Raw genomic sequence first — 56292 nt, 5'->3', positions numbered from 1 at the left:
TGGACGGTATTGAGGATCTCCAGGATCTCTTCCGGCGGCGATTTGATCTTGGCGAAGTCGGACGGCTGCAGACCCAGATCGGACTTCAGCAGGAAGCCTGCGAGATCGGGCAGTTCGCCGAGCTTGGAAATGCGCGTCTGAGACAGGCGCAGGCCAGCCATCAGACGATCGTTTTCCATCGCCCAGGTGAGCACGCGGGCGCGGAAGTCTTCTTCCGACAGCTTTTCGCGGATCCAGCGGCCATTCAGCCAGTCGAGCTTCTGGATGTCGAAGATCGCACCGGCCTTGGAGAGGTTTTCCGGGTCGAACTTTTCGGAGAGCTCGTCCATGGTCAGCAGTTCTTCGCCTTCGGAAATCTGGATGAAGAACAGGCCGAGGAAATTCATCAGCGCTTCCGGGATATAGCCGAGCGCGGAATAGTAGGAGATCGAGGTCGGGTTCTTGCGCTTCGACAGCTTCGACTTATCGGCATTGCGCATCAGCGACAGATGCATGAATACCGGCTGGTCCCAGCCGAAATAGCGATAGAGCAGGATGTGCTTCGGCACGGAGGCCAGCCATTCCTCGCCGCGTGCCACATGGGTGATCTTCATCAGATGGTCGTCGATGACGTTTGCCATGTGATAGGTCGGCATGCCGTCGGCCTTGATGAGGACCTGCATGTCGACGGAATCCCACGGGATCGACACGTCGCCATAGACGCCGTCGGTGAAGTCGCATGAGCCTTCGGTCGGGATCTTCATGCGGATGACGGTGGTTTCGCCGGCGGCCATGCGCGAAGTGACTTCCTCGGCCTTCAGCGTCAGGCAGAGACCATCATACTTCGGCGGCTTGCCGGCGGCACGCTGGCCTTCGCGCATCTGCTCCAGCCGCTCGGGCGTGCAGAAACAGCGGAAGGCATGGCCCTTGTCCAGCAATTCCTGGGCGTAGGGCTGGTACATGTCCTTGCGGTCGGACTGGCGATAAGGGCCGTATGGGCCGCCGATATCGGGACCTTCCTTCCATTCCAGCCCGCACCACTTCAGCGCATCCAGCACTTTCGTCTCGAATTCAGGTGTCGAGCGCGTCGCATCTGTATCCTCGATGCGCAGGATGAACTCGCCGCCATGCTTCTTGGCAAAGAGGTAGTTGAAGAGAGCGATGTAAGCGGTGCCGACATGCGGCTCGCCGGTCGGCGAGGGAGCGATGCGGACGCGGACGCCGGAAGCTGTCATTTTTTATGTGCCCGTCAATGAATGCCGAGCGGCTTTTCAAGGAAAGCGACGTCGGCCTGGAGAACGCAGATATCTTTCGGAAGCCGGCTGGAGAAGGGCATCTGCCCGCATATTCCGCCGATTATCCGTATGGCTGCGCTTAGGCCATATTCAAAGGGGAACGTCAAGAAAAACCGCTTTTGGCGGGCTTCTGCGGACCCGCCCGCGCGAGGCCGTTGGGCAATATATTAAGCTCTCCCGTGCATTACTTCAGGCATTGAACAATCCATTGTTTTTATGAGTCATATTATGCGTGTTTCCTTGATGCGTCTCCTCGCGGATCGCTATGGTAATTTCGGTGTCCTGACGGCCCTGGCGATCGTCCCGCTGCTTGGTGCTGCCGGCATTGCAGTCGATTATGGCAGTGCTCTCGAAATTCACTCGGATCTGATGGGTGCTGCGGATGCGGCAGCGCTCGGCGCGATAGCGGCAAAATCGCCGGCCCTGCTTGCGGCCCAGCAGATGAAGCAGGACGGCGAAGTCACTGTCGGCGATGCTGACGGCAAGACGCTCTTCCTGTCGCAGCGCGACGTGCATCTTGGCGCGGCTTCGCTCGACGTTGACGTCAAGGTTATCAAGTCGGGTGGCGATATCAGCTCCAAGGTGACCTTCACGGCACAGGTCCCGACGACCTTCATGCGGGTTCTCGGTCAGGACACGATGACGGTTACCGGTGTGGCAACGGCGATCTATGGCACAGAGAGCCGCGTTTATACCGACTTTTACATGCTGCTCGACAATACGCCGTCGATGGGAATCGGTGCGACGCAAGGGGATATCGACAAGCTTGTCGCCGTCTCGGCCAATGCCCAGGATGCGGCCGGCCGCAACTGCGCTTTTGCCTGTCACATGTCCTGGACTGGCAGCGATGGTGTCGTGCATGATGACAAGGGAAGCAATTTCTATATTGCCCGCCAGAATGACGTGACGCTGCGCATCGACGTCGTGGCGCAGGCTGCCAAGGCGCTCATGGATGACGTCACCAGTCTGCGCACCTCACCGGACCAGTTTCGCGTTGCCGCCTACAGCTTCGGCAAGGCGGCAAAGGAACCGGGTTATGGCATCATGAAGGTTTCGGCACCGACCATCGACATGGCAAGTATCGCCAATGCGGTTGGGCAGGTGACGCTGATGACGACCGACCATCATGGTTATAACGAGGATGCGCTGACGAGCTTCGATACGGCGCTGACCAATATGGGCAACGAGATCAAGGGAAATGGTGGCGCCGGCACCAGTACCAGCGATCGCCAGACTGTCATTCTCTTCGTGACCGACGGCCTGGGCGACAGCCGCAAACCATCAGGCTGCACTGGTTACCTCGGATGGGCCGATGCCGACCGCTGTCTCGAACCGATCGACCTGAAGTATTGTTCGCAGCTGAAAAGCCGGAACATCAAGCTCGCGATCCTTTACACGACCTATCTTCCGATCCCGACGGACCCGATCTGGAACCGGGCGATCAATCCGACTTTCGGCACGCAGATCGGCCTGAAGCTCAAGCAATGTGCTTCCGACGATCTGTTCTTCGAGGTGAAGCCCGGCGACAACATGAAGCAGGCGATGTTGGTCCTGTTCAGCAAGGCCGCCGGTGCTGAGAAAAATCTCCGCCTCACTCAGTGAGGCGGAGCCGCTCAGCGAAGATTGAACCGAGGGGCGACCTTAGTGGCCGCCTTCGCGCTTTCGTTTGCGGGCGTTTCTCGCGAACATGTTCAGCACCTCGACGAGGGCCGAGAAGGCCATGGCGGCGTAGACGTAGCCCTTCGGCACGTGGAAACCCATACCGTCTGCAATCAAGGTCGTACCGATCATCAAGAGGAAGGCGAGCGCCAGCATCACGATCGTCGGGTTGCGCTCGATGAAATTGGCGAGTGGCGTTGCGGCGACGAGCATGACCGTGACGGCGGCGATGACAGCGACGATCATGATCGGTAGGTGCGGGGTCATGCCGACGGCGGTGATGATGCTGTCCACCGAGAAGACGAGATCGAGCAGCAGGATCTGGCCGATCGCCGAGGCGAAACTCGTGCCTGTCGCGCCGGCGATGAAATTTTCCTGATGATCCTCCGGATCGACATTGTGGTGGATTTCCTTGGTGGCCTTCCAGACGAGGAAGAGACCGCCGGCGATCAGGATGAGATCCTTCCAGGAGAAACCATGGCCGAAGAGCTCGAAAAGCGGTTCGGTGAGCTGGACGATCCAGGCGACGGTGCCAAGCAGGGCAAGACGCATGATGAGGGCTAGGGCGATACCGGTCTTGCGAGCCCTTTCCCGATGCTCAGGCGGTAGCTTGTTGGTGAGGATGGAGATGAAGATCAGGTTGTCGATCCCGAGAACAACTTCCATCACAACCAGCGTGACGAGCGCCACCCAGGCAGCCGGGTCCTGAATGAGCGTCATGATATCCTGCATCGGCATATTTCCCCTTGCGTCGCATATGGACGCGGACAATGTATCGTTGCGGACCTGTCGCGCAAGCACCGCAAGGGGATATACGAAAACGGTCGGGCTTTTATTCCTTGATCGGTAACCAGATTTCCGTCAGCCCCATTCCCGTATAGGGATCGAAACGCTCATCGTAGCGTTCGAACATGTCGGGCATGCTGCCATGTTCGAGGCCTGATGTCGGCCACCAGTTACCGAAGATCAGGTCCATCGTGGCCGGTATGCCGGATACATGACCGCGGTGGGAGAAGACGGCGTAGCGCTGGGCCGGCAGCTTCAGTGTGGCAAAGCCTTCAGGCAGATCGTCGGCATCGGAGACCTCGGTCGCCGCCATATAGCGGAATTTCTCGGCCTCGCCGTCGATATGGATACAGATCCCGTAGGCAACATTGCCCTTCTGGTTGGGGATATGGCCGAAATGCTGGTTGAATTTCTGCCAGAGCGAGGGGATCGCGGCATTGCCGCCATAGGCATAGGTTTCCTGGAGGCCGGCGAAAAGCATCGGCTGAAGGGTTTCGAAACGCGGCGGTTCAAGATCGTTGAGAGTTGCGGTTTTCATCCTGATGGGCTCCATCAATGCGAGATTGCGAATGTGCCCCTGTCGGCGCACCGCCTCGGGCGTCATGCCGAACTGGTCGCGGAAGGCACGGGTGAAAGCCTCGTGCGAGCCGTAGCCCGCGCCGAGGGCAACCTCGAGAATGCTCGATGAGCCCGAGATGAGCGATAGCGCGGCAACGCTGAGACGCCGTGCGCGGATATAGGTGCTGATCGAATGGCCTGTCACCAATCCGAAGACGCGGGACAGATGGTAGCGCGATAATCCGGCTGCCTCTGCGATCTCGTCGAGGTTTATTTCGGTTTCGAAATGGCTCTCGATGAACCATATCGCTCGTCCGATAGCGCTCATCTCTTCTCCCCTGATTGCCGCTTCATTCCTAAAGGAAATGGTGCGGCCGGATTTGATCGCTATTGCGCAAATCCGGCAGAAAACCAATCAGGGTCAGGATGGGATCAGATGTTCTCGTGCTTGCGAACGCCGTAGGCGGCCATGAAGACATGGATTGCGCCGCGAATGACGCGTTCGATCTCGTTGCGCGGCGGCGGGCCTTCCATGTTGCCGAAGAGGCGCAACTTGAAGAAACTGCCGCTTGCGAGGTCGAGGAACTGACCGGCGGCGAGATCGATATCGTCGATCTTCAGGGTGCCGGCTTGCACATGCCGCTCCAGGAAGTCGTGCATGATGGTGCGCAGGTTCTGCGGCCCCTTGAAGAAGCGCTGACAGAGAAGGGGCATTCGCTCACGCACACCGAGCACGGTACGCATGGCGTCGATGACCTTGTCTTCGGTCATGTGGGTAACGAAAGTTATCCCGAATTCGTACAGCCCTGCCTCGACGTCGTCGTGCTCAGCAAGGACCGTGCGCACGGCCGCGACGAAGGCGGCGCGCTCGGTCTCGACCATGGCGTGGAAGAGCTCTTCCTTGTTGGCAAAGTAGACATAGAGCGTTCCCTTGGAAACGCCGGCCTCGCGGGTCACATCATTCATGCTGGCCGCATCGAAGCCCAGTTTCAGGAACACGCGCCTGGCACCATCGAGGATCTGCTGGCGCTTGGCCGGATCCTCGCCCGCAGCAAAGCGGCCCCCCTGATTGGGTGGGCTCAATACGGCGATATCCTCGGGCTTCAGTGTCATGTCTCCTTAACCGTCTTAGCGAATTCGTGTTTTCTTTTAAAGAAATCGAACCGATTGGTTCTATGCATCTTGATATGAAGTCAAAAACCCTTTATGTCAACTGAACCGAACCGTTCAGTTCGATTATTTTACTCCAGATCGGTAGCCTGTATATGTCGACAAACCAGAAAAGCAATGTCGCGCGCATCGTCAGCGAAAATGCCGGCGCCGAAGAGGTGAAAGCGGAAGCTGCAGCTCCTGCCGAAGCCCCGAAGGCCGAGGCACCGCAGACGGCTCCCGCGCAGTCTGCGCCTGCTGTCGCACCGGCTGCTCCAAAGAAGCGCCGCAGTTTCGTGCTGCCCGTCGTCGTGCTCGCTCTTCTGGGCGGCGCCGGCTGGTACGGCTACGACTGGTGGACCAACGGCCGCTTCCTCGTGTCGACCGACGACGCTTATATCGAGGGTGACATTGCGACGATCTCGCCGAAGGTCACCGGCTATGTCGCGAAGGTGAATGTTGTCGCCAACCAGGAAGTCAAGGCAGGCGAGGTCCTCGCTACTCTTGATAACGGTGACTACCAGAACGCCCTCGATCAGGCCAACGCCCAGATCGAAACCGAGCAATTGTCACTCAGCCGCATCGATGCGCAGATCGAAGGCGCCAAGGCGAGCCTTGTGCAGGCCCAGGCCCAGAAGACTGCCCTCGAAGCCACAGTGCGCGGCGCGGAGATCAAGCAGAAGCGCCAGAGCGACCTGCAGGCGAAGTCGGTCGGCACCACCGCAGATCTCGATGATGCCAATACGGCTCTCGATCAGGCGAAGGCAAATCTTGCCGGTGGCGATGCCAACATCGTTTTCGCGCAGGCCAACATCACGATCCTCGAGGCTCAGCGCAAGGAAGCCGAAGGCTCTGTCCGCACGATGGAAATCCAGCGCGACAAGGCCGCACGCGATCTCTCCTTCACCATTCTGAAGGCACCTTATGACGGCGTGGTCGGCAACCGTTCGGTTCAGGAAGGCGATCTCGTTTCGCCCGGTCAGCGGCTGATGGCGCTGGTGCCGACGCACCAGCTCTATATAGACGCCAACTTCAAGGAAACGCAGATCCAGCATCTGGTGCCGGGTTCGAAGGTCAACGTCCATGTCGATGCCTACAGCGACTATCCTGTCGTCGGCACTGTCGAATCCATCGCGCCGGCCTCTGGATCGGTCTTCTCGATGCTGCCGCCGGAAAATGCGACAGGTAACTTCACCAAGATCATCCAGCGGGTGCCGGTTCGCATCGCCCTGCCGCAGGATGCGCTTGACAGCGGTCGCCTGCGCGCCGGTCTCAGCGTTGTCGTCGACGTCGACACCCGCACGGCACCGGTGAAGTAAGCCCTAGGGCGGAGGTAGTCCCATGGCAGGGAGCGCGACAGCAACGGCGGGTTCGATCCCGGCAGCGCCTGCGCATGCCGCCGATCGCATGGATCCCAAAAGGCTCATCGCTTTCTTCGCGATGGTGCTCGGCATGTTCATGTCGATCCTCGACATTCAGATCGTGTCGGCTTCGCTCGCCGAAATCCAGGCAGGCCTATCTGCCGGTTCGGATGAAATCGGCTGGGTGCAAACGGCCTATCTGATCGCCGAAGTCATCATGATCCCGCTGTCGGGCACGCTGGCGCGTATCATCTCGACACGGTATCTCTTCGCAATCTCGGCTGCCGGTTTCACCATGGCGAGCGCCCTGGCCGCAACGGCGACGAACATCGACCAGATGATCGTCTACCGTGTCATTCAGGGCTTCATCGGCGGCGGCATGATCCCCTCGGTCTTCGCGGCCGCCTTTACGATCTTCCCGCCGTCGAAGCGTGCGATCGTTTCGCCGATCATTGGCCTCATCGCCACGCTGGCGCCGACCATAGGCCCGACTGTCGGCGGTTACCTCAGCCATGCCTTCTCCTGGCACTGGCTTTTCCTGGTCAATATCGTGCCCGGTATCATCGTCACGATCGTCACCTGGAATTTCATCGATTTCGACAAACCGGAACTGTCGCTATTCAAGAAGTTCGACTGGTACGGCCTGCTGTCTATGGGTGTTTTCCTTGGCGCACTGGAATATGTGCTAGAAGAAGGCAATTCGAACGACTGGTTCAACGATAGCTATATCGTCATGGGAGCCGTCGCATCGGTTGTCGCCGGCATCGTCTTCTTCTATCGGGCCTTTACGGTGGAGTTCCCGGTGGTCGATTTGACGGCCTTCTCGAACCGAAACTTCTCCTTTGGCTCGGTTTTCTCCTTCGTCATGGGCATCGGCCTATACGGTCTTACCTATATCTATCCTGTGTATCTCGGCCGCATCCGTGGTTACGATTCGCAGATGATCGGCGAGACGATGTTCGTGTCGGGCCTCGCAATGTTCTTCACCGCGCCGATCGCCGGCCGGTTGTCGACCAAGCTCGACCTGCGTTTCATGATGGCGATCGGTTTCGTCAGCTTTGCGGCAGGTACCTATATCATGACGCATCTGACGCAGGACTGGGACTTCTACGAGCTGTTCATCCCGCAGATCCTACGCGGCTTCGGCCTGATGATGTGCATGGTGCCGATCAACAATATCGCGCTCGGCACCCTGTCGCCGCAGCGTATCCGAGGCGCCTCGGGTCTCTTCAACCTAACGCGTAACCTTGGCGGCGCCGTTGGCCTTGCTGTCATCAACACCGTGCTCACCACCCGGCAGGATGTGCATTACGAGCGGCTGCGCGAGAACGTTCATTGGGGCAATACGGCTGCAATCGACCAGATGAACAATATGACCGCCAATTTCAACAATTGGGGCCTGGATGGCGCTAACGTCGCGGTCAAGCAGATGGTCGGCCTTGCGACCAAGCAGGCAATGATCCTTTCCTTCAGCGACATCTTCCTGATGCTGACAGTGCTTTTCCTGGCGATGATCCTTGGCGTCGTCATGATCAAGAAACCCGCGCCGCAAGGCGGCGGGGGAGGCGGTGGCGGCCACTGACCTCCGGCCGTCATTGCAAGAAAGGCCCTCTTCGGAGGGCCTTTTTGTTTTTTCTGCGTCCGGGTTTTCCCGATCCATGAGCAGGTGTTTCGCTACGCAAACATTTTTTTGATTTACGTACATCAAAATTGGCGCTAATGGTCTGCTCCAGGAGGAGTGATGAGGCCAACCGTTCATGATATCGCCGCTGCGGCGGGCGTTAGTCTTGCGACTGTGGACCGGGTTCTGAACCAGAGGCCGGGTGTGCGCCATGTGACGCGGGAGAAGGTGGAAACCGCGATCCGCGATCTCGGCTATGTGCGCGACGTGGCAGCTGCAAATCTCGCCAAGGGCCGCGTTTACCCGCTGACCTTCATTTTGCCCGCCAGTGACAATTCTTTCATGCATGGCCTGAATGCCGAAATCCGCGCAGCGATTGCGCGCTCGGTCGCCGAGCGTACGGATATTCGGATCGTCGAGGTGCCTGCCTTCGACCCGCAGGCGCTCGTGCGCGAGCTTGAAACAGTCGCGGCCGAAAAGCCCTCGGGGATCGCGCTGGTGGCCACCGACGCGCCTGAGGTGAAGGCGATTGTGGATCGGCTGGTCCATGACGGTATTCCCGTCGTCACCCTCGTTTCCGATCTGACGGGATCGCTGCGTCATCATTATGCCGGCGTCGACAATATCGCAGCAGGGCGCACCGCCGCCCGCCTGCTCGGCCGTTTCCTTGGCGGCGCTAAAGGCGATATCGCCGTATTGGCGGGTTCCATGTTGGTGCGCGACCATCGTGAGCGCCTGGAGGGCTTTGCGTCTGTCATGGCGCAGGAGTTTCCGGCGCTGCATCTGTTGCCGGTGCTCGAAGGTCGGGATGACCCTGAAGTTGCCCATATGCTGATTGCGGATGCACTTGGGAAGAACGACGGCATCATCGGCATTTACAGCCTCGGTGCCGGTAATCGCGGCCTGATCCGCGCACTGAAGGAAAAGGCTGCCGACAGGGCATTGACGGTCATTGCCCATGAATTGACGGCCCATACTCGCGCTGCCGTTCTCGATGGCACTATCGACGCAATCCTCAACCAGGATGCCGGCCATGAAGTGCGCAGCGCGATCCGTGTTCTCAAGGCAAAGGCGGACGGGCTTGCCGTCATCGATGCGCAGGAGCGTATTCGCCTCGACATATTCCTGAAAGACAATCTGCCGTAACGGCAAAGGGAGAAACACCACATGTATCTGGGTCTCGATCTCGGAACTTCGGGCGTCAAGGCGATGCTGATCGACGGCGATCAGAAGATCATCGGCTCGGCCAATGGATCGCTCGACGTCTCGCGCCCGCATTCCGGCTGGTCCGAACAGGAACCTGCCCATTGGGTACGCGCCACGGAAGAGGCCGTCGCCGGCCTCAAGGCCAAGCATCCGAAGGAGCTTGCCGCGGTCAAGGGCATCGGCCTCTCCGGCCAGATGCACGGTGCAACGCTGCTCGACGCTTCCGACAAGGTGCTGCGCCCCTGTATTCTGTGGAACGATACGCGCTCCTATGTCGAGGCTGCCGCGCTCGACGCCGATCCACGCTTCCGCAAGCTGACCGGCAATATTGTATTTCCCGGATTTACCGCGCCGAAGCTTGCCTGGGTTGCCAAGAACGAGCCCGAGATCTTCGCAAGGGTCGCAACAGTCCTTCTGCCGAAGGATTATCTGCGCCTCTGGCTGACAGGCGAGCATATTTCGGAAATGTCTGACTCGGCCGGTACGTCCTGGCTCGATACCGGCAAGCGCGCCTGGTCGTCCGAGCTTCTGGCTGCCACCAATCTGGATGAAAAACAGATGCCGACACTTGTCGAAGGCACGGAGCAGGGCGGCAAGCTGCGCGCCGCGCTCGCTTCGGCCTGGGGCATATCAGGCGATGTCGTCGTTGCCGGCGGTGCCGGCGACAATGCGGCTTCGGCCTGCGGCATGGGCACGGTCAGCGATGGCGCTGCCTTCGTTTCGCTCGGCACATCGGGTGTTCTGTTTGCCGCCAATGCCGCCTACCTGCCGAAGCCGGAAAGCGCCGTCCATGCCTTCTGCCATGCTCTGCCGAACACCTGGCACCAGATGGGCGTCATCCTGTCGGCCACCGATGCGCTGAACTGGCATTCGTCGGTTACCGGAAAATCGGCCGCCGATCTCACCGGCGAACTCGGCGAAAGCCTGAAGGCGCCGACCGGCGTAACTTTCCTGCCCTATCTCTCGGGCGAGCGCACGCCGCACAATGATGCGGTCATCCGCGGCGCCTTTATCGGCCTCGGACATGAAAGCAGCCGTGTGGTGCTGACGCAGGCAGTGCTGGAAGGCGTGTCCTTCGCGATCCGCGACAATCTCGAAGCGCTGCGGTCTGCGGGCACGGATATTTCCCGCGTCACGGCGATAGGCGGCGGTTCGCGTTCGCGCTACTGGCTTGCCTCTATCGCGACTGCCCTCGGCGTCCCCGTCGATCTGCCGGCGGACGGCGATTTCGGTGCCGCCTTTGGTGGTGCCCGCCTTGGCCTCATTGCTGCAACAGGCGCCGATCCGGTTGCCGTCTGCACCCCGCCGGTTACGGCCGGTACAATCGAGCCGGTCGCCGCACTCAGCGGCGCCTATGAGGATGCCTACAAGCGCTATCGCGCGACTTACCCGGCGATCAAATCGCTGGTCCATTGATCCGTCCATAAGAACTGAACCCAAGGAGAACCCAAATGAGCACCGGATTTTTCGGCGACATCCAGAAAGTGAAGTACGAAGGCCCAGACAGCACCAATCCGCTGGCCTTCCGCTACTACCAGCCGGACGAAATCGTTCTCGGCAAGCGCATGGAAGACCATCTGCGCTTCGCGGTTGCCTATTGGCACACCTTCACCTGGCCGGGCGGCGACCCCTTCGGCGGTCAGACCTTCCTGCGTCCGTGGTTCGAAGACACGATGAAGGCTGCCAAGCTCAAGGCTGACGTCGCTTTCGAATTCTTCTCGCTGCTCGGCGCGCCCTACTACTGCTTCCACGACGCCGACGTGCGCCCGGAAGGTAAGAACTTTGCCGAAAACACCAAGAACCTGAACGAGATCGTCGACTACTTCGCCGAAAAGCAGGCCGCCACTGGCACCAAGCTGCTCTGGGGCACGGCGAACCTCTTCTCGAACCGTCGCTACATGTCGGGTGCAGCGACCAATCCGGATCCGGATGTCTTTGCTTTCGCCGCTGCGACGGTCAAGACCTGCATCGACGCCACGCAGAAGCTCGGCGGCGAAAACTACGTTCTGTGGGGCGGCCGCGAAGGCTATGAAACCCTCCTCAACACCGATATCGGCCGCGAGCTCGACCAACTCGGTCGCTTCCTCAACCTCGTCGTCGAGTACAAGCACAAGATCGGCTACAAGGGCACGATCCTGATCGAGCCGAAGCCGCAAGAGCCGACCAAGCACCAGTACGACTATGACGTCGCGACGGTCTACGGCTTCCTCAAGAAGCACGGCCTCGAAAACGAAGTGAAGCTCAACATCGAGCAGGGCCATGCGATCCTCGCCGGCCATTCCTTCGAGCATGAGCTGGCGCTCGCAAATGCGCTCGGCATCTTCGGCTCGATCGACATGAACCGCAACGACTATCAGTCCGGCTGGGATACCGACCAGTTCCCGAACAACGTTCCGGAAATGGCTCTGGCCTATTACTACGTTCTGGCGGGCGGCGGCTTCAAGACGGGCGGTACCAACTTCGATTCGAAGCTGCGCCGTCAGTCGCTTGATCCGGCAGACCTGCTGATCGGCCATATCGGCGGCATGGATTGCTGCGCCCGCGGCCTGAAGGCTGCTGCCAAGATGCTCGAAGACAAGGCTCTGTCGCAGCCGCTCGCAGACCGCTATGCCGGCTGGAATTCGGCTGAAGGCCAGAAGCTCTTCCGTGGCGAATATTCGCTGGAAGAGATCACACAGTGGGTCGAAGGCAAGGACGTCAACCCGCAGCCGAAGTCCGGCAAGCAGGAATTGCTCGAAAACATCGTCAACCGCTACGTTTGATTAGTGGTTGGACTTTTTGAGGAGCCGGGGAGCGAAAGCTTCCCGGCTCTTTCGTTTGCGAAGGTGAATACGGCTCATTGTGCTGGTCGGTCCCATAGAAATCTGGCATGCATCAGCGGCGATGACGAAAATGGTTGGAGCGCTTCATGTCTGACGATCGTAGGCTGCATTGGGAAAACGTCTATTCGACCAAGGGCGAGGCCGATGTCAGCTGGTTTCAGGAAAGCCCAGCACCCTCTCTAGACCTGATCCATCTCGTTCAGGCAAAGCAATCAGATGCCATCGTTGATGTGGGCGGCGGAGCTTCAAGGCTCGTCGATAGCCTTCTTGCCGAAGGGTTGGACCATGTGACCGTACTCGATCTCTCGGCGGCTGCGCTCGACAAGGCGCGAAAGCGGCTTGGCGCCAAAGGCGATCGGGTGACCTGGATTGCAGGTGACGCTACCCATTGGGAGCCACCGGAGGCCTATGACATCTGGCACGACCGTGCGGCCTTTCATTTCCTAACCGACGCGGTCGAGCAAGCGGCCTATATCGAGCGGTTGAAACGCGCGCTGAAGATCGGCGGGCATCTGATCATGGGAACTTTCGCCCTTGATGGACCGGAAAAGTGCAGCGGTCTGCCGGTTGCGCGACACAGCGCCGAGAGCCTCGCAAGTTTGCTGGGTGCTGGATTTAAACTGATCGATAGCCGCCGCCATGATCATTCGACACCCTGGGACAGTGTGCAGAGATTCCAGTTCAGCACGTTCCAGCGGGTCGCATAACCCGCGAAACCCGATAGCTTCAAAGCTGCGCTTCGATGGCGGCCTTGTCTATGACGGACCAGACGTTTTGGATTTTTCCATCCAGAAACTCGTAGAAGACATTTTCGGCGAACTGCACCTTCCTGCCGTTGACCGGGAAGCCAAAAAGCTCTCCCTTCGGTGTACAGTCGAATTGCAAGCGGCTCGCCACGCGCGGCGGCTCGCAGATCAGCAGCTGGATATCGAAAAATAGATCGGGGATGGCGCGAAAGTCGCCTTCGAGCATCTCACGATAGCCGGACAAGCCGATGCGCGTGCTATTGTAACGAACGTCCTCGTGGACGAAATTTCCGAGATTGGCCCAATCCTGGCCATTCAGGCAGGCAATATAGCCTTGGTATCTGTCGGCCAGTTGATCTTGCGTCATCTCGTTTGCCTCGCCTAACGAAAGGGTCCGTTGTCAACTTAGAACGGCGTGGCGTTCGGGCAATGGCAGATCGAGGGCTTCAAGCTTCGAGGCTAGCGCTTCTGCCAGTTGCGTGGCGGTGCGGAGACGGAATTGCGCACCACGAGATCCGGCCGCAGCAAGATCTCTTTCTCGGCGGGACGGCCGTCACCCAGCAGTTCCAGGAGCAGTGCCATGGCCTGTTTGCCGATTGCCGTGCGCGGCTGGCGGATGGTGGTCAGCGACGGGCTCATGAAGACGGCTTGCGGCACGTCGTCGAAGCCGGTGACTGAAAAATCCTGCGGGATATTGTAGCCGCGGGCGTTCAAGCCGATCATGACGCCGATCGCTGTCTGGTCGTTGACGCACATGAAGGCGGTCGGCAGCGTGTCGCGCATGAAAAGCTGCTCCACAGCATGGCGGCCGCTTTCGATCGTGCCATCGCCTTCCAGCACGATACGCGTGTCTTTCGGCACGCCGGCAGCGTCCAGGCCCGCGTCATAGCCCTGTCGGCGGCGGCTGTAGGCAAGGCGGGTGCGGGAGTCGCCGATGAAGGCGATCTTGCGGTGACCTTCCGCCAGAAGCAGGTCGACGGCTTTCCTTGCGCCCTCAATGTCGTCGACGCCGACATAGGGAATGCCACCATTGAAGACGGGTTCGAAGACGCCGACGCTCGGCGGTAGCTGCGCCGTTACCATCTGATGGCCGAACGGCAATATGCCGGTAAAGAGGATCAGGCCGGCCGCCTGGTTCGAATTGAAAAATTTCAGATATTCCAGGCCGCGCTGCGCATCATTCTGCGTATGGCCGATCAGGACACCGTAGCCATGGGCCCGCGCCTCGTTTTCCAGGCCGATCAGGATGTTGGAAAAGTTGGGGTCGCCGATATCGGGCGCCACGACCAGGATCATGTTGGAACGACCGAGCCGCAGGCTGCGCGCCATGGCATTGGTCGTGTAGCCGGTGATGGCAATCGCCTGATTGACTTTCAGGCGCGTGGAATTGGCCACCTTTTCGGGCATGTGGATCGCCCGCGATACCGTCGCGATGGAAACCTCGGCGATCCGGGCGACGTCTTCGATTGTAGCGGGCGTGGAATTCGACACGTGGTCTGCCTTGGGCTGTCTTCGCCGCACACTACACAGACTTGTCGACAGGTCAAAGTCACCGCACAACAGATCTGTGTAAATCCACGATGTAAACCTTTACATGCCTGATGTAAAGGTTTACATATGCCAACATAAGCGGATGGGAGCCGCAGGAGGAAATCATGACCGTGGATACCGCAGAGGCTGCACCGGTGGTGTTGTCCGCCAGGCGCATTTGCAAGTCTTTCAGCGGCGTGCAGGTTCTCTTCAGTGTCAACTTCGATCTCCGCGCCGGTGAAATCCATGCGCTAATGGGCGAAAATGGCGCCGGAAAATCCACTCTCGTCAAGATTCTCTCCGGCTTCGAACAGCCAACCTCCGGCGAGATCCTGCTCGACGGCGAGCCAGTGGTGCTGCCTCCGAACGGCGCAGCCGAAGCGCTCGGCATTGTCATCATTCATCAGGAATTCAATCTGGCCGAACATCTGACGGTCACCGAGAGCCTGTTCCTCGGTCGCGAGGTCACGCATTTCGGGGTGCTCGACCGCAAATACATGCGCTCGGAGACGCGTCGCGTGCTGGATGTGCTCGGTTCGCATGTCGACGAGAACGCGATGATCAGTTCGCTGTCGATTGCTGACAAGCAGATGGTCGAGATTGCCAAGGCCATCAGCCGCGATGCCCGCGTTGTCTTCATGGACGAGCCGACCGCCGTTTTGTCGCGCGAGGAGATCAATATGCTCTTCAAGCAGGTGCGTAAGCTGCGCGATCAGGGCACCAGTTTCGTCTTCGTTTCCCACAAGCTTGACGAGGTCATGGAGCTGACCGACAGGGTCACGGTCCTTCGCGATGGCCAGTGGGTGAAGACGGCTCCGACCTCCATGCTGGATGGTGAATCCATTGCGCAGCTCATGGTCGGTCGTGAACTCTCCAGCCTCTATCCGGCCAAGGTCGAGCCCAATGTCGACGAGGAAGTCGTGCTTCGCGTCAGTTCGGTTTCGACCGGCTACGTGCAGGATGCGAGCTTCGAAGTGCGTAAGGGCGAGGTGATCGGATTTTCCGGACTTATCGGTTCGGGTCGTACCGAGCTGATGGAGGCGATCGCCGGCCTGCGTTCGCGCCTTTCCGGCGAGGTCGTCATCCACGGCGAAAGCGTGTCTTCGGGTGATGCGCGTGCCGCCAATCGCGCCGGCCTTGCTTATATGACCAAGGACCGCAAGTCCAAAGGGCTGCTGCTTGGTTCGGGCATGATCGCCAACCTGACGCTACAATCGCTCGAACGCCATGTCAGCCATGGTTATCTGAGCCCGAACAGCGAAGCGGCAGCGCTTGCCAAGGCCAAGCGGCGCTTCGACATCCGCGTACGCGACGGCAATATCATTGCCGGCCGCATGTCGGGTGGCAACCAGCAGAAGCTGCTTCTCGCCAAGGTCATGGAGACCGAGCCGCAGATCATCATCATCGACGAGCCGACTCGCGGCATCGATGTCGGCACCAAGCAGCAGATCTATCATTTCATTTCGGCGCTCGCCCGCGACGGGCGGTCGATCATCGTCGTGTCCTCGGAAATGCCAGAGGTCATCGGGCTTTGCACGCGGGTTGCCGTGATGCGCGAAGGCCGGATCGTCGGCATCCTCGAAGGCGATGAAATTTCCGAGCAGGAAATCATGCGTTACGCCGCGGGGCTGAAGCGCCAAGCGGCAGCCTGATGCCGGCGAGGCGCGACGCTAGCGGACCGCGCGCGAGACAAACAGGATGCCCAGCAATCATGGGACGGGAGGTTGGTTTTGGACATGAGTGTTAACGAGGAGACCAGGGAGATCCGGCGCAGATCCTGGCGTGACGTCGATCTGCGCGCGGTTGCCCCCTTCGCCGCACTGGCCTTGCTCCTCATCGTGGGCGCACTGGTCAATCCGAATTTCATCGGCATCACCAATCTTACGAACGTTGCAACGCGTTGTGCCTTCATCGCCATCATCGCTGTCGGTGCGACCTTCGTGATCTCGGCAGGCGACCTCGACCTTTCCGTGGGCTCCATGGTGGCCTTCGTCGCGAGCCTGATGATCCTGCTCATCAATTCCGGCGTCATTGCCGATCCGGTGCTGATGCTGACTGCTGCCGTCGTCTTCGCCATAGTCGCCGGTGCGCTTTGCGGTCTCGCAAACGGCCTCATCACGACGGTCGGCAAGATCGAGCCCTTCATCGCGACGCTCGGTACGATGGGCATTTATCGCGGTCTGACGACGTGGCTGTCGCAGGGCGGAGCAATCACATTGCGTTCGGCTGATATTCAGACGCTTTATCGGCCAGCCTATTTCGGCAGTATCTTCGGTGTCCCGGTGCCGATCGTCGTTATCCTGGTCGTTACCGCCATTGCGGCTTTCATACTCTACCGTACGCGCTATGGCCGTCACGTCGTGGCGGTCGGTTCGAACAGCGATGTTGCCCGCTACTCCGGCATCGCAGTCAACCGGGTGCGCACAATCGCCTTCGTCATTCAGGGACTCTGCGTGGCGATCGCCGTGTTGCTCTATGTGCCGCGTCTCGGCTCGACTTCGGCAACGACGGGCATTCTGTGGGAGCTGCAGGCAATCACGGCTGTCGTTGTCGGCGGCACGGCCCTGAAGGGCGGTGCGGGCCGCGTCTGGGGCACGATCTGCGGCGCCTTCATTCTTGAACTCGTCGGCAACATCATGCTGCTTTCGAACTTCATCAGCGAATATCTCATCGGTGCGATCCAGGGCGCGATCATCATCATCGCCATGCTGGTTCAGCGGTCGCTGGTGCGCAAATCGTAAGACAGGCCTGCTTCTCGGATTGGCCGGGCTATCCAGGGCACCCGGCCCGGATTGAATAAGTCCCTGATATTTTTGGGAGGAAATAGCATGCGCAAGCTCATGTTGGGTCTGGCTGTTGCGGGGGTGGCTTTTGCCGGCGCAGCCTACGCCCAGGACAAGAATTATACGATCGGCGTGTCCATTCCGGCCGCCGACCATGGCTGGACGTCGGGCGTCGTGTTTCACGCCGAGCGCATTGCCAAGAAGCTGATGGCAGAGCATCCGGGCCTCAACGTCATAGTCAAGACCTCGCCGGATGCCGCAACGCAGGCAAATGCCGTGCAGGACCTCGACACACAGGGCATCGATGCGCTCGTCATCCTGCCGTCGGATCCGGATCCGCTCGTCAACGCCATCAAGGAAGTCAAGGGCAAGGGCAAGTTCGTTGCACTCGTCGACCGTGCACCGTCGAGCAACGACAATTCCGTGCGTGACCTCTACGTTGCCGGCAACAACCCGGCGCTCGGCGAAGTCGCCGGCAAGTACATTGCCGAAAAGACCCCGGAAGCCGAGGTCGTCATCATCCGCGGCCTGCCGATCCCGATCGACCAGCAGCGCCAGGACGGCTTTGACAAGGGCATTGCAGGCTCCAAGGTCAAGGTTCTCGACCGCCAGTACGGCAACTGGAACCGCGACGATGCCTTCAAGGTCATGCAGGACTATCTGACCAAGTATCCGAAGATCGACGTTGTTTGGTGCCAGGATGACGACATGGCTGTCGGCGTTCTGCAGGCCATCGAGCAGGCCAAGCGCACCGACATTCAGTATGTCGTTGCCGGCGCTGGCTCCAAGGACATGATCAAGAAGGTCATGGACGGCGACAAGCTGATCCCGGTCGACGTTCTCTATCCGCCGGCAATGGTCGGTACGGCCATGGAACTGACGGCTGCTGCGCTCTACGATCAGGTTCCGGTTCACGGCAACTACATCCTCGACGCAACGCTCGTCACCAAGGACAATGCCAAGAACTTCTACTTCCCGGATTCTCCGTTCTGATATCGGCTTTCATGTATGCGCCCATTCGAGAGGATGGGCGCATTTTTCATGCCTTCGGACAAGTTGAAGCCAAAATGCGGCACGTACCTCTTGCCGATCCGCGGCGAGCGTGATTAGGTCCAGACCGCGTTGATTTCGGCCCACCCGCTTAAATCTCTCGCATTGGCGGGGAGGCGCCTTTTCTTTATCGAACGGCGCGCTAAGATTTCTCGAAAACGTTTACGATCGATATTCAGGGAGGAAACTGACATGAAGACGATCAAGGGACCGGGCCTGTTCCTCGGACAGTTCGCTGGCGATTCCGCGCCTTTCAATTCATGGGACGCGATCACCAAATGGGCGGCCGATATCGGCTACAAGGGCGTGCAGGTTCCGACCTGGGCAAGCCAGCTCATCGACCTCAAGAAGGCGGCGACATCAAAGGATTACTGCGACGAATTCGCAGGCAAGGCACTTGAAAACGGCGTCGAGGTTACCGAACTTTCCACCCACCTGCAGGGTCAGCTCGTTGCCGTTCACCCGGCTTATGACGAAGCTTTCGACGGCTTCGCGGCGCCGGAAGTGCGCGGCAATCCGAAGGCCCGTCAGGAATGGGCCGTGCAGCAGGTCAAATACGCACTGACAGCGTCCAAGCATCTCGGCCTCAAGGCGCATGCGACTTTCTCGGGCGCGCTTGCCTGGCCTTTCATCTATCCCTGGCCGCAGCGCCCGGCCGGTCTCGTCGAGACCGCTTTCGACGAGCTTGCCCGCCGCTGGAAGCCGATTCTCGATCATGCCGATGAAAACGGCATTGACGTCTGCTACGAAATCCATCCGGGCGAAGACCTGCACGACGGCATCACCTACGAGATGTTCCTGGAGCGCGTCGGCAACCATCCGCGCGCCAACATGCTCTATGATCCCTCGCACTACGTTCTGCAGTGCCTCGATTACCTCGACAACATCGACATTTACAAAGACCGGATCAAGATGTTCCACGTCAAGGATGCCGAGTTCAACCCGACCGGACGTCAGGGCGTTTACGGCGGCTATCAGGGCTGGGTCGAACGAGCCGGCCGCTTCCGTTCGCTGGGTGATGGCCAGGTCGATTTCGGCGCCGTCTTCTCGAAGATGACCGCCAATAATTTCGACGGCTGGGCCGTGGTCGAGTGGGAATGTGCGCTGAAGCATCCGGAAGATGGTGCCCGCGAAGGCGCTGAGTTTGTTGCGGCCCACATCATCCGCGTCACCGAAAAGGCCTTCGACGATTTCGCTGCCGGCGGCACCGATCAGGCAGCCAACCGGCGCATGCTGGGTCTGTCGTAAGCGGATCAGGATTTCGAGGAGAAAATCATGGCAATCGAAGCATCATCCGAACAGGCCCGCGAGCCGCGCATCCGGCTTGGCATGGTCGGGGGCGGGGCAGGGGCCTTCATCGGCGCCGTTCACCGTATCGCGGCGCGTATCGACGATCAGTATGACCTGATCGCCGGCGCGCTGTCGTCGACGCCGGAAAAGGCTGCCCAGTCCGGTCGCGATCTCGGTCTCGATCCGTCGCGCACCTATTCCAGCTACCGGGAAATGGCGATCCGCGAAGCGAAGCTGAAGAACGGCATCGAAGCCGTTTCGATCGTGACGCCGAACCACGTCCATTATGACGCCGCCAAGGAATTCCTGCGCCGCGGCATCCATGTCATCTGCGACAAGCCGCTGACATCAAACCTTGCCGATGCCAAGAAGCTGAAGAAGGTTGCCGACGAGAGCGGTGCGCTCTTCATCCTGACACATAACTATACCGGCTATCCGATGGTTCGTCAGGCGCGCGAAATGGTTGCCAATGGCGAGCTCGGCGATATCCGTATCGTTCAGGCCGAGTATCCGCAGGACTGGTTGACCGAAGCGATCGAACAGTCCGGCCAGAAGCAGGCCGCATGGCGCACCGACCCGGCGCAGTCCGGCGTCGGCGGTTCGACCGGCGATATCGGCACGCATGCCTATAACCTGGCGTCCTTCATCACCGGTCTCGAACTCGACAGCCTTGCTGCCGATCTCGACAGCTTCGTGCCGGGCCGCCGTCTCGATGACAACGCCCATGTGATGCTGCGCTTCAAGGCCAAAGGTTCGGAAAAGCCGGCCAAGGGCATGCTCTGGTGCAGCCAGGTGGCACCGGGCCATGAGAATGGTCTCAAGGTGCGCGTTTACGGCACCAAGGGTGGTATCGAATGGGTTCAGGCCGATCCGAACTATCTCTGGTACACGCCGTTCGGCGAATCCAAGCGGCTGATTACCCGCAACGGCGCTGGCTCCGGCGCGGCCGCTGCCCGCGTTTCCCGCGTTCCATCGGGCCATCCGGAAGGCTATCTCGAAGCTTTCGCGACGATCTACACGGAAGCCGCACATGCCATCAACGCGCACAAGAGGGGCAAGGCGGTCGATAAGGCCGTGATCTACCCGACCGTCGATGACGGTGTGAAGGGTGTCGCCTTCGTCGAAGCCTGTGTGGCTTCATCCAAGCGCAACGGCGCCTGGGTCAAGGTCTGAGTTTACGCGCCGACCAGGCCCGTATGATCAAAAACGCCGGGGCGGTTCGATATCGCCCCGGCGTTTACGTTTTGTGGCAATCAGGCCGCAACCTCGGTACGGCCGCGCTTCAGCAGGTTATCGACGCTGAACGGGCCTGCGCCGGCAGCGACGATATAAAGCAGAACGAAGCAGAACAGGATGGCGGCGACACCACCGTTCTGTGCCGGAAAGAAGCTCTTCGATGCGTGGCCGATGAAATAGGCAAAGGCCATCAGGCCCGAAAGCACGAAAGCTGCGATGCGGGTCTGGAAGCCGATGAGTACTAGAAAGCCGAGCGTAAGTTCGAGGAGGCCGGCAATCCAGGGCAGCGATCCGACGGGCGGCACGCTTGCGGCAACCGGGAAATGCAGGATCTTCTGTGTTCCATAGCTGAAAAGCACGAGGGACGAGACGATACGCAGCAGGCTCAGCAGGTGGGGCTGCAGCAGGTGAATCGAAGAGAGCATTCGGTTCCTTTCATATTGTGATGCCCTTTCCGGTGTAAGGATCAAGATCGTGACAGCAAATCACGACTGCTGACATTGGCGTTATGACGGTGAGATGCCGGGTTCCGTGGCAGGCTTATTGCTGTTTTGTCACTCTTCCTGCAACGTTGCAGTTTTTCCTTCTGCCGGCCTGTACTTTGCCGTCAAGCTTGGCTAAACCCCGCGTAAACGGTCAGTCCACAACCTGAGAGATGGGATTTACAGATGATCGATCCGAAAACGCTTGCCGACCGCTTTCCCGGCGATTTCACGTTTGGTGTTGCCACCGCTGCCTTCCAGATCGAAGGCGCCAGCAAGGCCGATGGCCGCAAGCCGTCCATCTGGGATGCCTTCTGCAACATGCCTGGCCGCGTCCATAACCGCGACAACGGCGATGTTGCCTGCGACCACTATAACCGGCTGGAACAGGACCTCGATCTTATCAAGGATATGGGCGTCGATGCCTATCGTTTCTCGATCGCCTGGCCGCGCATCATCCCCGACGGCACGGGTCCGGTGAACGAGAAAGGCCTCGATTTCTACGATCGGCTCGTCGATGGCTGCAAGGCGCGCGGTATCAAGACCTTTGCGACGCTCTACCACTGGGATCTGCCGCTGCTGCTTGCCGGCGACGGTGGCTGGACGGCGCGTTCGACGGCCTATGCCTATCAGCGCTATGCCAAGACTGTCATGAGCCGCCTTGGCGACCGTCTCGACAGCGTCGCCACTTTCAACGAGCCGTGGTGCATCGTGTGGCTCAGCCACCTCTATGGCATTCATGCACCGGGCGAGCGCAACATGCAGGCCGCGCTTCACGCCATGCACTACATGAACCTGGCGCACGGCCTTGGCGTCGAAGCGATCCGTTCGGAAGCGCCCAATGTGCCTGTTGGTCTGGTGCTCAATGCTTCCTCGATCATTCCGGGCTCCGATAGGGCCGCCGATCTTGCTGCCGGCGAGCGTGCGCACCAGTTCCACAACGGCGCCTTCTTTGATCCGGTCTTCAAGGGCGAGTATCCGAAGGAATTCGTCGAAGCGCTCGGCGATCGCATGCCCGTGATCGAGGACGGCGATCTCAAGATCATCAGCCAGAAGCTCGATTGGTGGGGCCTCAACTATTACAAGCCGGAGCGCGTTGCCGACGATGCCAGCCGCAAGGGCGATTTCCCCTGGACGGTGGAAGCACCTCCGGCCAGCGACGTGAAGACCGATATCGGCTGGGAGGTCTATTCGCCGGGGCTCAAGCTGCTCGTCGAGGATCTCTACCGCCGCTACGAGCTGCCGGAATGCTACATCACCGAGAATGGCGCCTGCAACAATACCGATGTCGTCAATGGCGAGGTCGATGACGTGATGCGCCTGGACTATGTCAGCGACCATCTCAATGTCGTCGCCGACCTGATCAAGGACGGATATCCGATGCGCGGCTACTTTGCCTGGAGCCTGATGGACAATTTCGAATGGGCGGAAGGCTATCGCATGCGTTTCGGCCTCGTTCATGTCGATTATGGAACGCAGGTCCGTACGGTCAAGAAGAGTGGCAAGTGGTATCGCGAACTCGCCAGCCAGTTCCCGAAGGGCAACCACAAGGCCGTTTGACGCCAAGCATTTCGGCAGGGCATCGATGCCCTGCCGTTTCAGATCGCGTTCAACCTCTTTGTCGCAGCGAGACGTTTTCCTCTGCTCATTTTCCGCCCGTCGCGGAAATTGAGGGCAAGTAGCGTCAACTGCGTGGATCCGGCCAGCAGTTCAAGGGTCTGCATGGCGTAGAAAACACCGTCAAGCAGACCTTCATCCGCGCGACGGTAGAGCAGGATTGCCAGGGGCAAGAGGACCAGCAGCCCGTTTGCGGCAATGATCTTCATCCGCCAGCTCTTCCTGTCGATAGCCGGCGAATGGCGGCCACGGGCGAGCGAAAAGCCGCTGCCGCCAGTGATTGCGAGCGCCGGGATCAACAGACAGAGACCGGCAAGAATTGCTTTCTTGACGGCAAGAATTGCGGTCGCATCCAGAAGAAGCTCTGAAATCAGTGTTGCGGTCAGAAAGCCCGCAATCAGGATCATGGCGATTGTGCCCGCGCCGGCATGAACGAAGGTTTTCATTTCCGTTCCTCGCTTTCCGTGGCGTCTAGCGCCAGCCTTTGGTCGAACCTGCTCAGAAGATCGAGTGCCGCCTGTAATTCCGGTGCGTCTAGTCCGCGGGCCAGCGCATTGGCCCAGCCGGTATGAAGCGCTGATATCCTCGCGTAGCTCGCAGCGCCCTGGGGCGTCAGCACATAGAAGGGCGAGCGCTGATGGCGCGGGTTGGGCCGCCTTTCGACGAAGCCGTCTTCCTCCAGCTTGTTTACCTGCTTTTGGGCTCCCTGACGGGTCATGCCCATCATCTCCGCGATGGCGGGAACCGCGACATGACCGGAAGACAGCGAGATCGCTCCGAGCACCTGCCAGCGGGCGCTCGTGAGGTTGAGCGGTGCGCCGAGCCGGTCGCCACCGTCCAATAGTCGTCCGTTGATGCGGAAGATCATCAGCATGATGTCCGTCAGCAGGTCTACTTCGATCGTCCGCTTCAATATGCCGTTCTCCATTTGCATTGTGGAAACCAGTTACCATTATTGGAAACCAGTTGTCAATCTGTAAAAACATGCGGCATTCGAGTAAATCCTGAGCCGGATTCTCGATTGTTCTCATGATTTTAAGCGTTTCTTGACCCTTGACTGCGAAGATTTCTGGAACTGGGAGTTGTGTGAGTTGCCGGCAGTCTTGATGTCAAAAAACAATGGATCGGGTTTAGGCCGCCATACCACGGTCACTGGCGTGCTTTTTTCCTTCGCGGTCATTGTTGCTGTTGTCACCATCATGGTTTTGACGGCGCTGGAACGCGTCTCCGAAAATGCCAATGTGCTCGACGACGAGCGTTCGCGCGAAACCACCGTCGGCGCACTCAAGACCTTCGAAGACCAGCTTGCCGCGACGCTTGACGATTATGCCGCCTGGGATGATGCGGCTGCCAATGTCTACGCGCCGGAGGGCATGGCGTGGACGGTCAGCAATTACGGCGAGATGTCCCTCAACAGCCCTCTCTTCGACATGGCTATCGTCATTGATGACCAGAAGAAAACCGTCATGGCCTATCAGGACGGTTTGCCAATGCAGATGCCGGTAGACGATTTCTTCTCCCCCTCGCTTTGGCGGCTTCTGGACAAGGTTCGCGCACCTGATGCCGGCGAGAAGCCGCAGGCCACCGGTTTCATCAAGACTGCCAGGGGTATTGCCGCTGTCGGTATCGCGCTTGTGCGGCAGAAGTCGGGTGAGCTTGATATGCCCGACGGTCAGCATCGCTATCTGGTTTTCGCCCGGCATCTCGACGAGGACAAGATCTCCGCTCTCGGCACGACTTACGTCCTGAACGGGTTACGACTGGTGCCCGCAGATTTTGCCGCGGCCTATTCGGTGGAAATTGCAGATCCTGCTCGGGCGGTTCTCGGCAAGCTAGTCTGGGTGTCGCGTTCGCCCGGCGATGTTGGTTACGCGCAGGTGAGGCCCATGGTCATCCAGGCGCTTGGTCTTGTCGGCCTGTTCTTCGTCGTCCTCCTCATAATCGGTTGGATGACCGGCCGGCGGCTGAAGGCCGAGGAAAACAGCGCGCGCGAAGAAGCACTTCGAGATCGCCTGAGCGGTCTTTCCAACCGCGACGGCCTGGGGCTTGCCGTCGACCGCTTCGTTGCGGAAGCCCGGCAGACGAAGCGGAACGTGCTGCTCCTCTATCTCGATCTCGACGGCTTCAAGGAAGTCAACGACAGCTACGGGCACGGCACCGGCGACCAGTTGATCCGCGCTGTCGCGGCAGGACTGGACGTGCTGATCCCCGAGGACGCGGTGCTCGCCCGCATCGGCGGTGATGAGTTTGCAATCGCTTTCCTTTCGGATGCGGAGAATGCGGCCGCATTGCAGCTTGCGGAGCAGATCCTCGATTTCCTTGCTGAACCGCTCGAAGTCGGCCGCCGTATCGTCGTGGTCGGCGCCAGCATCGGCATTGCCATGTCATCGCTCGGTTCGATCGCCCGGGAGGAGCTGGTACGCCGCGCCGACCTCGCCATGTACAAGGCGAAGGAGGCCGGCCGCGCCCGCATGACACTTTACGATCCGGCCATGGATACCGATCGCGCGCAGCGCAACGCGCTGGAGCTCGATCTGCGCATGGCGATCGAAAGCGGCGATCTCACGCTTGCCTATCAGCCGCTCGTCGATGCCGCGACGCATGAGATGAATGGCGTGGAAGCGCTGGTGCGCTGGAACCGGCCAGGCCACGGTCCGGTTTCGCCCGAGGTTTTCATTCCGATCGCCGAGACCAGCGGACTCATCGAATCCCTCGGCCTTTTCGTGTTGCGCAAGGCCTGCGAAACGGCAAAGCAGTGGCCGGAACTGAAGATCTCGGTCAATGTTTCACCGGGCCAGTTCCGCAATCCGGCCTTCACCGATTATGTTCGCTATGTGCTGAAGCAGACGGACATCGAGGCCAGCCGCGTGACGCTTGAGATCACCGAAGGCTACATGATCCAGAATCCGCAGCGCACGCGCCAATCGATCGAACGATTGAAGTCGCTCGGCGTCAAGGTGGCGCTCGACGACTTCGGCTCCGGCTTCTCTTCGATTGGCTACCTGCGGCAGTTCGGCTTCGATCGCATCAAGATCGACCGCTCACTCGTGACCGATATTACCGGCGACAGCCGGCAGCGGGAGATGCTGCAGGCGACAGTAGCACTTGCCCGCGCGCTGGATATTCCGGTCACGGCCGAAGGCATCGAGACGGAAGAGCAGGCGGTTGCGTTGCGCCTCTTTGGCTGCGACAGTCTGCAGGGCTATTTCTTCGGCAAACCGATGACTGCCGACCACATCAATGACCGATTGCAGGAGCACCGCGAAGCACGGGTCCTGCGTCGGATCGCCGGCTAAACGTCGCGTTATGAACCTATGTGCTTCTGTCCGCGCTTCTTGGCGAGTGCGATCTGGTGCTGGCGCTGACGATAGCGCAGGCGGTCTTCTTCGCTGCGGCTGTGATAGCAATTGCTGCAGGAAACGCCTTCCTCGTAATGGGGCGAGGTGACTTCTTCTGCCGTGATCGGGTTGCGGCAGGCATGGCAGAGTTTGTGTTCGCCTTGCTTCAGGCCATGCTCGACTGAAACCCGCTCGTCGAAAACGAAGCAGGCACCATCCCAGAGGCTTTCTTCCTGCGGTACTTCCTCCAGATATTTTAGGATGCCGCCCTTGAGGTGATAGACTTCTTCGAAGCCCTGTTCCTTCATGAAGGCCGTTGCCTTCTCGCAGCGGATGCCGCCGGTGCAATACATCGCGATCTTCGGCTTGTTATGAAGGCCGGGATTATTGCGCACCCAATCCGGAAACTCGCGGAAGGTCTTGGTCTTGGGGTCCACGGCGCCGCGGAAGACGCCGATTGCCGTCTCGTAGTCGTTGCGGGTGTCGATGACGATCGTATCGGGATCGGAGATCAGCGCGTTCCAATCAACGGGATTGATATAGGTTCCGACCACCTTATTGGGGTCGATATTCTCGACGCCCATGGTGACGATTTCCTTTTTCAGCTTCACCTTCATCCGCAGGAAAGGCATTTTCGAAGCATGGCTTTCCTTGTGCTCGAGCGCGGAAAATTCCGGCTGGGCCCGCAGGAAAGCGAGCACGGTCCGGATGCCGGCATCCGGCCCTGCAATCGTCCCGTTGATGCCTTCATGGGCGAGGAGCAGCGTGCCCTTGACGCCATTCTCTTCACAGAGCGCCTGTAGCGGCGGCTGCAGGCTTTCGTAACGCGGCAGCGAGACGAAATGGTAAAGTGCGGCCACGAGGAACGGGCTTGTCTGGATCGCATTGTCGGTCATGCGCGTGGAAATACAGAATATGCCGGGCCTGCGCAATGATATTACGCAAGTCCGCTGCCGTGTCGCCATAGTCTGTCAGCGCGCTTTCCATTCGGTATAGGAGCGCATGCCGAAAGCGGCATCCGGTTCGTCATCGAGCACGCTCAGGAATTCGATGGAGTGTCCGTCGGGATCGTTGAAATAGAGTGACAACGCCGGCACCCAACCGATGACGATCGGTTCGGTGACTGGCTCCCCGTGAAAGCCGTGTGGCGTCAGGCCCTTGCCGATCAGCAGCGCCGGCGCCTGCATCATTTCTTCCTGCGACAGGCGGAACGCCATGTGCAAGCGCATCTTCAAGGGGCCGGTGCCAGTTTCCCAGAGGCCGAGCATGGCGTTCCTCTTGCCGTTCACCCAGAAGAAGGCAATGCGGCGCTGGGGAAATTCGGCGGCGAACTCCAGGCCCAGAATATCGCGATAGAAAGTAGTGGAAGTCTTCAGATCGGCGACGGTGAGATGGGTTTCGTAGATGCCCTGGATTTGCGGTTTCATGGCTGTGTCAGCAGACATATCGTCCTCAGGAGGTTGATTGACCGACTGAGGCTAGGATCTCAACCAATGTTGAGGTCAACAGGTGAAATGCATCAATTGCGGATCGAGACCCAGAGGATCTCGAGACGCTGCGCTTCGTCATCGGGATCATCGCCGTAGAGCGTTTCGGCGCTGAGCAACGTTTCGCGCCGATCCTCCTGCTGACGGAAGATGATGGCATCCAGCAGATGGGCGAGATCGTCGTTGCGGGTGAAGAGCTGCGGCTCTGCCTCAACGAGACCCGAAAGTACGGAGAGATCGTTGATGTGTCCGAGCCGTTCGACGAGGTCCTTGGCGAAGTCGCGTTTGGCCTTCATCGCACTCGGCCAGAGATCGCGCAGGAGCGCATGGTAAAGGCGATAGTCGTAGGTGCGCTTGCGCAGTTCGTGAAAGTCATCGGCTGTCGCATCTTCATGGCAGGCATCCAGCGCTTTCCTGGCGCGCGACGCCGTCCGGCGCCAGCTCTTTGCCAGCGCGCGGGCATTCTTGCGATGGCTCTTGTCGAAGGTGATATCATCGAGTGCCGCGATCGCTTCCCGCAAGGCGTCGGCAGCGTCGTGCAGCCGTTGTTCGAGGCCGCTCTCAGCCTCCGCCATCCAGTCGCGCCGGGCCTCCAGGATAGAAACGATGCGACCGAGCGCCTCGGCTTCTTCCAGGTTGCGGGCATTGTCCTGCAGGTAACGCGCGGTATCGACGATCGCTGCGGCATCGCGGATGGTGGAGAGCGACCTGGCAGTGTCCCTCAATCGCGCGTTCTCTCGCTTCTGGAAATCCGGCACGTCAGAGGACACGAGGCGATAGAGCGAACGCAGCCGCTTGATGTTCTTGCGGAAAGCGTGAATCGCCTCATGGGCGCCTTCCGGCTGTTCCTGCAGAACGGTGATGGCACGCGTGAGTTGCTCCTCGGCCGCGCTTCGGAACTCGTCGGTAAAATCGGCCTCAGGCCGTATGCGATAGCCCATGCCTGTCGTGCTCGAATTCTGTAGCAAGCGCCTGATTGGAATAGCGGAAGTCGCCCGTCACTTCGCGGCCGAGCCAGGCGGGCAGGGGAGGATTGTCAGTTTCGGCCTGCATCTCGACTTCGGCGATGACGAGGCCGCGATGGGCGCCGCCAAAGACATCGACTTCCCAGACGAAACCTTCATGGGGGACGCGGTAACGCGTCTTTTCGATGACGATGCCGATAGCGTTTTCCAGCAGTTCCTCGGCGTCGGAGACGGGGATTTCATACTCGAATTCGTCGCGGGTGAGGGTGCTGCGGCCGATCTTCATCGTCAGACGCGCAGTCTTCTCGTCAAGGATGCGAATTCGTACAGAGCGGTCGTCCATCGAGGCGACGTAGCCCTGCTTCAGGACCGATTTGGACTCGACAGCGGAGCGCCATGCTTCGCCGCGTACGAGGAACTTCCGTTCGATCTCTTTCGCCATACGAATGAACCTTTTGTGACGGTCGGGGTACGCTACCCCAATTTATAGTGATTTAATACCCGTCTTGTCGCACGGGCTGGTTTTATCTCGACAAGCCCTTGTGAGGGCGCTATTCGAAAGCCGATTTCAATCGTTTAAGGGAACCGTGGCCATGGGCGAGAAGACAGAGAAACTCCTTTCTATTCTGAAACTCCAGCCCGTCGTTCCGGTTCTGATCGTCGATGACGCCAAGTCGGCCGTGTCGCTTGCCCGCGCACTCGTTGCAGGTGGTCTCAAGGCCATCGAGATCACCATGCGCACCCCGGCTGCTCTCGATGCCGTGCGCGCGGTCGCCGCTGAAGTGGAAGGTGCTGAAGTCGGCGCCGGCACGATCCTCAATGCTGCTCACTGGGAAGCCGCCGTGCAGGCTGGCTCCAAGTTCATCGTCAGCCCAGGCACGACCCAGGAGCTTCTGGATGCTGCAGCCGATTCACCGGTGCCGTTGCTGCCGGGCGCTGCGACAGCAAGCGAAGTCATGGCTTTGCGCGAAGAAGGCTATCAGGTGCTGAAGTTCTTCCCGGCCGAGCAGGCCGGCGGTGCTGCCTATCTGAAGGCGCTGTCGTCGCCGCTCGCCGGCACGTTCTTTTGCCCGACCGGCGGTATCTCGCTCAAGAATGCCAATGACTATCTGTCGCTACCGAACGTCATCTGCGTTGGCGGTTCATGGGTCGCGCCGAAGGAACTGGTTGCTGCTGGCGACTGGGCAGGCATTACCAAGCTTGCTTCCGAAGCTTTTGCGCTGAAGGGCTGAGTTCTCGAGGCCGTCCGGTTTTGAAAGCTTGCAGGTTTTGAACGAGGGTGGCCATGCCGCCCTCGTTTGTATTTCGGCAGTCGCAAACCTATGTTCTCCTCCAGCCTCTAAAACAGGGAGAAGCAGAGGACATGTTCGACGCGAAGAAACTACTCGACCAGTTTCTGGGATCGCAGATCCCGGGTGTGGGCGGCAGCGTACGCGACCGTGCCGGCGACGCGATCCAGGTGGCGAAGGATAATCCATTAAAGACCGGTGCGCTTGCCGCTGTGCTTCTCGGTACCAAGACCGGCCGCAGTATCGCAGGCAATGCCGTTACCATCGGCGGTCTCGCAGCCATTGCGGGCCTCGGCTATCAGGCCTGGAAGAACTATCAGGCAGGGCAGGCGCCTGCAGCACCCTCCGATGCGCCGACGGCAAACAATCCCGTTCTCCTGCCTCCGCCTGCAGAATCCGGCTTCGGTACGGCCTCACCAGCGACCAGCAATGAGTTCGTACTGGTTCTTATCCGCGCCATGATCGCTGCTGCCAAGGCCGACGGTCATATCGACGATGCGGAACGCGTCCTCATCATGGACAAGGTCAAGGCCGCGGACATCAGCGGCGAGGCAGCGAGCTTCATCGAACGTGAGCTTTCGGAGCCGACCGATATCGATGCGCTTGTCGCGGCGGCGGTGACGGAGGAGCAGAAAGTCGAGCTCTACACCGCCTCGCGCCTGACGATAGAGCCGGATTCACGGGCCGAACGCGGCTATCTCGATCTGCTTGCGGGCCGGCTCGGCCTGCCCGATCAGCTGGTCGATCACATCGAAGCGACGGTTTCCTCTGCCAAGGTCACTCTCTCACAGTGATCTTGAGAACTCGCAGCAATCTGCGGGTCCAGTGACATCAGGGCCGGTTGCCTTTGCGGGGCGGCTGGCCTATCCACTCCCGGACAAGAGGAGTGACCCATGGCCATGAGCCCGGAAAGCCGTTCGCAGGCGATTGCAGCCGCTATCATTCTGGTTTGTGCCGGGCTGGTGATCTATTTCCTGCCGACCATCGTGCTGTGGATCGGCAGTTTTTCGCCGATATTGGCAGTCATCGTCGGCGTCTGCCTGCTGATGTGTTTCTTCGGCATATTTTGGCTGCGAGCACGCTACCAGCGCAGCAGAAAGCCGTGAGGCTATCCCTGCAGGGAGGCTCCGAGCAACAATATACCCATCAGGATCACAAGAAGCGCGCCTGCTATCTCGATCGTATTGCCGATCCAGATTGAGGCGAACGAACCACGGCCGGCGAGGCGTACGGCCGTGCTCTTGGCCGTCACGGCGAGCGTGGCAAGAATCGCAACGGTAATGGCGGTGCCAAGCGACATAGCGACGACCGAGAGCACGCCGCCAAGATAAAGCCCGTTCAACAGCGAGAAGGTCATGACCAGCAATGCGCCGGAGCAGGGGCGTAAGCCCACAGCGATAACGGCAGACCACGCCTCACGGGCGCTGAACTTGTCGCCGCTGACCAGCGAGGGATCGGGCAAGTGCGAATTGCCGCAGGTCTCGCAGACCATGCCCGGCACGTAGGTATGGCCCGGGTCCACGGCCTGCGCCTTGCCGTTGAAGCTGAAACTGGCGCTCTGGCGCTCGCTCGCATTGTCCTTCCAGTCCAGCATCATGCTGACGGGCCCCGCCGGCGTTGCCATGAGCCGGCGACGCGGCAGTTGACCAGCCATCGAGCGTAGCTTGCGGAAAAGCAGCCAGCAGCCGAAAAGGATGACCATCACGAAGCTTGCGATTTCCATGGCCTGTGTTGCCATGGTCAGCGTGATGCCGGTGCCGCGCAGCACCAGCCACGCGGCGCCGACGAGCACGACGGCCATGACGCCCTGGACGAAGGCTGAGATGAAGGAGATGACGACGCCACGTCGAAGCTCGACTTCGTTGGCGATCATGTAGGATGAGATGACGGCTTTGCCGTGGCCCGGGCCGGCGGCATGAAACACGCCATAGGCGAAAGAAAGACCGATCAGCGAGGATAGTTGCCAGGGGTCTTCGCGCATGGCTTTCAGCGCGCCGGTCAGCGCGCGATAGAAGGCTTGCTGCTCGTAGTTCACGTACAGGAAAAGAGGTGCCAGCGGCCCGCCCGTCGGCTGGAAGCTTGGCTCCGCCGTGCCGATGCCAAGCGGCGATTGCGCATGGGCGGCGGTGGCCACGACGGTGAGCGCAAGCAGGGCAAGGGGCAGGCGTTTTATCAGCATGTGACCTCCAGCCGTGTGGCGAAGAGCTTCGACATATTGGTGCCGGTTGGATCGTTGAAGAAAGCGTCGGTCAGTGACTGCTTGTTTTCCGAAATTACCTCGTCCGCGTCCGGGCGCACGACCGCGTGCTTGCAGGTCTTGAAGCCGTCGCCGACCACGGCGAGTTCGTTGTCGGTCGGGAAGTCGATCGAGGTATAGAGCGTCGGATCATAGACGCCGAAAGTCAGCTTGCCTTTCAGCGGCATCTTCTCCACCGGCTTGACGGCGAAGAACATCAGGAGCTGCCCTTCCTTGTAGTCGACATGGATGATTTCGGGCTTTTCGACTTTTATGTTTTTCCCGTCGATCGTCAGGTTCATGTAGTAGTCGTAATCTGCAAGCGAATCCCGAACGGTCTTGCCCACTTCGGCAAGCTCGTTCGGCTCCAGCTTCAGATCGGTATTCTTGTCGAAGTCCATGACGACGGAGGAGGAGAAGACCTCGTCGAAGCGCCAGACGTTGCGCAACTCCTGAATGCTGCCGTCAGGGGCTGCGACAACCTCGAGCCTTGCTTCCACGAAAATATGCGGATGGGCGAAGGCGGTGGCGGGGGCCAGTGACAAAAGCCCAGCCGTCAATAGTGTCGATCGTTTCATGCTGCCCCGCTGCCCTGTTCGGTTGGGGTGATTTTCTCACCAGAAAATGGGACGGAATTGGGACCGGACCTGCGACGCTTGGGCACGTCCATCCACTGACGTCAGGGATGTTTCTTGAACCAGTTAGAGAGGTAGTCGACGAAGATCCTGACCTTCGCCGGCAGATAGCGCCGGTGGGGATAGACGGCATAGATGCCACGGTCAGTCGGAATATAGTCATTGAACAAGGTCACCAGCCTTCCGTCCTCGATCGGTTTGCGAGCGATGAAGTCTGGAATCAGCGCAATACCGATCCCCGACAGCGCGGCGCGCAATGTCGCGTGCGGGCTGTTGACTTCCATCGGGCCGGAAACTGCGACCGCAAAGGAGGTGCTGTCGGGATCGTAGAAGCGGATGCTTGCCTGGTTGCGGGAATTGGTATCGACGATGAAGGGCACGTTGGAGATATCGCTCGGGTGCTCGATGTTTGGGTAGCGTTCGAGGAATTCCGGGGTGGCGCAGATATGGACGCGGAAATCGGAGATCTTGCGGGCAATCATACCGGAATCTTCGAGTTTGGTGACGCGGACGGCGACGTCGAAGCCTTCCTCGATCAGGTCGACGAAACGGTCGTCGGCGGCGATCTCCAGTTGCAGGTTCGGATTCTCCTTGGCGAAATCGATCAGGGACTGTCCGACATCGGCATCGACGAAAGTGCGTGGCACGGAAACCTTGAGGCGCCCCTTCAGCTGCGCGTTGTTCTCGCGCACGAGATCAGCGAGGTTGTCGATCTCCTTCAGGATGTCGGAAGCGGTGCGATAATAGGTATGGCCGGCCTCGGTCATGGAGAATTGCCGGGTGGTGCGATTGAGCAGAAGCGCGCCGAGCTCATCCTCCAGTTCACGCACGTATTTCGAGAGCAGCGCCTTGGAGCGCCCGGTACGACGCGCCGCGGCGGAAAAGCCTTCTGCTTCAACAACATCGATGAAGGCACGTATGCGGGTCAGGGTGTCCATGGGCGGTCCTCCAAATCTGTTGAATGAGGTTGAACAAATTGTCCTTCATCGTTCAATTATCTTTTTTGGGCCGCAGGGCAAAATTTCTCTTGATTGTGAAGGCGAATATTCTTATTTCCCACTCAGCCCAAAGTCGCACGTGCCCATGGGTGTCCGCCGAACCCTCGAATTGGTGAGGAAATCGGTAAGGTACCTGGAATTAACCCCTCCAGTCGCTATTCCGGCCAACCGGAAAATGCGAGGACGCCTGAAGCAACGACGGTGCGGGCCTTTTTGTTCTCTCCCTGCTTTCCATCAGCGGGGGTTACTGAAGAGGCACACCTTCATTGCCGGAAGTGCGGCAGGGATATTCCCTCCAATCCATGGCAGACAAAGCCGAACCCATACCGCATTCGCGGCGTTGGTTCACTATCCGCGCATCAAGCGCCGTCAAGGATCCGGGGTCTCCACCGGCTGGTTCCTGAGCGGTTCTTGCATGCCCTTTGTCCTCCGGTTGACGCCGGAGCTCTGGAATTGGAAGAGGGAATCGATATGACCACCCAGCGCATCCGCGACTTTCTCGCAACCCGACGTCCCGACGGTCCCTGCCTCGTGGTTGACCTCGACGTCGTCAAAGACAATTTCCACGCCTTCCGTCACGCCATGCCGGACAGCGCGATCTATTACGCCGTCAAGGCAAACCCGGCTCCGGAAGTCCTGAAGCTGCTCGCAGGCCTCGGCTCCAACTTCGATTGCGCGTCCGTCGCAGAAATCGAAATGGCGCTCGAAGCCGGTGCGACCGCGGCCCGTATCTCCTACGGCAACACGATCAAGAAGGAACGCGACGTTGCCCGTGCGCATGCACTCGGCGTCAGCCTCTTCGCAGTCGACAGCCATGAAGAAGTCGAGAAGATTTCCCGCGCTGCTCCGGGCGCGCGCGTTTTCTGCCGCGTTCTGACCGATGGCGAAGGTGCTGAATGGCCGCTGTCGCGCAAGTTCGGCTGCGTTCCGCAGATGGCCGTCGACGTTCTCGTCTACGCTCATCAGCTCGGCCTGCAGTCTTACGGCGTGTCGTTCCATGTCGGCTCGCAGATGACCAAGGTCGATGCCTGGGATTCAGCTCTGGCCGATGCCAAGCGCGTCTTCGTCCAGCTTGCCAAGCAGGGTATCCACCTGCAGATGGTCAACATGGGCGGCGGCTTCCCGACCAAGTACCTGCGCGACGTTCCGTCGGCAGAAGCTTACGGCAAGTCGATCTACCAGGCGCTGCGCACGCATTTCGGCAACCAGATCCCGCAGACGATCATCGAGCCGGGCCGTGGCATGGTCGGCAATGCAGGCGTGATCAAGGCTGAAGTCGTTCTGATTTCGAAGAAGTCTGACAATGACGACGCTCGCTGGGTCTTCCTCGACATCGGCAAGTTCGGCGGTCTCGCCGAAACCATGGACGAGGCCATCCGCTACCCGATCCGCACCGAGCGTGACGGCGACGAGATGGAGCCCTGCGTGATCGCCGGCCCGACCTGCGACTCGGCCGACGTGCTGTACGAAAAGAACCTCTATCCGCTGCCAATGTCTCTGACGATCGGCGACGAGGTTCTGATCGAAGGCACCGGCGCTTACACGACGACCTACTCGGCGGTCGCTTTCAACGGCTTCGAGCCGCTGAAGGCCTACGTCATCTAAGGTCTTGTTTCCGCCAGCCCCGTGACCAGCCGGGGCGGCAAATTCACAATTCTCCGAAGTCACCGCTGATAACGGTATTGGGTACGGGAGGCCAAGATGGCCGCTGTTCTTGATTCTGTCCGCGCATTCTTTGCGCCTGTTACTTTTACCATCGACGCGGAAAATCCGTCCGACGTCGTCGCTCGCGAAACCCTGCTCGATCGTGTCATGGGTCCGGAACGCCGCAAGAAGTCGTCGGAAGCGATCCGTCGCAACCGCGTGCCGGCCGAAGGCCTGGCGCTCGTCGCCCGCGATCGCGACGGCCGTGTGATCGGCACGGTTCGTCTGTGGAATGTTGAGGCCGGTATCAACCAGGAAGGCTCGGCCCTCGACGCGCTGCTGCTCGGCCCACTCGCGGTCGACGGCAAGCATGGTGGAAAGGGCATCGGCTCGGCGCTGATGCGCGCAGCACTTCTCGAAGCAAAGAACCGTGGTCACGGCGCAGTCCTGCTCGTCGGCGACGCGGAATATTACGAGCGTTTCGGCTTTTGCGCCGAGAAGGCTCGTCACCTCGTCATGCCCGGCCCCTTCGAACGCTCTCGCTTTCTGGCGCTTGAGTTCGTCGGGGGCTGGCTTGGCGGCGCAGCCGGTATGATCGTCCCGTCGGGGCGCATGCTGGCCAGTGCACCGGTCCGGAAGGCGGCCTGACCGGCAAGCCCCCCCATCTCCGGGAGGGGCTTTTTTGTTTCAGGGGTTCTGATCGCTCAGGCAGCCTTTGCGTCGACCCTGCCATTGTCGATCAGCCAGCGGACAGCTTCCTGCACCGCTTGCAGCGAGCTGTGCCGCGGCGTGAATCCGAGTAGCCGGCGGGCTTTTTCCATCGAGCAGTTGGGGCTGCGGGCAACATGTTCCCAGGTGGCTTTCGCCTCTTCCGGGTGCTGTCTTTCCGCCCAGGCTTCGTAAGGGAGGAACTCCAGCCTGGCTTCCTTGCCGAACCAGGCGGCCATGGCTTCGGCATAACCGCGCAGCGTTACCGCTTTTTCCGAAACTGCATGGAATGCCTCGCCGAATGCGGCCTGCGGTTTTGCGATGGCCGCCATGAAGAGTTCGGCAATGTCGTCGGCATGGACGTGATGCACGGTTTCCATGCCGAAATTTGGCAGAGCCAGTATTTCGCCGCGCGCCAGCGTCGCGAATACGTCGGGATTGAAATGACCTGCCGGGTTCAGCGGATTCCAGCCAGGGCCGACAATATGGCCCGGATGGATAAGGGTTACAGGGAAATTCCTCTCCCGCGCCATCCCGAGCAGATAGGATTCGATCGCGGCTTTATTCACGCCATAGTCACCAAAAGGCTTCTTCGGCGCCTCCTCCGGGGTTGGCACCACAGCCGAGAAACCGTGCGTCCAGATCGTGCCGGTATGAAGAAAATGGCTGACATGGCCTTCGAGGGCAGTCACGAGTTGTTTGTTGCTGTCAGGCGTGAAGCAGATCATGTCGATGACGATCTCGCCTCCCAGCGCGCGAACCTCGTGGCCGAAGCGGCCCTCCGCCTCGAGCGCCGCACGATCCAGGCGCCTGATATCGACACGGTTCCACGCGTCGCTCGCCTTGTAGGGCGTGGCCGCGCCCCGGCTGATCGCCACTACCTCATGGCCGGCCTCGACAAGGCGGGGCACGAGATAGGTGCCGACATGTCCTGTTGCTCCAATGACGACGACGCGAGCCATGCTGTCTCCTCCAGATGCGCGTTTGGGCTTGTGCGGTACTATGTCGTGCCGCTTCGCGGGACTGCAAGTGGCCAGTGCGCGGATCATGAAGTTCCCCGTCCGCGTGAATCGCCGAGCCGGCCTTCGGCGTGCAATGGCAGTCGGGATTTGCTGCATTGCCTGATGGCGGAGATCACCGGTATGGTGTGCGCCGCCTGACGCAGAGAACTGGCGGTCGCTAAATTTTTAGCGAAGCGTCCAATCAAACTGCAAATCGCTTCCTGTAGGGTTCGCGGCGTGGGACTTCGGGACAGGCTCGATGCTGCTGGATCTGCGGACAATTTATTTCATCGTTGCTGTGAGCTGCGTTGTTCTGAGCGCGCTCCAGTTCGCCGCCTATGCGACCGGCCGTTTCGAACGCTGGCCGCTGTGGTGGGGCGCCAGCAACCTGCTCGTCGGCATCGGCTCCTTCCTCGTCGCGCTGCGCAATCTCGTTCCCTATTATGTCTCCATCGATGCGGGCAACGTGCTGACCATCGTTGGCTACATGCTGATGTTCTTTGCTGTCCGCGCCTTTGCGGGACATCCGATCGACCGGCGCTATTCCTGGATCGTGATCGTCTTCGGCAGCCTGCCGGTAGCACTCTTTATCAGCGATCCGGCGGCGATATCCGAACGCCTGCTCTATGTTTCGGTAATCTGCTGTCTTTGTGACCTGACCATCGTGAGGGAGGCGGCAGGTATCGCCCGCCGTGAGAAACTCTATTCGGCTGCTATTCTTTGCGGACTTTATGTTGCGACTGCAGCCATCTTCGCGGTTCGTAGTTTTCTGGCCGCCACCGGTGATATCGGTGGGCCGGACCCATTCGGGGGCAGTATCATCCATAGCTGGATGGCAGTATCGGCCGTGGCCTTCATCATGCTGCGCAGTATGGCCATGGTGCTGATGGCGGCCGAGCGGAGCCGTAATCAGATCATCGAGCTTGCTCATCACGATCCGCTGACCGGGACGCTCAACCGCAGCGGCCTTGCCCAGCATGTGCCGTCGCTTGCCAGTGAGCCGGTCTCATTGCTCATCATCGATGTCGACAATTTCAAGCAGTTGAACGACCGGCACGGTCACGCCGCCGGTGACGAGGTCTTGCGGCTTTTCGCGAACGTGTCGAAGGCCATCCTGCGGTCAGCCGATCTGCTTGCGCGACAGGGTGGGGATGAATTCCTGGCAGTGCTGCGGAATGTCGATCGGGACGAGGCAGTCGCAATTGCCAATCGCATCCGTCTTTCCTTCGCAGCAACGGTGATGCAACTGCCGGATCTTGCGATCTTTCCGACGCTCAGCATTGGTGTTGCGACGCGCTGCGAAAACACCGTGGATTTCGAGCGACTGACGCAAATGGCGGATGAGGCGCTCTATCGCTCGAAGCGCGAGGGTCGCAACCGGGTCGAAGTGTCAGGCGAAAGCCAGCAGGCTGCTTAAACTCGGTCGGCGTGTCAGATGTTCTGGTCCATGGTCTCAGCCGGGATCTCATCATTGCGATGGATGCGCACGACGACCGCCGGAACGCCTGCGACCGTACAATGGGCCGGCACCGGCTTCAGCACGACACTGCCGGCCGCGATCTTGCTGAAGGCACCGATCTCGATATTGCCGAGGATTTTTGCACCAGCGCCGATCATGACGCCATGCCGGATCTTCGGATGGCGGTCTCCCGTTTCCTTGCCCGTGCCGCCGAGCGTGACATTCTGAAGGATCGAGACCTCGTCCTCGATGACAGCTGTTTCGCCAATCACAATGCCCGAGCCGTGGTCGAGCATGATCGAGGAACCGATCCTTGCGGCCGGATGGATATCGGGGCCGAAGACCAATGAAGCAAGGTTGGAAAGCCAGCTGGCGATCTCGAGGCGGCCATTGATCCAAAGCGCATGGGCGATGCGGTGTGTCTGCAGGGCGTGGAAGCCCTTGAGGTTCAGCAGCGCATGCAGATAGGTGGTGCAGGCCGGGTCGCGTTCGCGCACAGCCAGAAGATCGGCTTCGATGGCGGCGCGGATATCGGCATGATCCAGCAAGATGCCGTGAAACAGGCTCAAGAGATCTTCGGCATCGACCTTCGCCACTGCAAGGCGCGCGGAGATCACGCGGGCGATGATGTCAGTGTCGCTTTCTGCACTGATGATCTGCGTTTCAAGTAAAGTCCGCAGCGTAGGTTCGCGCGCGGCGAGATCAACTGCTTCGGCACGGATTGCCGACCAGACCGACGCGAATGCGCCCAACTCTTTGGCGGCGGCGTTGTTCGAAGCTTGCATTCTCGGATCCTTGTTCCTGCAATCGGTGCGCAGCCAAGTGTCAGTTGCGGAGGCTATCAGCACTATACACTGGTTCCGGCAGGCGATGCCAATGGTAGAGCATGTCAGGCTCTCCTTCCTCGTTGCCGCTGCCATCGGTTTCCTCGACGGATGAAAAACCACGTGCTTCGTAGAAGGCGCGAGCGCGGTGATTTTGCTGGAAGGTCCAGAGGCGGACGTCGTCCATATCCCTTACTGCCAGGGAAAGAAGCCTTGTGCCAATTCCGATGCCCTGAACATCGGGCAGAACATAGAGCTGCTCGATCCAACCATTTCCGTAGGCGATAACGCCAGCAAGCCGATCATCGATAAAGGCGCCGAGGACTGTGCATTTCATCAGCAAATTCGTTCGCCAGAAAGCTTCGTCTTCCACAGGCGTATGCAAATCCGGAAGGTGCGGCAATGCGTGCCATAGTGCGATGCGCCGCACCATGGCCGCCTGATACGCATGTCCCGCATTCAGAGCCGCGACTTCGACCACCACGGCAATCAGTCCGCCGCGATATCCACCACGCCGCAATCACCGGCTTCGGAGGCGAAGGCAAGCAACTTGCCGTTCTTGCTCCAGCTCATGCCGGTGATGGCGCCCTTGCCGGGGCGACGCAGCAGTGCTTCCTTGCTGTCAGCGAGACGGACGGCGAGGATCATGCCGTCGATGAAACCGATGGCGAGGATATCCTCGGCCGGATGGAATTTTACCGAGGTCGCCATGATGTTGGCCCGGGTGCCGAGCTCCAGCGGCGCCTTGCCCATGGGGCCGTCTTTGCCCTGGAAAGGCCAGACGATGGCGGCCGGCGCTCCGGAGGAGGCTAGCCACTTGCCCTTGGCGGACCAGGACAGCGACTTCACCTTGGCCGGATAGCCTGTCATGCGCATATGACGGGCTTCGGTGCCGGACTTGACGTCGAGCTTCCAGCCGTGCAGCGCATTTTCCTGCATGGACGTGACGAGGAAGTTGCCGTCTGGCGAGAAGGTTACGCCGGTATGGGCGCCCTTCCATTCGAGATCGACAGGCTTGGCGTTTGTGCCCACCCAGTGCAGCGAGACGCCGTTATAGCGGGCGGCTGCAATGCGCATGCCCTTCGGCGCGAAGGCGATGCCTTCGACTGTGCGCTCTTCGGGGAATTCCTTGGTCACGCCATCGGCGAGACGTACGAGCGTACTCTTGCCGAGGGAATAGGCCACCGCACCCTGCGGGCCAGCCGCGAGCTGCGAAATCCATTTGCGCGGCGCCGACGCGATCTCGCTGACATTGCCGCCGGCATCGATGCGCAGCACCTTGCCGTCCTCGCCGCCCGAAATCAGGCTTTCGCTGTAGGGATCGCGGATCGCCGTCAGCATGCCCTGATGGGCTTCGATGACCTTGTCGCTGCCTTCGAGCCGGTGAAAGGTGCCGCTGGCATTCGCAAAGAAAGGGACATCACCTAAAAATTCGACGGCCAGAACGTGGCCGTCGAGATCAAGCGGTGCAACTGTTGGCATCAGGCGGCAGCCTCGCAGGCCTTGAAGGATTCTTCGAGCTTTGCGCGATCGAGATCGCGGCCAATGAAGACGAGACGGGTCTCGTGTTTTTCACCATCCTTCCAGGGACGCTGATGGTCGCCTTCGATGATCATGTGAACGCCCTGGACGACATAACGCTCGGCGTCGTCCTTGAAAGCGATGATGCCCTTGAGACGAAGGATGTTCGGACCCTGCGTCTGGGTGATCTTCTGGATCCAGGGGAAGAAACGCTCGGGGTTCATCTCGCCGCCACGCAGCGAAACGGACTGCACCGTCACGTCGTGGATGGCCGACATCTGGCCATGGTGATGGTGGTCATGGTCATGATCGTGATGATGATGGTCATGATCATGGTGATGGTGATCGCAATCCGGGCCGCAGACATGATCGTCATGACCGTGCTCGAGGAAGTGCGGATCGTTTTCCAGTGCGCGCTCGAGATTGAAGGCACCCTGGTCCAGGACGCGGGCGAGATCGACGCCGGAGCGGCTCGTCTTGTAGACGCGGGCGGCGGGGTTGATGGCGCGCACAATATCCTCGATCAGCGCCAGTTCCTCCGGCGTCACGAGATCGGTCTTGTTGATGATGACGACGTCGGCGAAGGCGATCTGGTCTTCGGCTTCACGGCTGTCCTTCAGGCGCAGCGGCAGATGCTTGGCATCGACGAGGGCAACAACGGCGTCGAGCTCGGTTTTGGCGCGGACATCGTCATCCATGAAGAAGGTCTGGGCAACCGGCACCGGGTCGGCAAGGCCAGTTGTTTCGACGATGATGCCGTCAAAGCGGCCGGGACGGCGCATCAGGCCTTCGACGACACGGATCAGGTCGCCGCGGACCGTGCAGCACACACAGCCATTGTTCATTTCGTAGATTTCTTCGTCGGATTCGACGATCAGGTCGTTGTCGATGCCGATCTCGCCGAACTCGTTGACGATGACCGCATATTTCTTCCCGTGATTTTCGGAAAGGATGCGGTTGAGCAGCGTCGTCTTGCCCGCGCCGAGATAGCCGGTGAGCACGGTAACGGGAATGGGCTTCTGCTGTGTCTGGATCGCGTCGGTCATGAGAACCTCTAGGAATAGGGCCTTGACCCCGAGGGCAACGTCGGGGCCGGAATTGGTCGGTTTCATATAGGCGCTTGGAAGCGGCAGTTCAAAGGGTTTTGTATGTTATAAGATCACATTGCCCGATGGGAAAGTAGGACGGTCAGCGCAGCGTCTGCGCGTCGAAGGCATCGACATCCCGCAGCAGTTCCACGAGCCCGCCGACGGCATGGGCAATCAGAGCCTCGCCCTTGGCTGCGGTCGCCTTTGCGGCATTGCCGGCCACGCCCTGCGGATTGAGATCGGACATTTTCCAGCCGAAGGCATGCGGGCCGTATGCACGCAGATGTTTGAAGCGTTCGGTAAACTCCGTCTGACGGGATGGGAAGACCGCCGCTTTGCCCATGTCCACTTGATCGGGGTAGAGAGCCAGCATGACCGATGTTTCAATATCGCCGCCGTGGATGTCGATTGCCTTTTCGCCGAGAGAAATCATATTCTCCGGGACGCCGAAGCGGGTCCAGCTGGTCGCGACCGCCAGCATGTTGAAGCGCACCCGCGCTTCCGTAGCCACGATGGTCATCAGTGGCGAGTTGCCGCCATGGGCGTTCAGCATCACGAACTTCTGGATTCCGATTGTTGAAAGCTCATCCGCGATCTTTAGCCAGCGTTTGACGGCTGTATCGAAAGCGAGCGTCTTCGTTCCTTCAACATCCATGTGCTCTAAGGAGTAGCCGACCGATTCGACAGGGAGTACGGTAACAGGCAGGCCGGCCGGCAGGGCGGTTTTCAGCCGGTTGACGATACCCTGCGCGATCAATGTGTCGGTTTCGAAGGGCAGATGCGGGCCGTGCTGTTCATGGGCGCCGAGCGGCAGGACCGCGATCCAGTGGTGGCGGGCCTCAGGAGCGAGCGCCGGATCATTGTCCTCGAAACGGAACGACGGAACCAACACGGGCGTTGCCTCTTGTTTATGACGAGATGATGGGCAATGTCATAGCGCAGCCTGGGCAGTGCTTAAAGATCAAAGGGATGGCAATGGGCAAGAAGCATAAGGACGGCAAGAAGCACAAGAAAAAGAAGGATCAGACCGAATACACGATCGTCGATCTTTCGCCGGCCTTGACGCAGGCTGCCCGCTCCATGCGCACGGTTCTGTCGCGCAACCTGCTCGAAAGCGGTCTCTATGCCGGCCAAGACGGCGTGATCCTTTCCCTTGCGGAAAGCGACGGGATGACCGCCGGCGGGCTTGCCCAGAAGCTTGGCGTGAAGGCACCGACCATGACGCGCACCATCGGCCGCATGGAGGCTCAAGGCTTCCTCGAGCGCAAGCCCGATGCCGAGGATGCCCGGCTCACGAAGGTCTATCTCACCGAACTCGGCCGCGGCAGCGTGCAGGCGATCGAGCTTGCCGCCTCCTCCTGCGACAAGCTGGCGACGCTCGATTTCTCCGAAAAGGAGATCCGCAATCTGGTGCGACTGCTGAAGGCGATCGATGCCAATCTGCAGGCGGAAGCCATACATGTCGACGAAGATGAGGAAGATTGAAAATTTCCTCAAAAGGCGAATTGCCTGCGCCGCTTAAATCTTTTAATTAAACTTTTTAAGGCTGTCGCTGCACTGCGGCAGTCTCTTATCGGCTTCACGCGTTGCCTGGAGGAGGAGACGTGGCGCAGAAGATCAAGCTTTCGACGATCGCCGAAACGCTCGGCATATCAACGGCGACCGTTTCCCTGGCCTTACGTGACAGTCCCCTTGTAGCCGGCAACACGCGGGAGAAGATCAAGGAACAGGCGCGTGCGCTCGGTTACATTTACAATCGCCGTGCCGCGAGCCTGCGTACGTCGCGCTCCGGCATTATCGGCGTTGTCGTCCACGACATCATGAACCCGTTCTATGGGGAAATCCTGAAGGCGATCGAAAGCGAACTCGACCGCAGCCGCCACACTTTCATTCTCTCCAATCACTACGATTCCGTCGAGAAGCAGCGCACCTTCATCGAAACCCTGCTGCAACTCGGTGGCGACGGGGTCATCATGTCGCCGGCTATCGGCACGCCCCCCGAGGACATCCAACTCGCAGAAGAGAACGGCATGCCGGCGATCCTGGTCGCGCGTTCGATGGACAGCCAGGATGTGCCGACTTACCGCGGCGACGACAGCTACGGTATCTCGCTTGCCACCAACCACCTGATCGGTCTTGGCCACAGAACGATCGCCATGATCGGCGGCACGGACCAGACCTCGACCGGGCGTGACCGCTACCAAGGTTACGTCAATGCGCTGCGCAAGGCCGGTATCGAGGTAGACCCGAACCTGCGCATTCCCGGCCCGCGCTCGAAGCAGGGCGGTTTCGAAGCCGCGGTGCATTTCCTGTCCCTGCCGCAAAAGCCGACAGCCGCGGTCTGCTGGAACGATCTGGTCGCGATCGGACTGATGAACGGTATCGCCCGTGCCGGTCTCGTGCCCGGCAGCGATATTTCGGTCACCGGGTATGACGATCTGGAGGAGGCCTCGATCGCGACACCTGCACTGACCACTGTCTGGAACGGCCAGACAGAGGTTGGACGTCTTGCGGCTCGCGCCCTACTTGATCGACTTGCCGGCAGCCATGAACCTGACGGCATCCATCTCATCAAGCCGGAAATGCGTATCCGCCAGTCCACCAGCCCTTATCGGCCGCGTTCCTGACCGCCGAAGCCAAGAGGAAAAGCCATGTCCCGTATTGCCGTTCTCGTTCCCGGGAAGATACATGATCGCGTTCTCGCCCAGCTGAAGGATCGCTTCGAGGTGATCAGCGTCGAGCGTGATGAGACGCTGAAACTTGATGCCGGGACGGCGCAACGCATCCGCGGCGTGGCACTCAGTGGCGCCTTCCCGGCGGTATGGTTCGAGCAACTGCCGAACATTGAGATCGTCGCCAGCTTCGGCGTGGGGTATGACGGTATCGATGCGAAGCTTGCAGGTTCGAAGGGCATCATCGTCACCAATACGCCTGACGTGCTCAATGATGAGGTGGCAGACACGGCAATTGCGCTTCTGCTTAACACCATACGCGAACTGCCGAAGGCTGAAGCCTGGTTGCGGGACGGCAACTGGAAGCCGGGCTCTGCCTATCCGCTGACGCGCTATTCGTTGAAAGGCCGGCATGTCGGGCTCTATGGCCTGGGCCGCATCGGCCTTGAGATCGCAAAGCGGCTGGAACCCTTCAAGGTAAAGATCAGCTACCACACGCGCTCGCGTCATGCCGATGCGCCTTATGATTATCACCCGACGCTGAAGGGGCTTGCGGAAGCTGTCGATACGCTGGTCGCGATCGTGCCGAAGACACCGCAGACGCATAAGACGGTCAATGCAGACATCCTTTCCGCGCTTGGACCTGACGGCATCGTCGTCAATGTCGGCCGCGGCTGGACGGTGAATGAGGATGATCTGATCGCGGCGCTTAATGGAGGGACGATCGGTGGCGCCGGTCTTGACGTCTTCTATGACGAGCCGAATGTGCCGGCCGGTCTGCTTTCTGCGCCGAACACGGTGCTGGTGCCACATATCGGCTCGGCATCCATCCCAACGCGAAATGCCATGGCGGATCTGGTGGCGGAAAACCTTATTTCCTGGTTCGAGCAGGGCAAGCCGGTGACGCCGGTCGCCGAAACGCCGGTCAAGCAATAGGCCTCTACGCACTCCTTTCGTGAAGGCGAAGGGAGTGTTTTCGCTTATTCCTATTTTGCCCTTGGTCTTTTTCCAGTTTCCCACTTGGTCAGCGGGGAAGGATTGGCTATGGTTAGCCCCGGCCGCGTCATTCCCAGCGACCGCGATTATCATCGGCGGCATCTCGCCGTCTCAAGCACACACATAGCGATTTGATCGGGGAGCGTCTGCTCCGCCCGGCGCATTTTGTCGCCGGCAGCCGGCACTTCTGAAGGAGGCAGAAATGGATTATCGCAAGCTCGGTCCCAGCGGGGCCATCGTCACCGCATATTGCCTGGGTACCATGACGTTCGGGAAGGAGTCCGATGAGGCAGCTTCCTTCAAGATCCTCGACGATTACTTCGCCTGGGGCGGCAATTTCATCGACACGGCAGACGTCTACAGCGCGGGTGCATCGGAGGAGATCATCGGCCGCTGGCTCAAGGCCCGCCCCACACAGGCACGGCAGGCTGTCATCGCCACCAAGGGCCGCTTCCCGATGGGCGACGGGCCGAACGATATCGGCCTTTCACGTCGCCACCTCAATCAGGCGCTGAACGACTCGCTGCGCCGTCTCGGTGTCGAGCACATCGATCTCTACCAGATGCATGCGTGGGATGCGCTGACACCGATCGAGGAAACCCTTCGCTTCCTCGACGATGCCGTCCGTGCCGGCAAGATCGGCTATTACGGTTTCTCCAACTACGTTGGCTGGCACATTGCCAAGGCCTCTGAAGTCGCCAAGGCACAGGGTTACACGCGCCCGGTGACCCTGCAGCCCCAATATAACCTGCTGATGCGCGACATCGAACTCGAGATCGTCGATGCTTGCCAGGATGCCGGCATGGGCCTTTTGCCCTGGTCGCCGCTTGGTGGCGGCTGGCTGACCGGCAAATACCGGCGCGACGAGATGCCAACGGGTGCGACGCGCCTCGGTGAAAATCCCAATCGCGGCGGCGAGGCCTATGCGGCCCGCAATGCCCAGGAACGGACCTGGGATATTATCGTGACGGTCGAGGAGATCGCCAAGACGCGGGGCGTCAGCATGGCACAGGTTGCGCTTTCGTGGGTCGCGGCGCGTCCGGCCGTGACCTCGGTCATTCTCGGCGCCCGCACATCAGAACAGCTCGCCGACAATCTCGGCGCTGCGGAATTGGTGCTTTCGGCCGAAGAGACGACCAGGCTCAACGAGGTCAGTGCGCCGACGCCGGGGCAATATCCTTATGGCGTCAATGGTACCAACCAGCGTCACCGCAAGATCGAAGGCGGTCGCTGAGCCTATAGACTGGAAGAAGAAAGGCCGTCGGAAAGATCCGGCGGCCTTTTCGTTTCAGGCGATTGCCTGCGCCGGCCGTGACGGCAGCTTGCCGGCCCCATAATCTCTGACAGCGTCGCCGAATGCCGTGAAGATCCTGTTGGACGGTTTGTCGGTTTCGGCCCAGTATTCCGGGTGCCATTGCACACCGACGGCGAAGGCCTTGGCGTCGATGACGGAGACTGCTTCTATGGTCCCGTCCTCTGCCGTGGCTTCGACCTGCAGACGAGGCGCGGTCTTGGCAATAGCCTGGCGATGCAATGAGTTCACGCGGATTTCGCCGGCGCCAATGATGCCAGCGATACAGGAACCCTCCTTGACGAAGACACTCTGGCGGATCGCATACATGCCGTCGCGGTCGGTCACATCGGGCTTGCGATGATCCCATATGCCGGGCTGTTCCTGAATTTCGCTGGCGAGCGAGCCACCCAGCGCAACATTAAGTTCCTGAATGCCGCGGCAGATCGCCAGAAGCGGGATGGCGCGGTCGATTGCGCGGCGGATCAGCGGCAGGCTCATTGCGTCCCGGGCCGGATCAAATGGGCCATCGGCATCGGTGGCTTCGATGCCGTAGAGCGAGGGATGCACATTGCTGGCCGAGCCGGAAACCAGTACGCCGTCGACACGATCCAGAATTGCGTCCGTATCATAACCTTCCTCGAAGGCCGGGATGATGAAGGCCATCACACCGGCAGCATTCAGCGCTGCGCGCAGATACTGATGCTGGGCGGCATGCCACGTCGCGCCATCTAGACTGCGGATATCGGCAGGAATCGCAACGATCGGTTTCGTCATTTTCGCCCCGGAGAAATTATAATGGACGTTTCTGCGGTCAGAATGGCCAGCAAGTCAACGTTTGGATGCAGGCGGTGGCCAAATTGCGGCGGCTGGAATGTCCAACGCTTGTTGGGATCTGGCTAAGTAATTGAATATAAAGTTTTCTGGTTTCTTCAAGTTTCAGGTGCGACGATTGTTGGAATGTCTGCGAACGCATCCGATATTCTGAGAGATCGTGTTGCCGAGTGTCATCCCTTGAATTACATTCCAGCCGATTTATGCAACCTGTGTTCGTAACTTTCGCGCGACCTCTTGGGTCGTATCGGCAAGGGGACTAAGAGGACTGACGCCATGTCGGAACCGAAGACGACGGCACTCGAGACGAAAACTGACCTGATGCCCTCGGTCGCGGCGGGTGGCCCGCCCGCTATCGTCACGGTCGTTCTTCCGCCGGAAAAGGCAGGCGATGTCAGTGATCTGGCAGAACGTTATCGGTTGGCAACTGCAGAGCCGCATACGCTGATCACTTTCGGCCAAGAGGCGATCGGCAGCTTCGGCGCCAAGCTTGATACGATCCTCTCGCAGATTACCAACGCCCAGTCGCCCGTGCTTTTCGAACTCTTCCGAACGATCAGGGAAGGTGTGAAAGATGCGGATCTGAAGGAGCTCGAAGCAAGCATCCGGGAGAAGTTGAAGGGCGGCTTCTTCGAACGCCTGCTGATGGCGATCGGCCTCGGTGATCCTGCCAAACGGCTGAAGACGGTGACGGACGAAGTGCGCGGCATGCTGCAGAGCAAGGCCAAGTCGCTCGGCGATCTCATCAAGCCGATGGAAGCACAGATCGACGAGGAGAGCGGCAAGCTTATCCTCGAAGTGTCGCGCATGAGCACGCTGGCAGAAGGCTATCGCGATACCATCGTGTCACTCGGCGTTTTTGTCGAGGCGGGCCGACATATCCTCGCAGACGCAATGCGGGAGCTCGAACGGCTGAAGCAGGAGGCCGTCTCCGGGGATCCGCTGAAGGTTCAGGAAGCCCGCGACTTCTCGCAGAAGCTCGACATCTTCCAGAACCGTGTGCTCGTTCTCGAAACGGCTTATGCCAAGGCGCCGACGGATCTCGACTCGATCGGCATTGCGCGGGGTGCGGCCCTGGCGACCCTTGCGGATACCGTCACTTCCGCCAATGCCGAGTTCAACGATATCAAGTCGATCCTCATCAGGCTGCACGCGCTTTTCCAGATGCAGTCGATTCAGCAGATCAATGCCATGCGGCGCGAATTGCGCGCTTCGTTGCAGCAATACGGCTCGCAAGTGCTCGAAGATGTTTCGGTCAATGCCGTCAAGGCGGCCGGTGAAACCCGGGTTGCCGATGCCGATCTCGTGCTCGGGACCGCGCAGCGACTCCGAGCAATCGCCGACAAGGTCGTCGCCGAAGGCGAACGCAACAAGGAGCGCTATGCCGCTGCCCGCACCAAGCTTGAACAAGCACGCCAGATCGTGACTGCCCGCCCGATCTGAGATCTCAGGAGAAAGACAAGCGCATGGCAACCTTCAATCTCAACAAGGGTCAGTCGTTCCAGATCCAGAAGGAGATCCAGCTCGTTCATTCCGGACTGGTCTGGGATCCGCCGGAAGGTTCCGGCCCGGCCTTCGATCTCGACGTGCATTGTTTCGCGCTGGTTCATCCCGGCGGCGATTCCAACCGGGCACGGCTCTACAATGATGGGTCGCATGCGCTGTGCTACGCCTTCGTGCGCAGCTCCAGCAATCCCGAAGGCTCGCTTTCCAAGAATGCCGATGGATCCTTCCAGACCGATGACGGCTCGATGTGGCACGAGCGCGACGACCGCACCGGACGCGGCGCTCTCACGAAGCCGGAGCCTGATGACGATGATGGTGACGAAGACCATCATGGCGGCAGCCATCACGACGAAGGTTTTCGCGAGGAGTTCAAGATCGTGCTGGCGAAGTTGCCGCGCGAAATCTCCGAACTCGCCGTCTGGGCAACGATCCATGACGCCGCGCGCAAGAAGCAGGATTTCGGCAAGGTCAAGAACGCCTATATCGAAGTCTGTGATGCGATGGACGACGAACTCTGCCGCTATCAGCTGACGGCGGAATTTGCCGGCAAGACGACGATCCAGGTCGCATCCTTCCTGAAGCAGGCGGATGGATCCTGGAAATTCTATGCCGTCGGCGCGGGATCGAACGCGGGTCTCGGCGACGTCATCCAGGCCTATCTCGGCTGAGCGGAGGCTCTGCTTGACCAGCGGCAAGGCAGATGAACCGCCGGAGAAAAAGCCGGGCGGATCACCCAGGGTGCTTTTTCCGGAAAGCGCTGCGCCCGAGCCTGTTGCCGATCAGAAGGGTGGGAGCCGGCAGCCGAAAGTGCTGTTCGGCGCGCCTCGAGCCCCGACACCCAAGGGCGACCGCCCTCGGGTTCTTGCCGCGGGAGAGATCAGGCGCCGCATCTCCTGCAGCGTGGCTGAGCTTCAGGACATGGATGCGAGCGTAACGGAGGCGGCTGCGAAAGCGGCGTTGCGGATCGTCGACAGCATCAATCTCGACGATCATTATTTCGATGACGTTGTTCGTTTCGGTGCTTTTCTGCAGGCCGAGCATGGGAGGCTGGCGGACGGTGAACTCAAGATCGTCAGCAGTGACGTCTTGGCGCGGGGACGGCAGCTCTCAGCCGAGCTGCTGCAGCGCCTAACCGAACTCGATCCCGACAGGGTATTTGCGATCCGTGGCGGTTTTCTCAGCACTGTCAAAGCTCTCGCCGCGCCCCGTGACCCGGCAGGCCTCTTTTCGCGCCTCTATCCGGAGGTGCGAAAATCGGTGGCGGAGCTCGATACGCTTGTGCCCGACATCGTTGCCGTTGCCAATCAGGTGCGCGCTGTCGGCAAGGCCTATAAGACGCTCGCGAACAATCTTGCTGCGCATATACTTGCCGGTCGATTCCTCGTCCATCACATCGGCAGCCTTCGACTGCCCGAGCGCGAGCGGCAGGCTCATTATGCCTCGCAGTCTGAAGCCCTGGAAACGCGGACATCAAGCCTTTCAGCGACGAAAGCGACCGTCGAGATGAGCATCTGGACCGTTGCAGCGGTCTCGCAGGAAATCGACGCGCTCGCCCGCGCAGCGGAGGGATTGCTGCAGGAAGACCTGCCGGCCTGGCATGCTGCCTACTCCGCGGCGCTGACGGCTCAATCGGCGGAGCTGGCAAGCACAGGCACGCCGCTTCGCAATCTTCACACCCGGATACTTGGCAAATTCAAACTGGAGAGGAACAGGCCGTGACGACATTCAAATTGCAGAAACCGGAGGAAGAGGTTCGCCGTGTCGGTTTCGTTTTGCAGAAGCAGGGCATTCACGAGCGCATACCGGCGCAGGTCGGCATCAACATCGACGTCTCTGGCTCCATGAGCGAACTTTTCAAATCCGGCGCTGTGCAGGCAGCGCTGGAGCGCATCCTTCCCGTTGCTCTGTATTTCGACGATGACGGGCGTATCGATACCTGGGTGTTTTCCAACCGACAGAACATGGCGTCTCTGACGCCGGCCACGGCCAAGAATTACGACGGTTACGTTCAGCGTGAAATCGTCGCCAACAAAGAACTGGAGTCGATCCTGTGGGGCGGCACGGACTACGGTCCAGTCATCCGGTCGAATCTGATGACCTATGGTCTGATGGAAGAAGAATGGGCAGGCGGCCTGCTGGGCATGATCTTCGGCATGCGGCGTGATGCCTTCGGTGAAGAAACGCGATCAGGCACGCCGGCAATCAACTATTTCCTGACGGACGGGGAAAATGCCGACCGGGACGCTGCCTGGGAACTGCTGCAGAAGGCCGAACGGGCTGAATCGCAGATCTACTACGTGATGGTCGGTATCGGCGATGAGAAGTTCGAATTCCTGCGCAATGCCGCCGAGCATTTCCCGAATGTCGGCTTCGTCAGCGTCCGGGACCTCGGAAAATTTGTCGGCAGCGACGATGCCTACGAAAAACTGCTTCCGGCCGAACTCTGCACATGGCTGAAACATGAGCATGACGATGAGGATGACGATCATCATTGACCGTTTGCCCTGAAGGCAAGCCCGGTCGCTTCATCGCGTAAGCGGCCGGCAGGATGCAGCTAAGCCGCTGATTTCGATGGATGTGTGGCTTGCGCCACAGAAGCGTCGTGATCCCAAAGACTAATAGACTAAAGCTTGAAACGCTTCTTCCGCCATGCTTAGCTTTGCCATTACTGCGGGTAGGGGTGAGGATTGACCACGCAGTGCCATCTATACGGGAGGTTTTTGATGGATCGTCGTTCATTTATGAAAAAGGCCGGAACAGCGAGCGCCGGTGCCGTTGCCGCAACAGCTTTGGCAGCCCCTGCAATTGCGCAGGAAAACCCGAAGATAGCCTGGCGCATGACCTCGTCGTTTCCGAAGAGCCTGGACACGATCTACGGTGGCGCCGACGATATCGCCAAGCATGTTGCCGCTGCCACCGACGGTAACTTTACGATCCAGCCCTTCGCAGCCGGTGAAATCGTCCCCGGCCTTCAGGCCGTTGATGCGGTGGCGGCTGGTACCGTCGAGGCAGCTCACACCACCTCCTATTATTTTGTCGGCAAGGACCCGACCTACGCTATCGGAACGGCTATCCCGTTCGGGCTGAACAGCCGCCTGACCAATGCCTGGTTCTACGAGGGCAACGGCACCACCCTGATGAACGAGTTTTATGCCACGCAGGGAATGTATGCCCTGCCGGCCGGCAATACCGGCGCGCAGATGGGTGGCTGGTTCCGCAAGGAAATCAATACGCTCGACGACCTCAAGGGCGTAAAGATGCGTATTGCCGGTCTCGCCGGTCGCGTCATGGAGAAGGTTGGCGTCATCCCGCAGCAGATCGCCGGCGGCGACATCTATCCGGCGCTGGAAAAGGGAACGATCGATGCAGCGGAATTCGTCGGCCCCTATGACGACCTGAAGCTCGGCTTCCACAAGGTGGCGAAGTACTACTACTATCCGGGCTGGTGGGAAGGCGGCCCGACGGTGCATGCCTTCTTCAATCTCGATAAATGGAGCAACCTGCCAAAGCACTATCAGGCAGCGCTCACAGACGCTTGCGCCTTCGCCAACACCAATATGCTGGCAAAATACGACACGAAGAACCCGGGCGCGCTGAAGCAGCTTGTTGCCGAAGGCGCGACCTTGCGTCCGTTCAGCCAGGAGATCATGGAAGCCTGCTTCCAGGCCGCGACCGGCATCTACAGTGAAATCTCAGGCACGAACCAGTATTTCAAGAAGATCTACGATGATCAGACCGCCTTCAAGCGGGATGCCTATCTCTGGATGCAGCTCTCGGAATACACGTTCGATACGTTCATGATGATCCAGCAACGGGCCGGTAAAATCTAAGAGACTTTCTTTTTTCAGCGATATCAAAAAGATAGCCCCGGATGAAGATCCGGGGCTTTTGTTTTCCTTATTGTGCGGGGGGAGGCGGGGGCGCGCTCGGCAAGGCCGGCAAGGTCAGACCCGGAATCTGCGGGGAACCGCCGCCGCCTGGTGCTCCCAATGGCGGCAGGCCGAGCTGGCCGCCGAAGCCCGGGACTTCAATCTTGATCGAGTTCGGGTCGACCTTCGGGCCGTGGTCCAGCCAGTAGGTCACCGATTGCGGCCAGAAGATCACGATCGCCACCAGGATCAGCTGCATGCCGACCCAAGGGAGCGCGCCCATGTAGATATCCGAGGTCTTGACCTCGCGACCGGCGATCGAACGCAGATAGAAGAGCGCGAAGCCGAAAGGCGGGTGCATAAAGCTCGTCTGCATGTTGACGCAGATCAGCACGCCGAACCAGATCAGGTCGATGCCGAGATTGGAGGCGACGGGGGCGAGCATCGGGATGACGATGAAGGCGATCTCGAAGAAATCGAGGAAGAAGGCGAGCACGAAGATGAAGATGTTGACAAAGATCAGGAAGCCGACCGGGCCGCCTGGGATGCCCGATAGCATGTGCTCGATCCAGCGCGAACCATCCATGCCTTGGAAGACCAGGCTGAAACAGGTGGAGCCGATCAGGATCATCACCACCATGGAGGTGATGTGCGTGGTCGATGTCATCGCCTCGCGGATCAGCGGCCAGGTGAGGCGCCGGTTCATGGCCGCGAGCGCCATGGCGCCGACGACGCCGAGCGCGCCGGCCTCCGTTGGCGTCGCAAGGCCCATGAAGATCGTGCCGAGAACCAGGAAGATCAGCACGATCGAAGGCACCATGCCCATCAGGACCTTCATGAGCAGCGCCCAGTTGAAATCGCCACGCACCTCCTTTGGCAGCGGCGGCATCGATTTCGGTCGAACGATCGACAGCACGAGAATGAAGAGGACGAAGATCGCCACCTGCAGGATCGAGGGGCCGATCGCGCCGCGATACATGTCGCCAACCGATTTGCCGAGCTGGTCGGCGAGAACGACAAGGACCAGCGAGGGCGGGATCACCTGGGTGATCGTGCCGGAGGCGGCGATGACGCCGGTGGCAAGGCGCGGGTTGTAGCCGTAGCGCAGCATGATCGGCAGCGAAATCACGCCCATGGTGATGACCGAGGCGGCAACCGTGCCGGTGATAGCGCCAAGCACGGCGCCGACAAGGATGACAGCATAGGCCAGGCCACCGGGGACGCCACCGAAGAGCTTGCCGGTACCTTCAAGCAGATCTTCGGCCAGCCCACAACGCTCCAGCACCGCGCCCATGAAGGTGAAAAAGGGAATGGCAAGCAAGAGATCGTTGGAGACGATGCCGAAGAAGCGCAGCGGCAGGGCCTGCAGCAGGGCCTCGTCGAAATGGCCGGTGACGATGCCGATGATGCCGAAAAACAGGCCGACGGCGGCCAGCGAAAAGGCGACTGGAAAGCCGTAGAGCATGAAAATGACCATGCCCAGGAACATGGCCGGCGGAATGATGCCGAAATCAAACAAATCTGTTCCTCCAGGCGCGCGTTACTGCAGCGGCTTTTCGTATTTCGTATCGATGCTGATATGGCCGGTAACGGCTGCGATCCGCTTGATCAGCTCCGAAACGCCCTGAAGGGAGAGCAGCGCGAAACCGGCGACAAGGACGAGCTTGACGGGCCAGCGGATCAGTCCGCCAGCGTTGCCCGATATTTCCCCCTGCCGGTAGGAAAGCGCAAAGAAGGGCCACGAGACCCAGGTGAGGAAGATGCAGACGGGAATGAGGAAGAGGATGAGACCAACGATGTCGATCCAGATCTTCCCTTTTTCGGAAACCGACCCATAGATCAAATCGACGCGGACATGCTCGTTGTTGCGCAGCGCATGCGAGGCACCGAGTACCACGACGAAGGCGAAGAGATACCACTGGATCTCGAGCCAACCGTTCGAGCTATAGTTGAATGCATAGCGTACAATCGCATTGCCGGCGCTGATCAGGCAGCAGAGAAGCACCATGTATTCTGATAGTTTTCCAAAGAATTCACTGATCGAGTCGATCAGCCGGCTGACGGCCAGGAATACCGACATTCGCCTCCCCTTATTGTCTTGCCGTTTTCGGCAGTTCTCCCCTTCAATCGGTGTAAACCAGGGTTTTTGAAATTGGAAGGATAAATGGCCCGCCTTGGAGTATAGTCTTATGCGGCCAGCGCCGGTGATGCCGATGAAAATTCCGGCAACTCAGGCTTGGATATATTTTTCAAAATCCTCGCCGTAAAGCTGCAATATCGCGCCATGGATGAGTAGTTCATCCTATGGTTTTAGAAAAATTGACCAAATGTTTGAACCGTTTGAAATCAATTTTTAAAGGGTTCGGTTTACATTTCCCGCGCACAGGGAAAGTATGGATGAAGCCACATAACCCGAATAGGGTCCCTAAGGATGTGTATCTGTCGTTTGTGAATTCCCTGTCCGGGAATCGCATGACGCTTCTGGCTGGCGTCATCGTACACTCCGCCACTTTCCTGGCTGTCGCCGCCAAGACCGAGTCTCCCGTCTATATATTCCTGGCTGTTGCCGTCATCGTGGTATTCTGCGCCCGCATGGCGATTTTCCGCCTCTTCGACAAGGTGGACAAGGAGAAGCTCTCTTTTGCCGAGATCGAGCGCTGGGAGAAGATTCTCGTGGTCGGCGCAGCCGGCATCACCACGCTTCTCGGCATCGGCAGCGGGTATGCCATCTTTTTCACGCGTGATTCCTTTGCCGAGCTCG

Annotated in this window: 55 protein-coding genes (2 of these 55 running past the window's edge); 30 read left to right on the top strand and 25 right to left on the bottom strand. The window is 59.7% G+C overall.

Going from position 1 to position 56292, the window contains the following annotated elements; translation table 11 throughout:
- Positions 1-1214, bottom strand: partial view of a glutamate--tRNA ligase gene (gene gltX, locus FHX06_RS30160; RefSeq protein WP_112544324.1) — the 5' portion only. 241 nt of this gene lie to the left of the window's left edge; only the first 1214 of its 1455 coding nucleotides appear in the window; it begins with the start codon at positions 1212-1214; the stop codon falls past the left edge of the window.
- Positions 1215-1502: 288 nt separating this feature from the next.
- Here gltX and FHX06_RS30155 point away from each other — a divergent pair, with 288 nt between their 5' ends.
- Positions 1503-2876: a pilus assembly protein TadG-related protein gene (locus FHX06_RS30155; protein ID WP_183881933.1), complete on the top strand. Its 1374-nt coding sequence runs from the start codon at positions 1503-1505 to the stop codon at positions 2874-2876.
- Positions 2877-2915: 39 nt separating this feature from the next.
- On the opposite strand, the gene FHX06_RS30150 is transcribed toward FHX06_RS30155, so the two are convergent.
- From FHX06_RS30150 to FHX06_RS30140, 3 genes are all read right to left on the bottom strand, one after another.
- A complete protein-coding gene (locus tag FHX06_RS30150) occupies positions 2916-3665 on the bottom strand; it encodes a TerC family protein (protein ID WP_112544320.1) in 750 nt (249 codons plus the stop codon).
- Positions 3666-3765: 100 nt separating this feature from the next.
- Positions 3766-4605: an AraC family transcriptional regulator gene (locus FHX06_RS30145; RefSeq protein WP_112544318.1), complete on the bottom strand. Its 840-nt coding sequence runs from the start codon at positions 4603-4605 to the stop codon at positions 3766-3768.
- Positions 4606-4709: 104 nt separating this feature from the next.
- A complete protein-coding gene (locus FHX06_RS30140) occupies positions 4710-5390 on the bottom strand; it encodes a TetR/AcrR family transcriptional regulator (RefSeq protein ID WP_183881931.1) in 681 nt (226 codons plus the stop codon).
- 152 nt (positions 5391-5542) lie between these two features.
- Between FHX06_RS30140 and FHX06_RS30135 the strand changes: the two genes are divergently transcribed.
- The 6 genes from FHX06_RS30135 (at position 5543) to FHX06_RS30110 (ending at position 13143) form a co-directional block, all read left to right on the top strand.
- Entirely contained in the window at positions 5543-6745 is a 1203-nt protein-coding gene (locus FHX06_RS30135) for an HlyD family secretion protein (protein WP_112544314.1), read from the top strand.
- Between the two features lie 22 nt (positions 6746-6767).
- Complete coding sequence (locus FHX06_RS30130; RefSeq protein ID WP_113117226.1) at positions 6768-8369, top strand: DHA2 family efflux MFS transporter permease subunit; 1602 nt, start codon at positions 6768-6770, stop codon at positions 8367-8369.
- Positions 8370-8528: 159 nt separating this feature from the next.
- Positions 8529-9554: a LacI family DNA-binding transcriptional regulator gene (locus FHX06_RS30125; protein WP_183881929.1), complete on the top strand. Its 1026-nt coding sequence runs from the start codon at positions 8529-8531 to the stop codon at positions 9552-9554.
- A 21-nt stretch (positions 9555-9575) separates the two neighbouring features.
- Complete coding sequence (xylB, locus tag FHX06_RS30120) at positions 9576-11030, top strand: xylulokinase (RefSeq protein ID WP_183881927.1); 1455 nt, start codon at positions 9576-9578, stop codon at positions 11028-11030.
- A gap of 35 nt (positions 11031-11065) precedes the next feature.
- Complete coding sequence (xylA, locus tag FHX06_RS30115; protein WP_112544306.1) at positions 11066-12376, top strand: xylose isomerase; 1311 nt, start codon at positions 11066-11068, stop codon at positions 12374-12376.
- 146 nt (positions 12377-12522) lie between these two features.
- Positions 12523-13143, top strand: a complete 621-nt coding sequence (locus FHX06_RS30110; RefSeq protein WP_113015562.1) for a class I SAM-dependent methyltransferase — start codon at positions 12523-12525, stop codon at positions 13141-13143.
- A 19-nt stretch (positions 13144-13162) separates the two neighbouring features.
- On the opposite strand, the gene FHX06_RS30105 is transcribed toward FHX06_RS30110, so the two are convergent.
- Positions 13163-13549: an ester cyclase gene (locus FHX06_RS30105; protein ID WP_112544302.1), complete on the bottom strand. Its 387-nt coding sequence runs from the start codon at positions 13547-13549 to the stop codon at positions 13163-13165.
- A 92-nt stretch (positions 13550-13641) separates the two neighbouring features.
- The gene (locus FHX06_RS30100; RefSeq protein WP_112544300.1) at positions 13642-14673 is read right to left on the bottom strand and encodes a LacI family DNA-binding transcriptional regulator; all 1032 of its coding nucleotides are present in this window, start codon (positions 14671-14673) and stop codon (positions 13642-13644) included.
- A gap of 164 nt (positions 14674-14837) precedes the next feature.
- On the opposite strand from FHX06_RS30100, the gene FHX06_RS30095 reads away from it, so the two are divergent.
- The 5 genes from FHX06_RS30095 to FHX06_RS30075 all read left to right on the top strand — a co-directional run bounded on the left by FHX06_RS30095 (position 14838) and on the right by FHX06_RS30075 (position 21008).
- Positions 14838-16364, top strand: coding sequence for a sugar ABC transporter ATP-binding protein (locus FHX06_RS30095; RefSeq protein ID WP_112544298.1), 1527 nt, complete (start codon positions 14838-14840; stop codon positions 16362-16364).
- Positions 16365-16448: 84 nt separating this feature from the next.
- Positions 16449-17453 carry an ABC transporter permease gene (locus FHX06_RS30090; RefSeq protein WP_113204581.1) on the top strand — a complete coding sequence of 335 codons (1005 nt, stop codon included), beginning with the start codon at positions 16449-16451 and terminating at the stop codon, positions 17451-17453.
- A gap of 87 nt (positions 17454-17540) precedes the next feature.
- A complete protein-coding gene (locus tag FHX06_RS30085) occupies positions 17541-18488 on the top strand; it encodes a substrate-binding domain-containing protein (RefSeq protein ID WP_112544295.1) in 948 nt (315 codons plus the stop codon).
- Positions 18489-18737: 249 nt separating this feature from the next.
- Entirely contained in the window at positions 18738-19793 is a 1056-nt protein-coding gene (locus FHX06_RS30080) for a sugar phosphate isomerase/epimerase family protein (protein WP_183881925.1), read from the top strand.
- A 27-nt stretch (positions 19794-19820) separates the two neighbouring features.
- Positions 19821-21008 carry a Gfo/Idh/MocA family protein gene (locus FHX06_RS30075; RefSeq protein WP_183881923.1) on the top strand — a complete coding sequence of 396 codons (1188 nt, stop codon included), beginning with the start codon at positions 19821-19823 and terminating at the stop codon, positions 21006-21008.
- Positions 21009-21088: 80 nt separating this feature from the next.
- On the opposite strand, the gene FHX06_RS30070 is transcribed toward FHX06_RS30075, so the two are convergent.
- The gene (locus FHX06_RS30070; protein WP_183881921.1) at positions 21089-21496 is read right to left on the bottom strand and encodes a DoxX family protein; all 408 of its coding nucleotides are present in this window, start codon (positions 21494-21496) and stop codon (positions 21089-21091) included.
- A gap of 243 nt (positions 21497-21739) precedes the next feature.
- Between FHX06_RS30070 and FHX06_RS30065 the strand changes: the two genes are divergently transcribed.
- A complete protein-coding gene (locus FHX06_RS30065) occupies positions 21740-23113 on the top strand; it encodes a GH1 family beta-glucosidase (protein WP_183881919.1) in 1374 nt (457 codons plus the stop codon).
- A 38-nt stretch (positions 23114-23151) separates the two neighbouring features.
- On the opposite strand, the gene FHX06_RS30060 is transcribed toward FHX06_RS30065, so the two are convergent.
- Together FHX06_RS30060 and FHX06_RS30055 are read right to left on the bottom strand one after the other, a co-directional pair.
- Positions 23152-23616 carry a hypothetical protein gene (locus tag FHX06_RS30060; RefSeq protein WP_183881917.1) on the bottom strand — a complete coding sequence of 155 codons (465 nt, stop codon included), beginning with the start codon at positions 23614-23616 and terminating at the stop codon, positions 23152-23154.
- Positions 23613-24104: a MarR family winged helix-turn-helix transcriptional regulator gene (locus FHX06_RS30055; protein ID WP_183881915.1), complete on the bottom strand. Its 492-nt coding sequence runs from the start codon at positions 24102-24104 to the stop codon at positions 23613-23615. The genes FHX06_RS30060 and FHX06_RS30055 overlap by 4 nt, the downstream gene beginning before the upstream one ends.
- A 172-nt stretch (positions 24105-24276) precedes the next feature.
- Here FHX06_RS30055 and FHX06_RS30050 point away from each other — a divergent pair, with 172 nt between their 5' ends.
- Positions 24277-26466 carry an EAL domain-containing protein gene (locus FHX06_RS30050; protein WP_183881913.1) on the top strand — a complete coding sequence of 730 codons (2190 nt, stop codon included), beginning with the start codon at positions 24277-24279 and terminating at the stop codon, positions 26464-26466.
- 8 nt (positions 26467-26474) lie between these two features.
- Here FHX06_RS30050 and FHX06_RS30045 read toward each other — a convergent pair whose 3' ends face one another.
- From FHX06_RS30045 to FHX06_RS30030, 4 genes are all read right to left on the bottom strand, one after another.
- A complete protein-coding gene (locus FHX06_RS30045) occupies positions 26475-27404 on the bottom strand; it encodes a rhodanese-related sulfurtransferase (RefSeq protein ID WP_183881911.1) in 930 nt (309 codons plus the stop codon).
- A gap of 75 nt (positions 27405-27479) precedes the next feature.
- On the bottom strand, positions 27480-27953 hold the full coding sequence (locus FHX06_RS30040) for a VOC family protein (protein WP_183881908.1): 474 nt from the start codon (positions 27951-27953) through the stop codon (positions 27480-27482).
- A 74-nt stretch (positions 27954-28027) separates the two neighbouring features.
- Positions 28028-28936: a CHAD domain-containing protein gene (locus FHX06_RS30035; RefSeq protein ID WP_183881906.1), complete on the bottom strand. Its 909-nt coding sequence runs from the start codon at positions 28934-28936 to the stop codon at positions 28028-28030.
- Positions 28914-29402, bottom strand: a complete 489-nt coding sequence (locus FHX06_RS30030; protein ID WP_113211899.1) for a CYTH domain-containing protein — start codon at positions 29400-29402, stop codon at positions 28914-28916. Before FHX06_RS30030 ends, FHX06_RS30035 begins: the two co-directional genes overlap by 23 nt.
- 151 nt (positions 29403-29553) lie before the next feature.
- Here FHX06_RS30030 and FHX06_RS30025 point away from each other — a divergent pair, with 151 nt between their 5' ends.
- The 3 genes from FHX06_RS30025 to FHX06_RS30015 all read left to right on the top strand — a co-directional run bounded on the left by FHX06_RS30025 (position 29554) and on the right by FHX06_RS30015 (position 31355).
- A complete protein-coding gene (locus tag FHX06_RS30025; RefSeq protein ID WP_112544274.1) occupies positions 29554-30192 on the top strand; it encodes a 2-dehydro-3-deoxy-phosphogluconate aldolase in 639 nt (212 codons plus the stop codon).
- Positions 30193-30323: 131 nt separating this feature from the next.
- Positions 30324-31043: a tellurite resistance TerB family protein gene (locus tag FHX06_RS30020; RefSeq protein ID WP_113211900.1), complete on the top strand. Its 720-nt coding sequence runs from the start codon at positions 30324-30326 to the stop codon at positions 31041-31043.
- 105 nt (positions 31044-31148) lie between these two features.
- Entirely contained in the window at positions 31149-31355 is a 207-nt protein-coding gene (locus FHX06_RS30015) for a hypothetical protein (protein WP_113015563.1), read from the top strand.
- A gap of 2 nt (positions 31356-31357) precedes the next feature.
- Here the strand turns inward: FHX06_RS30015 and FHX06_RS30010 are convergent, their stop codons facing one another.
- From FHX06_RS30010 to FHX06_RS30000, 3 genes are all read right to left on the bottom strand, one after another.
- On the bottom strand, positions 31358-32428 hold the full coding sequence (locus tag FHX06_RS30010) for a nickel/cobalt transporter (RefSeq protein WP_183881904.1): 1071 nt from the start codon (positions 32426-32428) through the stop codon (positions 31358-31360).
- Positions 32422-33063 carry a DUF1007 family protein gene (locus FHX06_RS30005; protein ID WP_112544268.1) on the bottom strand — a complete coding sequence of 214 codons (642 nt, stop codon included), beginning with the start codon at positions 33061-33063 and terminating at the stop codon, positions 32422-32424. The genes FHX06_RS30010 and FHX06_RS30005 overlap by 7 nt, the downstream gene beginning before the upstream one ends.
- A 101-nt stretch (positions 33064-33164) precedes the next feature.
- On the bottom strand, positions 33165-34058 hold the full coding sequence (locus tag FHX06_RS30000) for a LysR family transcriptional regulator (protein ID WP_183881902.1): 894 nt from the start codon (positions 34056-34058) through the stop codon (positions 33165-33167).
- 531 nt (positions 34059-34589) lie between these two features.
- On the opposite strand from FHX06_RS30000, the gene odc2 reads away from it, so the two are divergent.
- Together odc2 and FHX06_RS29990 are read left to right on the top strand one after the other, a co-directional pair.
- Complete coding sequence (odc2, locus tag FHX06_RS29995) at positions 34590-35723, top strand: ornithine/lysine decarboxylase (RefSeq protein WP_112544264.1); 1134 nt, start codon at positions 34590-34592, stop codon at positions 35721-35723.
- A 96-nt stretch (positions 35724-35819) separates the two neighbouring features.
- The gene (locus FHX06_RS29990) at positions 35820-36410 is read left to right on the top strand and encodes a GNAT family N-acetyltransferase (RefSeq protein ID WP_183881900.1); all 591 of its coding nucleotides are present in this window, start codon (positions 35820-35822) and stop codon (positions 36408-36410) included.
- Positions 36411-36466: 56 nt separating this feature from the next.
- Here FHX06_RS29990 and FHX06_RS29985 read toward each other — a convergent pair whose 3' ends face one another.
- On the bottom strand, positions 36467-37432 hold the full coding sequence (locus FHX06_RS29985; RefSeq protein WP_183881898.1) for an NAD-dependent epimerase/dehydratase family protein: 966 nt from the start codon (positions 37430-37432) through the stop codon (positions 36467-36469).
- A 298-nt stretch (positions 37433-37730) separates the two neighbouring features.
- Here FHX06_RS29985 and FHX06_RS29980 point away from each other — a divergent pair, with 298 nt between their 5' ends.
- Positions 37731-38888, top strand: coding sequence for a GGDEF domain-containing protein (locus FHX06_RS29980; protein ID WP_183881896.1), 1158 nt, complete (start codon positions 37731-37733; stop codon positions 38886-38888).
- A 14-nt stretch (positions 38889-38902) separates the two neighbouring features.
- On the opposite strand, the gene cysE is transcribed toward FHX06_RS29980, so the two are convergent.
- From cysE to FHX06_RS29955, 5 genes are all read right to left on the bottom strand, one after another.
- Positions 38903-39715, bottom strand: a complete 813-nt coding sequence (cysE, locus tag FHX06_RS29975) for a serine O-acetyltransferase (RefSeq protein WP_183881894.1) — start codon at positions 39713-39715, stop codon at positions 38903-38905.
- 40 nt (positions 39716-39755) lie between these two features.
- Entirely contained in the window at positions 39756-40187 is a 432-nt protein-coding gene (locus FHX06_RS29970) for a GNAT family N-acetyltransferase (RefSeq protein ID WP_183881989.1), read from the bottom strand.
- Positions 40188-40243: 56 nt separating this feature from the next.
- Positions 40244-41236 carry a WD40 repeat domain-containing protein gene (locus FHX06_RS29965; protein ID WP_183881892.1) on the bottom strand — a complete coding sequence of 331 codons (993 nt, stop codon included), beginning with the start codon at positions 41234-41236 and terminating at the stop codon, positions 40244-40246.
- Positions 41236-42321, bottom strand: a complete 1086-nt coding sequence (locus tag FHX06_RS29960; RefSeq protein WP_113015565.1) for a CobW family GTP-binding protein — start codon at positions 42319-42321, stop codon at positions 41236-41238. Before FHX06_RS29960 ends, FHX06_RS29965 begins: the two co-directional genes overlap by 1 nt.
- 142 nt (positions 42322-42463) lie before the next feature.
- A complete protein-coding gene (locus tag FHX06_RS29955) occupies positions 42464-43255 on the bottom strand; it encodes a creatininase family protein (RefSeq protein ID WP_183881890.1) in 792 nt (263 codons plus the stop codon).
- Positions 43256-43338: 83 nt separating this feature from the next.
- On the opposite strand from FHX06_RS29955, the gene FHX06_RS29950 reads away from it, so the two are divergent.
- From FHX06_RS29950 to FHX06_RS29935, 4 genes are all read left to right on the top strand, one after another.
- Positions 43339-43848 (top strand): MarR family winged helix-turn-helix transcriptional regulator, encoded by a 510-nt coding sequence (locus FHX06_RS29950; RefSeq protein ID WP_112544251.1) that lies wholly within the window; start codon positions 43339-43341, stop codon positions 43846-43848.
- A gap of 119 nt (positions 43849-43967) precedes the next feature.
- On the top strand, positions 43968-44990 hold the full coding sequence (locus FHX06_RS29945; protein WP_112544249.1) for a LacI family DNA-binding transcriptional regulator: 1023 nt from the start codon (positions 43968-43970) through the stop codon (positions 44988-44990).
- A 24-nt stretch (positions 44991-45014) separates the two neighbouring features.
- Positions 45015-45971 (top strand): 2-hydroxyacid dehydrogenase, encoded by a 957-nt coding sequence (locus FHX06_RS29940; protein WP_183881888.1) that lies wholly within the window; start codon positions 45015-45017, stop codon positions 45969-45971.
- A 262-nt stretch (positions 45972-46233) separates the two neighbouring features.
- Entirely contained in the window at positions 46234-47265 is a 1032-nt protein-coding gene (locus tag FHX06_RS29935) for an aldo/keto reductase (RefSeq protein WP_112544246.1), read from the top strand.
- Positions 47266-47319: 54 nt separating this feature from the next.
- Here the strand turns inward: FHX06_RS29935 and FHX06_RS29930 are convergent, their stop codons facing one another.
- Positions 47320-48099, bottom strand: coding sequence for a gamma-glutamyl-gamma-aminobutyrate hydrolase family protein (locus tag FHX06_RS29930; protein WP_183881886.1), 780 nt, complete (start codon positions 48097-48099; stop codon positions 47320-47322).
- A gap of 333 nt (positions 48100-48432) precedes the next feature.
- Here FHX06_RS29930 and FHX06_RS29925 point away from each other — a divergent pair, with 333 nt between their 5' ends.
- From FHX06_RS29925 to FHX06_RS29905, 5 genes are all read left to right on the top strand, one after another.
- Positions 48433-49599, top strand: coding sequence for a toxic anion resistance protein (locus FHX06_RS29925; RefSeq protein ID WP_183881884.1), 1167 nt, complete (start codon positions 48433-48435; stop codon positions 49597-49599).
- A gap of 23 nt (positions 49600-49622) precedes the next feature.
- Positions 49623-50330, top strand: a complete 708-nt coding sequence (locus FHX06_RS29920) for a TerD family protein (RefSeq protein WP_183881882.1) — start codon at positions 49623-49625, stop codon at positions 50328-50330.
- Between the two features lie 13 nt (positions 50331-50343).
- The gene (locus FHX06_RS29915; RefSeq protein WP_183881880.1) at positions 50344-51381 is read left to right on the top strand and encodes a hypothetical protein; all 1038 of its coding nucleotides are present in this window, start codon (positions 50344-50346) and stop codon (positions 51379-51381) included.
- Positions 51378-52157 (top strand): VWA domain-containing protein, encoded by a 780-nt coding sequence (locus FHX06_RS29910; RefSeq protein WP_113117250.1) that lies wholly within the window; start codon positions 51378-51380, stop codon positions 52155-52157. Before FHX06_RS29915 ends, FHX06_RS29910 begins: the two co-directional genes overlap by 4 nt.
- A gap of 228 nt (positions 52158-52385) precedes the next feature.
- Positions 52386-53492 carry a TRAP transporter substrate-binding protein gene (locus FHX06_RS29905; RefSeq protein ID WP_112544238.1) on the top strand — a complete coding sequence of 369 codons (1107 nt, stop codon included), beginning with the start codon at positions 52386-52388 and terminating at the stop codon, positions 53490-53492.
- Between the two features lie 67 nt (positions 53493-53559).
- Here the strand turns inward: FHX06_RS29905 and FHX06_RS29900 are convergent, their stop codons facing one another.
- Together FHX06_RS29900 and FHX06_RS29895 are read right to left on the bottom strand one after the other, a co-directional pair.
- A complete protein-coding gene (locus FHX06_RS29900; protein WP_112968757.1) occupies positions 53560-55050 on the bottom strand; it encodes a TRAP transporter large permease subunit in 1491 nt (496 codons plus the stop codon).
- Between the two features lie 21 nt (positions 55051-55071).
- Positions 55072-55611, bottom strand: coding sequence for a TRAP transporter small permease subunit (locus tag FHX06_RS29895; protein ID WP_112544234.1), 540 nt, complete (start codon positions 55609-55611; stop codon positions 55072-55074).
- A 317-nt stretch (positions 55612-55928) separates the two neighbouring features.
- Between FHX06_RS29895 and FHX06_RS29890 the strand changes: the two genes are divergently transcribed.
- Positions 55929-56292: the start of a putative bifunctional diguanylate cyclase/phosphodiesterase gene (locus FHX06_RS29890; RefSeq protein WP_183881878.1), read on the top strand. 1940 nt of this gene lie beyond the right edge of the window; 364 of the gene's 2304 nt are visible here — the first part of the coding sequence; it begins with the start codon at positions 55929-55931; the stop codon falls past the right edge of the window.

Origin of the sequence: Rhizobium sp. BK512 (genome assembly GCF_014194915.1) — a bacterium.
In the GTDB taxonomy this organism is placed as follows: Bacteria; Pseudomonadota; Alphaproteobacteria; order Rhizobiales; family Rhizobiaceae; genus Rhizobium.
This window is presented reverse-complemented; position numbering and strand designations above follow the sequence as displayed.

Excerpts from the sequence above, each read along its gene's own strand:
- FHX06_RS30155 (WP_183881933.1), top strand. The coding sequence starts at position 1,503 with ATGCGTGTTTCCTTGATGCGTCTCCTCGCGGATCGCTATGGTAATTTC.
- FHX06_RS30150 (WP_112544320.1), bottom strand. The coding sequence starts at position 3,665 with ATGCAGGATATCATGACGCTCATTCAGGACCCGGCTGCCTGGGTGGCG.
- FHX06_RS30145 (WP_112544318.1), bottom strand. The coding sequence starts at position 4,605 with ATGAGCGCTATCGGACGAGCGATATGGTTCATCGAGAGCCATTTCGAA.
- FHX06_RS30140 (WP_183881931.1), bottom strand. The coding sequence starts at position 5,390 with ATGACACTGAAGCCCGAGGATATCGCCGTATTGAGCCCACCCAATCAG.
- FHX06_RS30135 (WP_112544314.1), top strand. The coding sequence starts at position 5,543 with ATGTCGACAAACCAGAAAAGCAATGTCGCGCGCATCGTCAGCGAAAAT.
- FHX06_RS30130 (WP_113117226.1), top strand. The coding sequence starts at position 6,768 with ATGGCAGGGAGCGCGACAGCAACGGCGGGTTCGATCCCGGCAGCGCCT.
- FHX06_RS30125 (WP_183881929.1), top strand. The coding sequence starts at position 8,529 with ATGAGGCCAACCGTTCATGATATCGCCGCTGCGGCGGGCGTTAGTCTT.
- xylB (WP_183881927.1), top strand. The coding sequence starts at position 9,576 with ATGTATCTGGGTCTCGATCTCGGAACTTCGGGCGTCAAGGCGATGCTG.
- xylA (WP_112544306.1), top strand. The coding sequence starts at position 11,066 with ATGAGCACCGGATTTTTCGGCGACATCCAGAAAGTGAAGTACGAAGGC.
- FHX06_RS30110 (WP_113015562.1), top strand. The coding sequence starts at position 12,523 with ATGTCTGACGATCGTAGGCTGCATTGGGAAAACGTCTATTCGACCAAG.
- FHX06_RS30105 (WP_112544302.1), bottom strand. The coding sequence starts at position 13,549 with ATGACGCAAGATCAACTGGCCGACAGATACCAAGGCTATATTGCCTGC.
- FHX06_RS30095 (WP_112544298.1), top strand. The coding sequence starts at position 14,838 with ATGACCGTGGATACCGCAGAGGCTGCACCGGTGGTGTTGTCCGCCAGG.
- FHX06_RS30090 (WP_113204581.1), top strand. The coding sequence starts at position 16,449 with ATGAGTGTTAACGAGGAGACCAGGGAGATCCGGCGCAGATCCTGGCGT.
- FHX06_RS30085 (WP_112544295.1), top strand. The coding sequence starts at position 17,541 with ATGCGCAAGCTCATGTTGGGTCTGGCTGTTGCGGGGGTGGCTTTTGCC.
- FHX06_RS30080 (WP_183881925.1), top strand. The coding sequence starts at position 18,738 with ATGAAGACGATCAAGGGACCGGGCCTGTTCCTCGGACAGTTCGCTGGC.
- FHX06_RS30075 (WP_183881923.1), top strand. The coding sequence starts at position 19,821 with ATGGCAATCGAAGCATCATCCGAACAGGCCCGCGAGCCGCGCATCCGG.
- FHX06_RS30070 (WP_183881921.1), bottom strand. The coding sequence starts at position 21,496 with ATGCTCTCTTCGATTCACCTGCTGCAGCCCCACCTGCTGAGCCTGCTG.
- FHX06_RS30065 (WP_183881919.1), top strand. The coding sequence starts at position 21,740 with ATGATCGATCCGAAAACGCTTGCCGACCGCTTTCCCGGCGATTTCACG.
- FHX06_RS30060 (WP_183881917.1), bottom strand. The coding sequence starts at position 23,616 with ATGAAAACCTTCGTTCATGCCGGCGCGGGCACAATCGCCATGATCCTG.
- FHX06_RS30055 (WP_183881915.1), bottom strand. The coding sequence starts at position 24,104 with ATGCAAATGGAGAACGGCATATTGAAGCGGACGATCGAAGTAGACCTG.
- FHX06_RS30050 (WP_183881913.1), top strand. The coding sequence starts at position 24,277 with ATGTCAAAAAACAATGGATCGGGTTTAGGCCGCCATACCACGGTCACT.
- FHX06_RS30045 (WP_183881911.1), bottom strand. The coding sequence starts at position 27,404 with ATGACCGACAATGCGATCCAGACAAGCCCGTTCCTCGTGGCCGCACTT.
- FHX06_RS30040 (WP_183881908.1), bottom strand. The coding sequence starts at position 27,953 with ATGTCTGCTGACACAGCCATGAAACCGCAAATCCAGGGCATCTACGAA.
- FHX06_RS30035 (WP_183881906.1), bottom strand. The coding sequence starts at position 28,936 with ATGGGCTATCGCATACGGCCTGAGGCCGATTTTACCGACGAGTTCCGA.
- FHX06_RS30030 (WP_113211899.1), bottom strand. The coding sequence starts at position 29,402 with ATGGCGAAAGAGATCGAACGGAAGTTCCTCGTACGCGGCGAAGCATGG.
- FHX06_RS30025 (WP_112544274.1), top strand. The coding sequence starts at position 29,554 with ATGGGCGAGAAGACAGAGAAACTCCTTTCTATTCTGAAACTCCAGCCC.
- FHX06_RS30020 (WP_113211900.1), top strand. The coding sequence starts at position 30,324 with ATGTTCGACGCGAAGAAACTACTCGACCAGTTTCTGGGATCGCAGATC.
- FHX06_RS30015 (WP_113015563.1), top strand. The coding sequence starts at position 31,149 with ATGAGCCCGGAAAGCCGTTCGCAGGCGATTGCAGCCGCTATCATTCTG.
- FHX06_RS30010 (WP_183881904.1), bottom strand. The coding sequence starts at position 32,428 with ATGCTGATAAAACGCCTGCCCCTTGCCCTGCTTGCGCTCACCGTCGTG.
- FHX06_RS30005 (WP_112544268.1), bottom strand. The coding sequence starts at position 33,063 with ATGAAACGATCGACACTATTGACGGCTGGGCTTTTGTCACTGGCCCCC.
- FHX06_RS30000 (WP_183881902.1), bottom strand. The coding sequence starts at position 34,058 with ATGGACACCCTGACCCGCATACGTGCCTTCATCGATGTTGTTGAAGCA.
- odc2 (WP_112544264.1), top strand. The coding sequence starts at position 34,590 with ATGACCACCCAGCGCATCCGCGACTTTCTCGCAACCCGACGTCCCGAC.
- FHX06_RS29990 (WP_183881900.1), top strand. The coding sequence starts at position 35,820 with ATGGCCGCTGTTCTTGATTCTGTCCGCGCATTCTTTGCGCCTGTTACT.
- FHX06_RS29985 (WP_183881898.1), bottom strand. The coding sequence starts at position 37,432 with ATGGCTCGCGTCGTCGTCATTGGAGCAACAGGACATGTCGGCACCTAT.
- FHX06_RS29980 (WP_183881896.1), top strand. The coding sequence starts at position 37,731 with ATGCTGCTGGATCTGCGGACAATTTATTTCATCGTTGCTGTGAGCTGC.
- cysE (WP_183881894.1), bottom strand. The coding sequence starts at position 39,715 with ATGCAAGCTTCGAACAACGCCGCCGCCAAAGAGTTGGGCGCATTCGCG.
- FHX06_RS29970 (WP_183881989.1), bottom strand. The coding sequence starts at position 40,187 with ATGGTGCGGCGCATCGCACTATGGCACGCATTGCCGCACCTTCCGGAT.
- FHX06_RS29965 (WP_183881892.1), bottom strand. The coding sequence starts at position 41,236 with ATGCCAACAGTTGCACCGCTTGATCTCGACGGCCACGTTCTGGCCGTC.
- FHX06_RS29960 (WP_113015565.1), bottom strand. The coding sequence starts at position 42,321 with ATGACCGACGCGATCCAGACACAGCAGAAGCCCATTCCCGTTACCGTG.
- FHX06_RS29950 (WP_112544251.1), top strand. The coding sequence starts at position 43,339 with ATGGGCAAGAAGCATAAGGACGGCAAGAAGCACAAGAAAAAGAAGGAT.
- FHX06_RS29940 (WP_183881888.1), top strand. The coding sequence starts at position 45,015 with ATGTCCCGTATTGCCGTTCTCGTTCCCGGGAAGATACATGATCGCGTT.
- FHX06_RS29935 (WP_112544246.1), top strand. The coding sequence starts at position 46,234 with ATGGATTATCGCAAGCTCGGTCCCAGCGGGGCCATCGTCACCGCATAT.
- FHX06_RS29930 (WP_183881886.1), bottom strand. The coding sequence starts at position 48,099 with ATGACGAAACCGATCGTTGCGATTCCTGCCGATATCCGCAGTCTAGAT.
- FHX06_RS29925 (WP_183881884.1), top strand. The coding sequence starts at position 48,433 with ATGTCGGAACCGAAGACGACGGCACTCGAGACGAAAACTGACCTGATG.
- FHX06_RS29920 (WP_183881882.1), top strand. The coding sequence starts at position 49,623 with ATGGCAACCTTCAATCTCAACAAGGGTCAGTCGTTCCAGATCCAGAAG.
- FHX06_RS29905 (WP_112544238.1), top strand. The coding sequence starts at position 52,386 with ATGGATCGTCGTTCATTTATGAAAAAGGCCGGAACAGCGAGCGCCGGT.
- FHX06_RS29895 (WP_112544234.1), bottom strand. The coding sequence starts at position 55,611 with ATGTCGGTATTCCTGGCCGTCAGCCGGCTGATCGACTCGATCAGTGAA.